Source organism: Stenotrophomonas ginsengisoli, from assembly GCF_001431485.1.
Classification (GTDB): domain Bacteria; phylum Pseudomonadota; class Gammaproteobacteria; order Xanthomonadales; family Xanthomonadaceae; genus Stenotrophomonas; species Stenotrophomonas ginsengisoli.
In genome coordinates, this window is the sequence record NZ_LDJM01000025.1 from 1 (window position 1) to 56959 (window position 56959).

55 protein-coding genes, 1 tRNA gene and 1 other RNA gene (1 of these 57 cut by a window edge) are annotated in these 56959 nt (G+C 63.3%); 15 read left to right on the forward strand and 42 right to left on the reverse strand.

The features are described 5' to 3' along the window. The coding region (locus ABB30_RS10010; protein WP_245626480.1) for a lyase family protein at positions 1 to 454 on the reverse strand (454 nt) is incomplete at its 3' end. Between the two features lie 121 nt (positions 455 to 575). Between ABB30_RS10010 and purB the strand changes: the two genes are divergently transcribed. From purB to ABB30_RS10055, 9 genes are all read left to right on the forward strand, one after another. Next, on the forward strand, positions 576 to 1943 hold the full coding sequence (gene purB / locus ABB30_RS10015) for an adenylosuccinate lyase (protein WP_057638172.1): 1368 nt from the start codon (positions 576 to 578) through the stop codon (positions 1941 to 1943). A 172-nt stretch (positions 1944 to 2115) separates the two neighbouring features. Next, positions 2116 to 3576 (forward strand): cupin domain-containing protein, encoded by a 1461-nt coding sequence (locus tag ABB30_RS10020; protein ID WP_057638173.1) that lies wholly within the window; start codon positions 2116 to 2118, stop codon positions 3574 to 3576. Between the two features lie 16 nt (positions 3577 to 3592). Continuing rightward, entirely contained in the window at positions 3593 to 4510 is a 918-nt protein-coding gene (locus ABB30_RS10025; protein ID WP_161808850.1) for a GNAT family N-acetyltransferase, read from the forward strand. A 201-nt stretch (positions 4511 to 4711) separates the two neighbouring features. Then, the gene (locus tag ABB30_RS10030; protein ID WP_057638175.1) at positions 4712 to 7543 is read left to right on the forward strand and encodes a 2-oxoglutarate dehydrogenase E1 component; all 2832 of its coding nucleotides are present in this window, start codon (positions 4712 to 4714) and stop codon (positions 7541 to 7543) included. Positions 7544 to 7586: 43 nt separating this feature from the next. Then, positions 7587 to 8789 (forward strand): dihydrolipoyllysine-residue succinyltransferase, encoded by a 1203-nt coding sequence (gene sucB / locus ABB30_RS10035; protein ID WP_057638176.1) that lies wholly within the window; start codon positions 7587 to 7589, stop codon positions 8787 to 8789. A 124-nt stretch (positions 8790 to 8913) separates the two neighbouring features. Then, positions 8914 to 10341, forward strand: coding sequence for a dihydrolipoyl dehydrogenase (gene lpdA, locus ABB30_RS10040; protein ID WP_057638177.1), 1428 nt, complete (start codon positions 8914 to 8916; stop codon positions 10339 to 10341). Positions 10342 to 10414: 73 nt separating this feature from the next. Continuing rightward, positions 10415 to 11008 carry an LOG family protein gene (locus tag ABB30_RS10045; RefSeq protein WP_057638178.1) on the forward strand — a complete coding sequence of 198 codons (594 nt, stop codon included), beginning with the start codon at positions 10415 to 10417 and terminating at the stop codon, positions 11006 to 11008. A gap of 48 nt (positions 11009 to 11056) precedes the next feature. Then, entirely contained in the window at positions 11057 to 11671 is a 615-nt protein-coding gene (locus tag ABB30_RS10050) for an IMPACT family protein (protein WP_057638179.1), read from the forward strand. Continuing rightward, on the forward strand, positions 11661 to 13421 hold the full coding sequence (locus tag ABB30_RS10055; protein WP_057638254.1) for an ABC transporter transmembrane domain-containing protein: 1761 nt from the start codon (positions 11661 to 11663) through the stop codon (positions 13419 to 13421). The genes ABB30_RS10050 and ABB30_RS10055 overlap by 11 nt, the downstream gene beginning before the upstream one ends. Positions 13422 to 13464: 43 nt before the next feature. Here ABB30_RS10055 and ABB30_RS10060 read toward each other — a convergent pair whose 3' ends face one another. The 5 genes from ABB30_RS10060 to grpE all read right to left on the reverse strand — a co-directional run bounded on the left by ABB30_RS10060 (position 13465) and on the right by grpE (position 19603). Further along, complete coding sequence (locus ABB30_RS10060) at positions 13465 to 14583, reverse strand: prephenate dehydrogenase (RefSeq protein WP_057638180.1); 1119 nt, start codon at positions 14581 to 14583, stop codon at positions 13465 to 13467. Then, positions 14580 to 15485, reverse strand: a complete 906-nt coding sequence (gene pdxY, locus ABB30_RS10065; RefSeq protein WP_057638181.1) for a pyridoxal kinase — start codon at positions 15483 to 15485, stop codon at positions 14580 to 14582. Before pdxY ends, ABB30_RS10060 begins: the two co-directional genes overlap by 4 nt. 316 nt (positions 15486 to 15801) lie before the next feature. Continuing rightward, complete coding sequence (gene dnaJ / locus ABB30_RS10070; protein ID WP_057638182.1) at positions 15802 to 16926, reverse strand: molecular chaperone DnaJ; 1125 nt, start codon at positions 16924 to 16926, stop codon at positions 15802 to 15804. Between the two features lie 118 nt (positions 16927 to 17044). Then, positions 17045 to 18958, reverse strand: coding sequence for a molecular chaperone DnaK (gene dnaK / locus ABB30_RS10075; RefSeq protein ID WP_057638183.1), 1914 nt, complete (start codon positions 18956 to 18958; stop codon positions 17045 to 17047). A gap of 126 nt (positions 18959 to 19084) precedes the next feature. Next, entirely contained in the window at positions 19085 to 19603 is a 519-nt protein-coding gene (grpE, locus tag ABB30_RS10080) for a nucleotide exchange factor GrpE (protein ID WP_057638184.1), read from the reverse strand. Between the two features lie 207 nt (positions 19604 to 19810). On the opposite strand from grpE, the gene recN reads away from it, so the two are divergent. Further along, positions 19811 to 21475 (forward strand): DNA repair protein RecN, encoded by a 1665-nt coding sequence (recN, locus tag ABB30_RS10085; protein WP_057638185.1) that lies wholly within the window; start codon positions 19811 to 19813, stop codon positions 21473 to 21475. A 72-nt stretch (positions 21476 to 21547) separates the two neighbouring features. Here the strand turns inward: recN and fur are convergent, their stop codons facing one another. Further along, positions 21548 to 21958: a ferric iron uptake transcriptional regulator gene (gene fur / locus ABB30_RS10090; RefSeq protein WP_057638186.1), complete on the reverse strand. Its 411-nt coding sequence runs from the start codon at positions 21956 to 21958 to the stop codon at positions 21548 to 21550. A gap of 101 nt (positions 21959 to 22059) precedes the next feature. Between fur and ABB30_RS10095 the strand changes: the two genes are divergently transcribed. Beyond that, positions 22060 to 22449 carry an outer membrane protein assembly factor BamE gene (locus tag ABB30_RS10095; RefSeq protein WP_057638187.1) on the forward strand — a complete coding sequence of 130 codons (390 nt, stop codon included), beginning with the start codon at positions 22060 to 22062 and terminating at the stop codon, positions 22447 to 22449. 22 nt (positions 22450 to 22471) lie between these two features. Here the strand turns inward: ABB30_RS10095 and ABB30_RS10100 are convergent, their stop codons facing one another. Together ABB30_RS10100 and ABB30_RS10105 are read right to left on the reverse strand one after the other, a co-directional pair. After that, positions 22472 to 22735 (reverse strand): RnfH family protein, encoded by a 264-nt coding sequence (locus tag ABB30_RS10100; protein WP_057638188.1) that lies wholly within the window; start codon positions 22733 to 22735, stop codon positions 22472 to 22474. Continuing rightward, on the reverse strand, positions 22735 to 23163 hold the full coding sequence (locus tag ABB30_RS10105) for a type II toxin-antitoxin system RatA family toxin (protein WP_057638189.1): 429 nt from the start codon (positions 23161 to 23163) through the stop codon (positions 22735 to 22737). Before ABB30_RS10105 ends, ABB30_RS10100 begins: the two co-directional genes overlap by 1 nt. 48 nt (positions 23164 to 23211) lie before the next feature. Between ABB30_RS10105 and smpB the strand changes: the two genes are divergently transcribed. Then, a complete protein-coding gene (gene smpB / locus ABB30_RS10110; RefSeq protein WP_057638190.1) occupies positions 23212 to 23715 on the forward strand; it encodes an SsrA-binding protein SmpB in 504 nt (167 codons plus the stop codon). A gap of 138 nt (positions 23716 to 23853) precedes the next feature. Here the strand turns inward: smpB and ssrA are convergent. From ssrA to ABB30_RS10150, 9 genes are all read right to left on the reverse strand, one after another. Then, positions 23854 to 24207, reverse strand: a transfer-messenger RNA (tmRNA) gene (gene ssrA, locus ABB30_RS15790). 135 nt (positions 24208 to 24342) lie between these two features. Next, positions 24343 to 26295 (reverse strand): propionate--CoA ligase, encoded by a 1953-nt coding sequence (prpE, locus tag ABB30_RS10115; RefSeq protein WP_057638191.1) that lies wholly within the window; start codon positions 26293 to 26295, stop codon positions 24343 to 24345. A gap of 78 nt (positions 26296 to 26373) precedes the next feature. After that, positions 26374 to 27309: an electron transfer flavoprotein subunit alpha/FixB family protein gene (locus ABB30_RS10120; RefSeq protein ID WP_057638192.1), complete on the reverse strand. Its 936-nt coding sequence runs from the start codon at positions 27307 to 27309 to the stop codon at positions 26374 to 26376. Further along, positions 27309 to 28055 carry an electron transfer flavoprotein subunit beta/FixA family protein gene (locus tag ABB30_RS10125; RefSeq protein ID WP_057638255.1) on the reverse strand — a complete coding sequence of 249 codons (747 nt, stop codon included), beginning with the start codon at positions 28053 to 28055 and terminating at the stop codon, positions 27309 to 27311. Before ABB30_RS10125 ends, ABB30_RS10120 begins: the two co-directional genes overlap by 1 nt. A gap of 2 nt (positions 28056 to 28057) precedes the next feature. After that, entirely contained in the window at positions 28058 to 28951 is an 894-nt protein-coding gene (mmsB, locus tag ABB30_RS10130) for a 3-hydroxyisobutyrate dehydrogenase (RefSeq protein ID WP_057638193.1), read from the reverse strand. Between the two features lies 1 nt (position 28952). After that, positions 28953 to 30113 (reverse strand): enoyl-CoA hydratase/isomerase family protein, encoded by a 1161-nt coding sequence (locus tag ABB30_RS10135; protein ID WP_057638256.1) that lies wholly within the window; start codon positions 30111 to 30113, stop codon positions 28953 to 28955. Next, a complete protein-coding gene (locus ABB30_RS10140) occupies positions 30110 to 30907 on the reverse strand; it encodes an enoyl-CoA hydratase (RefSeq protein WP_057638194.1) in 798 nt (265 codons plus the stop codon). Before ABB30_RS10140 ends, ABB30_RS10135 begins: the two co-directional genes overlap by 4 nt. Continuing rightward, on the reverse strand, positions 30904 to 32088 hold the full coding sequence (locus ABB30_RS10145) for an acyl-CoA dehydrogenase family protein (RefSeq protein ID WP_083489810.1): 1185 nt from the start codon (positions 32086 to 32088) through the stop codon (positions 30904 to 30906). Before ABB30_RS10145 ends, ABB30_RS10140 begins: the two co-directional genes overlap by 4 nt. A gap of 4 nt (positions 32089 to 32092) precedes the next feature. Continuing rightward, positions 32093 to 33598, reverse strand: coding sequence for a CoA-acylating methylmalonate-semialdehyde dehydrogenase (locus ABB30_RS10150; RefSeq protein ID WP_057638195.1), 1506 nt, complete (start codon positions 33596 to 33598; stop codon positions 32093 to 32095). 112 nt (positions 33599 to 33710) lie between these two features. On the opposite strand from ABB30_RS10150, the gene ABB30_RS10155 reads away from it, so the two are divergent. Both ABB30_RS10155 and ABB30_RS10160 read left to right on the forward strand, forming a co-directional pair. Continuing rightward, a complete protein-coding gene (locus tag ABB30_RS10155) occupies positions 33711 to 35078 on the forward strand; it encodes a helix-turn-helix domain-containing protein (RefSeq protein WP_057638196.1) in 1368 nt (455 codons plus the stop codon). A gap of 352 nt (positions 35079 to 35430) precedes the next feature. Further along, positions 35431 to 36102 carry a hypothetical protein gene (locus ABB30_RS10160; RefSeq protein ID WP_057638197.1) on the forward strand — a complete coding sequence of 224 codons (672 nt, stop codon included), beginning with the start codon at positions 35431 to 35433 and terminating at the stop codon, positions 36100 to 36102. 168 nt (positions 36103 to 36270) lie between these two features. On the opposite strand, the gene ABB30_RS10165 is transcribed toward ABB30_RS10160, so the two are convergent. From ABB30_RS10165 to ABB30_RS16970, 14 genes are all read right to left on the reverse strand, one after another. Continuing rightward, the gene (locus ABB30_RS10165) at positions 36271 to 36639 is read right to left on the reverse strand and encodes a CopG family antitoxin (RefSeq protein ID WP_057638198.1); all 369 of its coding nucleotides are present in this window, start codon (positions 36637 to 36639) and stop codon (positions 36271 to 36273) included. A 10-nt stretch (positions 36640 to 36649) separates the two neighbouring features. Continuing rightward, the gene (locus tag ABB30_RS15795) at positions 36650 to 36946 is read right to left on the reverse strand and encodes an ADP-ribosyl-(dinitrogen reductase) hydrolase (RefSeq protein ID WP_083489812.1); all 297 of its coding nucleotides are present in this window, start codon (positions 36944 to 36946) and stop codon (positions 36650 to 36652) included. Positions 36947 to 37088: 142 nt separating this feature from the next. Then, a complete protein-coding gene (locus tag ABB30_RS10170) occupies positions 37089 to 37490 on the reverse strand; it encodes a BRCT domain-containing protein (RefSeq protein WP_057638199.1) in 402 nt (133 codons plus the stop codon). 204 nt (positions 37491 to 37694) lie between these two features. After that, positions 37695 to 37771: transfer RNA gene (locus tag ABB30_RS10175), tRNA-Pro, on the reverse strand. 89 nt (positions 37772 to 37860) lie between these two features. After that, on the reverse strand, positions 37861 to 38217 hold the full coding sequence (locus ABB30_RS10180; RefSeq protein ID WP_057638200.1) for a MerR family transcriptional regulator: 357 nt from the start codon (positions 38215 to 38217) through the stop codon (positions 37861 to 37863). Then, positions 38198 to 38497, reverse strand: coding sequence for an integration host factor subunit alpha (locus ABB30_RS10185; RefSeq protein ID WP_057638201.1), 300 nt, complete (start codon positions 38495 to 38497; stop codon positions 38198 to 38200). The genes ABB30_RS10180 and ABB30_RS10185 overlap by 20 nt, the downstream gene beginning before the upstream one ends. A 21-nt stretch (positions 38498 to 38518) precedes the next feature. Beyond that, the gene (gene pheT, locus ABB30_RS10190; RefSeq protein WP_057638202.1) at positions 38519 to 40897 is read right to left on the reverse strand and encodes a phenylalanine--tRNA ligase subunit beta; all 2379 of its coding nucleotides are present in this window, start codon (positions 40895 to 40897) and stop codon (positions 38519 to 38521) included. 76 nt (positions 40898 to 40973) lie between these two features. Next, positions 40974 to 41969: a phenylalanine--tRNA ligase subunit alpha gene (gene pheS / locus ABB30_RS10195; protein WP_057638203.1), complete on the reverse strand. Its 996-nt coding sequence runs from the start codon at positions 41967 to 41969 to the stop codon at positions 40974 to 40976. Between the two features lie 189 nt (positions 41970 to 42158). Next, positions 42159 to 42518, reverse strand: a complete 360-nt coding sequence (rplT, locus tag ABB30_RS10200) for a 50S ribosomal protein L20 (protein ID WP_057638204.1) — start codon at positions 42516 to 42518, stop codon at positions 42159 to 42161. An 11-nt stretch (positions 42519 to 42529) separates the two neighbouring features. Further along, positions 42530 to 42727, reverse strand: coding sequence for a 50S ribosomal protein L35 (gene rpmI, locus ABB30_RS10205; protein WP_002811096.1), 198 nt, complete (start codon positions 42725 to 42727; stop codon positions 42530 to 42532). 244 nt (positions 42728 to 42971) lie between these two features. Continuing rightward, positions 42972 to 43511, reverse strand: coding sequence for a translation initiation factor IF-3 (infC, locus tag ABB30_RS10210; RefSeq protein ID WP_169788485.1), 540 nt, complete (start codon positions 43509 to 43511; stop codon positions 42972 to 42974). 49 nt (positions 43512 to 43560) lie between these two features. Continuing rightward, positions 43561 to 45465, reverse strand: coding sequence for a threonine--tRNA ligase (gene thrS / locus ABB30_RS10215; RefSeq protein WP_057638205.1), 1905 nt, complete (start codon positions 45463 to 45465; stop codon positions 43561 to 43563). 914 nt (positions 45466 to 46379) lie between these two features. Beyond that, on the reverse strand, positions 46380 to 46994 hold the full coding sequence (locus tag ABB30_RS15800; protein ID WP_083489814.1) for a DUF4189 domain-containing protein: 615 nt from the start codon (positions 46992 to 46994) through the stop codon (positions 46380 to 46382). Positions 46995 to 47626: 632 nt separating this feature from the next. Continuing rightward, the gene (locus ABB30_RS16970; RefSeq protein WP_083489815.1) at positions 47627 to 48025 is read right to left on the reverse strand and encodes a DUF4189 domain-containing protein; all 399 of its coding nucleotides are present in this window, start codon (positions 48023 to 48025) and stop codon (positions 47627 to 47629) included. A gap of 243 nt (positions 48026 to 48268) precedes the next feature. Between ABB30_RS16970 and ABB30_RS16265 the strand changes: the two genes are divergently transcribed. After that, positions 48269 to 48610 carry a hypothetical protein gene (locus tag ABB30_RS16265; RefSeq protein ID WP_152980691.1) on the forward strand — a complete coding sequence of 114 codons (342 nt, stop codon included), beginning with the start codon at positions 48269 to 48271 and terminating at the stop codon, positions 48608 to 48610. 608 nt (positions 48611 to 49218) lie between these two features. Here the strand turns inward: ABB30_RS16265 and ABB30_RS16975 are convergent. From ABB30_RS16975 to ABB30_RS10230, 10 genes are all read right to left on the reverse strand, one after another. After that, positions 49219 to 49728 (reverse strand): DUF4189 domain-containing protein, encoded by a 510-nt coding sequence (locus tag ABB30_RS16975; protein ID WP_152980693.1) that lies wholly within the window; start codon positions 49726 to 49728, stop codon positions 49219 to 49221. A 274-nt stretch (positions 49729 to 50002) separates the two neighbouring features. Then, entirely contained in the window at positions 50003 to 50554 is a 552-nt protein-coding gene (locus ABB30_RS16280) for a DUF4189 domain-containing protein (RefSeq protein WP_152980694.1), read from the reverse strand. 805 nt (positions 50555 to 51359) lie between these two features. After that, positions 51360 to 51857, reverse strand: a complete 498-nt coding sequence (locus ABB30_RS15810) for a DUF4189 domain-containing protein (protein ID WP_083489816.1) — start codon at positions 51855 to 51857, stop codon at positions 51360 to 51362. A gap of 108 nt (positions 51858 to 51965) precedes the next feature. Next, positions 51966 to 52757, reverse strand: a complete 792-nt coding sequence (locus ABB30_RS16980) for a DUF4189 domain-containing protein (protein ID WP_083489817.1) — start codon at positions 52755 to 52757, stop codon at positions 51966 to 51968. After that, complete coding sequence (locus ABB30_RS16985; RefSeq protein WP_083489818.1) at positions 52670 to 53221, reverse strand: DUF4189 domain-containing protein; 552 nt, start codon at positions 53219 to 53221, stop codon at positions 52670 to 52672. The genes ABB30_RS16980 and ABB30_RS16985 overlap by 88 nt, the downstream gene beginning before the upstream one ends. Before the next feature lie 87 nt (positions 53222 to 53308). After that, positions 53309 to 53644, reverse strand: coding sequence for a hypothetical protein (locus tag ABB30_RS16285; protein ID WP_152980695.1), 336 nt, complete (start codon positions 53642 to 53644; stop codon positions 53309 to 53311). Positions 53645 to 53656: 12 nt separating this feature from the next. Further along, entirely contained in the window at positions 53657 to 54151 is a 495-nt protein-coding gene (locus tag ABB30_RS15825; RefSeq protein WP_083489819.1) for a DUF4189 domain-containing protein, read from the reverse strand. Positions 54152 to 54180: 29 nt separating this feature from the next. Beyond that, positions 54181 to 55179, reverse strand: coding sequence for a TrbL/VirB6 family protein (locus ABB30_RS10220; RefSeq protein ID WP_057638206.1), 999 nt, complete (start codon positions 55177 to 55179; stop codon positions 54181 to 54183). Positions 55180 to 55223: 44 nt separating this feature from the next. After that, positions 55224 to 56012 (reverse strand): hypothetical protein, encoded by a 789-nt coding sequence (locus ABB30_RS10225; protein WP_057638207.1) that lies wholly within the window; start codon positions 56010 to 56012, stop codon positions 55224 to 55226. 84 nt (positions 56013 to 56096) lie between these two features. Then, positions 56097 to 56959, reverse strand: partial view of a VirB4 family type IV secretion/conjugal transfer ATPase gene (locus ABB30_RS10230; protein ID WP_057638208.1) — the 3' end only. Its footprint extends 1564 nt past the window's final position; only the last 863 of its 2427 coding nucleotides appear in the window; its start codon lies beyond the right edge, outside the window; it ends in the stop codon at positions 56097 to 56099.

A 56959-nucleotide genomic window follows, 5' to 3' on the forward strand; every position in this document is an offset into this window, starting at 1 on the left:
CCACCGCGGCCACCCGCAGGGTGGTGGGAATCACATCATTGGAGCTCTGTCCGTAGTTGACGTGGTCATTGGGGTGCACCGCCAGTTCGGTCGGCAGGTGCCGGTTGGCCAGGCTGGCGATCACCTCGTTGGCATTCATGTTGGAGGAGGTGCCCGAACCGGTCTGGTAGATGTCCACCGGAAACTGGGCGTCATGGCGGTTGGCCGCCACTTCGGTGGCGGCACTGTCGATGGCCTGGGCCCGCTCCGCGGACAATGCCCCCAGACGGCCGTTGATCCGCGCCGCCGCGCTCTTGACCAGGCCCAGCGCGGCGATGAAACGGGCCGGCATCGGCCGCCCGGAAACCGGGAAATTGTTGACCGCGCGCTGGGTCTGCGCCCCCCACAGGGCCTCGGCCGGCACCTGCAGCGGCCCCATCGAATCGTGCTCGGTGCGCCCGTTGTCCTTGTCCATGACCACCACCAATACGCTTGGGTAAGGAAAATAAAACCCGATGATGCCTGCCCGGCACTGCGGCCGCATCCTTCCGGTCGCGTAGAATATGGCCCCCTGCCGTTACAGCTCCGTCACTGACATGTCGCACTCTGCCCTGCTTGCCCTGTCCCCGCTCGATGGTCGTTACGCTTCCAAGGTCGACGCCCTGCGGCCGATCTTCTCCGAATACGGCCTGATCCGTGCCCGCATCAAGGTCGAGATCGAATGGCTGCTGGCCCTGGCCGGCGAGCCGGGCATCGTCGAACTGGCCCCGTTCTCTGCCGCCGCCGCTGCCCGCCTGCGCGCCCTGGCCGCGGATTTCTCGCCGCAGCAGGCTGCCCGGGTCAAGGAAATCGAGCGCACCACCAACCATGACGTCAAGGCAGTGGAGTACTTCATCAAGGAGCAGCTGCGCGATGACGCCGAGCTCGCCCCGGCCCTGGAATTCGTGCATTTCGCCTGCACCAGCGAGGACATCAACAACCTGTCCTACGGCCTGATGCTCGAAGAAGCCCGCCGCACCGTGGTACTGCCGGCCTACCAGGGCATTGCCGCCAGCCTGCGCCAGCTGGCCCACGACCAGGCCAGCCAGCCGATGCTCTCGCGTACCCACGGCCAGACCGCCTCGCCGACCACCCTGGGCAAGGAAATGGCCAATGTCGTGGCCCGCCTGGAACGCCAGATCAGCCAGATCGCCAGCGTCGAGCTGACCGGCAAGATCAACGGCGCGGTCGGCAACTACAACGCCCACATCGCCTCCTACCCGGCCGTTGACTGGCCGGCCTTCGCCGAGAAGTTCGTCACCTCGCTGGGCCTGGTGTTCAACCCCTACACCACCCAGATCGAGCCGCACGACAACATCGCCGAGATCGGCGATGCCGCCCGCCGCGCCAACATCATCCTGATCGACCTGGCCCGCGACATCTGGGGCTACATCTCCCAGGGCTACTTCAAGCAGAAGCTCAAGGAGGGCGAAGTCGGCTCCTCGACCATGCCGCACAAGGTCAACCCGATCGATTTCGAGAACGCCGAAGGCAATTTCGGCATCGCCAACGCCCTGCTGGAACACTTCAGCGCCAAGCTGCCGATCAGCCGCTGGCAGCGTGACCTGACCGACTCCACCGTGCTGCGCGCGCTGGGCACCGCCTTCGGCCATGGCCAGGTCGGCCTGGAATCGCTGGCCAAGGGCCTGGGCAAGCTGACCGTCAACCCGGAGCGTCTGGACGCCGATCTTGACGCGGCCTGGGAAGTGCTGGCCGAAGCCGTGCAGACGGTGATGCGCCGTTACGGCCTGCCCAACCCCTACGAGCAGCTCAAGGCCCTGACCCGCGGCCACGGCATCACTGAGGCCTCGATGCGGCAGTTCATCGACGGCCTGGACCTGCCGGCCGAGGCCAAGGCCCCGCTGCTGGCCATGACCCCGGGCAGCTACACCGGCCTGGCTGCCGATCTGGCCCGCGCCATCTAAATCGGCACCTGCCCGATTCAGCAAAGACCCGCCCGCGTGCGGGTCTTTGCGTTTTCGCCCCGGCAATTGATCCAGCGCACATCCCGGGGGTGCACTGACCGGCGCGTCGTTGGACAATGGCCTACTTGGGCGCCCGTGTGGCCCCACCCTCACCCGCAGCAAGGATTACCCCATGGCCACCGCCAAGCAGCCCAAGACCTACCCGATCGAAGTCCACGCCAAGCCCGGGCAGATGCTCGGCATGCCGGTAGCCACCTTCCTGCGCGATTACTGGCAGAAGCGCCCGCTGTTGATCCGCAACGCCTTCCCGGACTTTGACACCCCGGTGATGCCCGAGGACCTGGCCGGCCTGGCCTGCGAGCAGGGCGTGCTGGCGCGCCTGATCAGCCATGACGGCAACAACAACGGCTGGCAGGTGCGCACCGGCCCGTTCGCCGAGGAAGACTTCCCGGGCATGCCCGACCACGACTGGACCCTGCTGGTGCAGGACGTGGACAAGTGGGACGGCGACGTGCGCGCGATGACCGAGCACTTCAGCTTCCTGCCGCGCTGGCGCATGGACGATGTGATGATCTCCTTTGCCGCCACCGGCGGCGGCGTCGGCGCCCACGTGGACCAGTACGATGTGTTCCTGATGCAGGCCTTCGGCCAGCGCCGCTGGAAGATCGACGCCTCCGAGTCGACCAAGGGCAAGCGCCCGTCGCTGGATTTCCGCGATGACGCCGAGATCAAGCTGCTCAAGAAGTTCAAGGCCAGCCACGACTGGGTGCTGGGCCCGGGCGACATGCTGTACCTGCCGCCCAACGTGCCGCACGACGGCGTGGCGGTGAACCCCTGCCTGACCTTCTCCTTCGGCATGCGCGCGCCCTCGGCGGCCGAGCTGCTGAGCGATTTTGTCGACGAACTGGTGGCTGGCGCCTGCGATGACGTGCGCTACACCGATGGCGACCTGAAGGCCCCGGTCGATCCCAACGAGATCGACACCGCCGCCCTCAAGCGCGTGGTCAAGGCCCTCAACGCGATCCGCCTGGACGATACCCAGCAGCTGGAGAACTGGTTCGGCCGCTTCATCACCACCTACCGCAGCGCCACCGACATCAGCCCCGGCCCGGACACCCCGGATGCGGTGCACATCGAGCCCTCCCTTGCCGCCGGCTGGGAGCTGCACCGCCACCCGTGGGCACGCGTGGCCTGGCGTGGAACGGCCAGTGGTGCCACCGTCTTCTTCAGTGGCCGCGACTTTGCCGTGGCCGCCAAGGACGCCCCGCTGATCGCCGCAGCCGAGGTGGTGGACCACGCCCTGTGGCGCAAGCTCAGCGCCAAGGGCCGCAAGGCCGTGCTGGCCCTGGTGGCCGCCGGCGGCTACCAGCTGCTGGACCCGCAGGCCGAGGACGAGGACTTTGACGAGCTGGAAGACGAGCAGTACGCCGATGACCAGGCCCGCGCCCTGATTGCCGCCGAGGTCAGCGCTGACGAGGGCGAGGACGAGGACGGCCCGGAGCTGGAAGTGGAATACATCGAGCTGGTCGCCGACCAGGACAGCGATGAGCACGACCAGGACGGTGAGGACGACGACGCACCGGAAATGGAAGTGCAATACACCGAAATTGCCGGCGACAACGACCCGGCCTGAGCCACAGGAACAGCCCATGCACACTGCGGTGACCGTGCAGGCGGTCGATTACCCCAGCCAGTCGGCCGCCCTGCATGCGATCCGGCAGCGCGTGTTCGTCCACGGCCAGGGGATCGACCCGGCGCTGGAGCGCGACAGCGCCGATGCCGGCGCGGTGCACGTGCTGGCCATGGCCGCCGATGGCCAGTGGGTGGGCACCGGGCGCCTGGTCATCGATGCGGCCGGCGAACATGGCCGCATCGGGCGCATGGCCGTGCTGCCGGACTGGCGTGGCCAGGGGGTGGGCGCAGCCATGCTGCAGTGGCTGGAGCAGCAGGCACGCCAGCGCGGTGTCAGCCGGCTCCAGCTGCATGCCCAGTTGCCGGCCCTGGCGCTGTACCTGCGTGCGGGCTGGCTGCCCTGCGGCCCGGAGTTTGTCGAAGCCAGCCTGCCCCACCTGCCCCTGCACAAACGCCTGGATGGCGCGATGGCCGTGGGCGGGGAGCTGGCCGCGCAGGCCGCCCTGGCTTGCATCATCAGCACCACCGGCCGCCAGCTGCGTCTGCTCGCGCCCCTGCTCGACCCCGGCCTGCTCGATGCCCCGCTGGTGCTGGACAGCCTGCGGGCCCTGGCCGCCCGCCGCCAGCCGGTGCAGGTTCAGATCCTGGTCGACGACCCCACCGCGATCGTGCGTTGTGGCGGCGCGGCACTGGCCCTGCTGCAGCGTCGCCCCAGCGTATTCAGCATCCGCCAGCGCTCCCTGGACCACACCACCAGCGCCAATGCCCTGGCCGTCAATGACCGCGGCTACTGGCTGCAGCGGCCCAGTGCCGCCAGCCCGGACGGCCAGGCCGGACTGCCATGGCGACCGTCGACCCAACGCGTGCTGCAGGCCTTCGAGCAGGACTGGTCCTGCGCCGCCGATTGCCCGGAGCTGCGACCGCTGCGCCTGTAAGCGCCGCACGCGTGGCGGCCCGGCGCTGTACTGGTATGCACACATTGGTCTAAAGGATCAGACCCATACACACCCTCGATACCCCGTTAAGCATCCCCGGGGGTATAATCACGAGGTTCAAAAACCAACGTTGGCTGACCAGCACTCCGGCCAGGCACGTCTTACCGTCGACTTACCCCACAAGCGAACCAAAACTCCATCGTGGACAATCTACTCAAGCAGTTTGCGCAGTCATCGCAGCTCGCCGGCGGCAACGCCGCCTACATCGAAGACCTGTACGAGCAGTACCTGGTCTCTCCTGACAGCGTCGATCCGAAGTGGAAAACCTACTTCGATGGGTTCAACGGCCGTCAGGCTGGCGACATCCCCCATTCGGCCGTCATCGCGCACATCGCCGATGCTGCCAAGAAGGGCCCGACCCTTGCTGCTGAAGGTACTGGCGACGAGCGCGAGCGCAACGTCGGCCGCCTGATCACTGCCTACCGCTCGCGCGGCCACCTGGCTGCCAAGCTGGACCCGCTGGGCCTGACCCCGCCCAACAATGCGCCGGATCTGGACCTGCCGTTCCACAACCTGTCGCAGTCGGACCTGAATGCCGAGTTCAGCACCGGCGGCATCGCCGGCCAGCCGCGCATGAAGCTGCGCGACCTGCTGGCCCGCCTGCAGGCCACCTACACCGGCTCGATCGGTGCCGAGTTCATGCACATTGCTGAAGTCGAGCAGCGCCAGTGGCTGTACAAGCGCCTGGAACAGGACGGCGGCAACTACGGCCTGTCGGCTGATCTGAAGAAGCGCACCCTGGAGCGCCTGACCGCTGCCGAAGGCCTGGAACGCTACCTGCACACCAAGTACGTCGGCCAGAAGCGCTTCTCGCTGGAAGGCGGCGAATCGCTGATCCCGATGATGGACCGCCTGATCCGCCGCTCCGGTGGCGATGGCGTCAAGGACATCATCATCGGCATGGCCCACCGCGGCCGCCTGAACATGCTGGTCAACGTGCTGGGCAAGAGCCCGCGCAAGCTGTTTGACGAATTCGAAGGCAAGTTCGAGCACGACGACCGTGCCCACGCCGGCGACGTGAAGTACCACATGGGCTTCTCCGCCGATGTGGTCACCGACGGCGAGCCGGCCCACCTGACCCTGGCCTTCAACCCGTCGCACCTGGAAATCGTGGCCCCGGTGGTCGTCGGTTCGGTGCGTTCGCGCCAGGAACGTCGCGAAGACGCGGCGATGAACCAGGTGATGCCGATCATCATCCACGGCGACTCGGCCTTTGCCGGCCAGGGCGTGGTGATGGAACTGTTCCAGATGTCCCAGGCCCGCGGCTTCACCGTCGGCGGCACCGTGCACATCGTGGTCAACAACCAGGTTGGCTTCACCACTTCCAACCCGGATGACACCCGTTCGACCCTGTACTGCACCGACGTGGCCCGCATGATCGACGCCCCGGTGTTCCATGTGAACGGCGATGACCCGGAAGCCGTCGTGTATGCCGCCCAGCTGGCCTACGACTTCCGTCAGCAGTTCAAGAAGGACGTGGTCATCGACCTGATGTGCTACCGCCGTTGGGGCCACAACGAGGCCGACGAGCCGTCGATCACCCAGCCGCTGATGTACCAGGTGATCCGCAAGCACAAGACCACCCGCGAGCTCTACGCTGAAAAGCTGGAAAGCGCCGGCCTGATCGAAGCCGGTGCCGGCAAGGCCCTGGTGGACGATTTCCGCGACAAGCTGGACGCCGGCGAAGTGACCACCGAGCTGGCCGACCTGGGCAAGACCCCGACCTCCTCGCGCCTGTTTGTCGACTGGGCCAAGTACCTGGCCGGCAACCTGTCCGATGCGATCTCCACCGCCGTGGCGCTGGACAAGCTCAAGGCCCTGGCCGCCAACATCACCACCATCCCGGCCGAGGTCAAGCTGCACTCGCGCGTGGCCAAGGTGTATGACGACCGTCGCAAGATGGCCGCCGGCGAGCAGCTGGCTGACTGGGGCTTTGCCGAGAACCTGGCCTACGCCACCCTGCTGGACGAAGGCTACGGCATGCGTCTGGTCGGCCAGGACGTGGGCCGCGGCACCTTCACCCACCGTCACGCGATCCTGCACGAGCAGACCACCGACGCCTACTACCTGCCGCTGCGCCAGCTGGTGGACCGTCCGTCCAAGGTTGCCGTGATCGACTCGCTGCTCAGCGAAGAGGCCGTGATGGCCTTCGAGTACGGCTTCTCGACCACCGATCCGAACACCCTGTGCATCTGGGAAGGCCAGTTCGGCGACTTCGCCAACGGCGCCCAGGTCGTGATCGACCAGTTCATCGCTTCCGGTGAAGCCAAGTGGGGCCGCATTTCCGGCCTGACCCTGCTGCTGCCGCACGGCTATGAAGGCCAGGGCCCGGAACACAGCTCGGCGCGCCTGGAGCGCTTCCTGCAGCTGTGCGCCAAGGAAAACATGCTGGTCTGCGTGCCGTCGACCCCGGCCCAGGCATTCCACATGCTGCGTCGCCAGATGCACCTGACCACCCGCAAGCCGCTGGTTGTCATGAGCCCGAAGTCGCTGCTGCGCCACAAGCTGGCCGTGTCCAGCCTGGAAGAAATGGCCAACGGCCAGTTCCAGACCGTGATTGCCGACAGCAACGCCACCGACAATGCCGCCGTCAAGCGCGTGGTGCTGTGCTCGGGCAAGGTCTACTACGACCTGCTTGAAGACGCCCGTTCGCGCAACCAGGAAGACGTCGCCCTGGTCCGCGTGGAGCAGCTGTATCCGTTCCCGCGCGCCGCCGTGAAGGCTGAGCTGGCCAAGTACCCGAATGCCACCGATGTGGTCTGGGCACAGGAAGAGCCGATGAACCAGGGTGCCTGGTACCAGATCCGTCACCACCTGCAGGCGGTCGTCGGCACTCTGGGCCTGCACTACGCTGGCCGTCCGGGCTCGCCGTCGCCGGCCGTTGGCCACATGGCCGACCACCTGGCCGAGCTCAAGCAGCTGCTGGCCGATGCACTGGTCAATGCCTTTGACGACAACAAGTACGTCGACTAAGCCTTCCCTTCTCCACAGAATCGCAAATCAGGAAATTCATCACATGGCCACCGAAGTCAAAGCCCCGGTTCTGCCCGAATCCGTCGCCGACGGCACCATCGCTGCATGGCACGTCAAGGTCGGCGACCAGGTCACCCGTGACCAGAACCTGCTGGATCTGGAAACCGACAAGGTCGTTCTGGAAGTGCCGGCCCCGGTCGACGGCGTGATCAAGGAGCTGAAGTTCGCCGAAGGCGATGCCGTGACCTCCAGCCAGGTCGTTGCCATCATCGAGGAAGGCGCCGTTGCCGCTGCTCCGGCTGCCGCCCCGGCCGCCGCTGCTGCTCCGGCTCCGGCCGCTGCTGCCCCGGCCGCTCCGACTGCTGCCGCTCCGGTCCCGGCTGCTGCCGGCGCTGCTGCCACCCTGCCCCCGGGCGCCCGCTTCTCGGCCATCACCGAAGGCGTGAACCCGGCTGACGTGGACGGCACCGGCCGTCGCGGCGCCGTGACCAAGGAAGACATCGTCAACTTCGCCCGCAACGGCGGTGCCGCCAAGGCCTCCGGTGCCCGCGCCGAAGAGCGCGTGCCGATGACCCGCATGCGCGCCCGCATTGCCGAGCGTCTGATGCAGTCGAAGAACTCGACCGCCATGTTGACCACCTTCAACGAGGTCAACCTGTCCAAGGTCATGACCGCGCGCAAGGAACTGCAGGAAGAGTTCGTCAAGGCCCATGGCATCAAGCTGGGCTTCATGAGCTTCTTCGTGAAGGCCGCTGCCAACGCCCTGGCCCGCTTCCCGCTGGTCAATGCCTCCATCGATGGCAACGACATCGTCTACCACGGCTATTCGGACGTCTCCATCGCCGTGTCCACCGAGAAGGGTCTGGTCACCCCGGTCATCCGCAACGTCGAGCGCATGGGCTTTGCCGATATCGAAAAGGCCATTGCCGAATACGCCAAGAAGGCCCGTGACGGCAAGCTGAGCCTGGAAGAACTGCAGGGCGGTACCTTCACCGTGACCAACGGCGGCACCTTCGGCTCGCTGCTGTCCACCCCGATCGTCAACCCGCCGCAGAGCGCCATCCTGGGCATGCACGCCATCAAGGAGCGTCCGATCGCCGAAAACGGCCAGGTCGTGATCGCCCCGATGATGTACCTGGCACTGTCCTACGACCACCGCATCATCGATGGCAAGGACTCGGTCCAGTTCCTGGTTGACATCAAGAACCAGCTGGAAAACCCGGGCCGCATGCTGCTGGGCCTGTAAGCGTCAAGCACGAACGAGTGGAGAGGAACGGGAAACGAGAGGAAGGCCATGCTTTTCCCTTGTTTCTCGTTTCTCTTTTCTCGTTCCTTGTCACCAAGCGAATTGAACAAGGGATATCCCGCACATGTCTGAAAACTTCGACGTCGTCGTCATCGGTGCTGGCCCGGCCGGCTACCATGCCGCCATCCGCGCTGCCCAGCTGGGCCTGAAGACCGCCTGCATCGATGCCGCCATCGGCAAGGACGGCAATCCGGCCCTGGGTGGCACCTGCCTGCGCGTGGGCTGCGTCCCGTCCAAGGCCCTGCTGGACTCGACCCACCAGTACGAGAACATGCTGCACAAGTTCGACCAGCACGGCATCAGCTTCTCCAATGCCGCGATGGACGTGAACAAGATGGTGGCCCGCAAGGACGCCATCGTGAAGCAGTTCACCGGCGGCATCGCCATGCTGTTCAAGGCCAACAAGATTGCCACCTACTACGGCTTCGGCCAGCTGCAGGCCGGCAACGTGGTCAGCGTCAAGCAGCATGACGGCTCCACCGTCGAGCTGAAGGGCACCAATGTCATCATCGCCGCCGGTTCGGATTCGATCGAACTGCCGTTTGCCAAGTTCGACGGCAAGTACATCGTCGACAACGTCGGCGCCCTGGACTTCACCGATGTGCCCAAGCGCCTGGCCGTGATCGGCGCCGGCGTGATCGGCCTGGAACTGGGTTCGGTGTGGAAGCGCCTGGGCGCGGAAGTCACCATCCTGGAAGCCGCCCCGACCTTCCTGGCTGCCGCCGACGCCGAGGTGTCCAAGCTGGCTGCCCGTGAGTTCAAGAAGGCCGGCTTGGACATCCTGCTGGGCGCCAAGGTCTCCAAGACCGAAGTGGTCGGCGAGGAAGTCGTGGTCACCTACACCGATGCCCAGGGCACCGAGCAGACCATCACCGTGGACCGCCTGCTGGTCGCCGTTGGCCGCAAGGCAGCCTCCAAGGGCCTGCTGGGCGAAGGCACCGGCGTGCAGCTCAACGAGCGCGGCCAGGTCGTGGTCGATGACCACTGCCACACCGGCGTCAACGGCGTGTGGGCCATCGGCGACTGCGTGCGCGGCCCGATGCTGGCCCACAAGGGCTTTGAGGAAGGCATCGCGGTGGCCGAGCTGATCGCCGGCCTGCCGGGCCACGTCAACTTCGACACCATCCCGTATGTGATCTACACCGGTCCGGAAATTGCCTGGGTCGGCAAGACCGAGCAGCAGCTCAAGGAAGAAGGCGTGCCGTACAAGGCCGGCAGCTTCCCGTTCGCCGCTGTCGGCCGCGCCGTGGCCATGGCTGAAGCCACCGGTTTTGTGAAGGTGCTGGCACATGCCGAAACCGACCGCGTGCTGGGCCTGCACATCATCGGCGCCAATGCCTCCGAGCTGGTGCACGAAGGCGTGCTGACCATGGAGTTCAGCGGTTCGGCTGACGACCTGGCCCGCATCTGCCACGCCCACCCGACCCTGTCGGAGGCGATCCACGATGCGGCCATGGCCGTGTCCAAGCGCGCCATCCACAAGACCAACTGATCCATCGGTTGATCTGTGACAGCGAAGGCCCTGCACCCGCAGGGCCTTCGCCTTTTGCATTACTGGAGTACTCATGAAGTCTGTCTGTGTCTATTGCGGCGCCAATGCCGGCGCCGACCCGATCTACCAGCAAGCCGCCACTGCCCTGGGCAATCGCCTGGCCGGCGACGGCCTGCGCCTGGTCTACGGCGGTGGCAACACCGGCCTGATGGGCGCGGTGGCCAATGGCGTACTGGATGCCGGCGGGCAAGTAACCGGCGTGATTCCGCAGCACCTGGTGGACTGGGAAGTTGCCCACAAGGGCCTGACCAGCCTGGAAGTGGTGGGCTCCATGCATGAGCGCAAGTCGCGCATGTTCGACCTGGCCGACGGCTTCATCGCCCTGCCCGGCGGCTTCGGCACCCTGGAAGAAGTGTTCGAGATGCTGACCTGGCGCCAGCTCAACATCGGCCAGAAGCCGATCGCCTTCCTCAACATCAACGGCTATTACAGCCCGCTGATGGCGATGATCGACCACATGGTCGGCGAAAAATTCCTGCATGCCGACCAGCGCCACGACCTGTGGTTCGGCGAGGATGTGGATGCCATGCTGGCCTGGATGGCCCACTACACCCCGGGCGATGCCGGCAAGTGGTTTGACGAGAAGCGCCGCGCCGCGCTGCGCTGATGCACGGCCACCTGCAGGCTTTGTGCCAGCCTTCACGCTGGCACTACAATGCAGGCAATGCCCTACACCCTCGCCCAGCCGGTCCAGTACGAACAGGACATCAAGCACAGCCGCTTCCTGGCCCTGGCCAGCCCGGTGCAGACGCCCGAACAGGCGATGGACTACCTGCGCCAGGTCAGTGTGGCCGATGCCACCCACAATTGCTGGGCGTACCGCATCGGCCAGAACTACCGCTCCAGTGATGATGGCGAACCGGCCGGCACTGCCGGCCGCCCGATCCTGGCCGCCATTGATGGCCAGGGTTTTGACCAGGTCATGGTGGTGCTGATCCGCTGGTATGGCGGCATCAAACTCGGCGCCGGCGGCCTGGTCCGCGCCTATGGCGGCACCGCCGCCGAATGCCTGCGTACCGCACCACGGCGCGAGCTGGTGCGCTATTGCCAGGCCAGCATCAACAGCCCGTTCGAGGACCTGGGGCTGCTGCACACCTGCCTGGATGCCCACCTGGCCGAAAAACTGAGCGAGCACTTCGATGAGCACGGCGCGCAACTGCACGTGCGCCTGCCCCATGCCCAACTGGCCGGCTTGAGCCTGCGTCTGCGCGATGCCTCGCGCAACCGGATCACGGTCACCTGCGATGAGCCTGACCACGATGCAAGCTGATCCCGCACCGACTCCCCGCCGCCGCTTCGACAGCCTGACCGCGATCTGGCCGTTCCTGCGCCGTTATCCCGGCCTGCTCAGCGGCTGGCTGATCGCCCTTGGCCTGTCCAGCCTGGCCACCCTGTGCCTGCCCCTGGCCATCGGCCGCATGATCGACCAGGGCTTTGGCAGTGACACCCGCATCGACAGTGCCTTCGGCATCCTGTTCCTGGTCGCGGTAGGCCTGGGTCTGGCCACCGCCGCACGCCTTTACTTTGTTTCGTTACTTGGCGAAAGCGTAATACGTAATCTACGTGATCAACTGTATGCGCACCTGATCCGCCTGGACGCCAGCTTCCACGACAGCAACCGCAGCGGCGAGCTGATCTCGCGCCTGGCCACCGATTCGGAGCTGCTGCGCACCATGGTCGCCACCACCATCTCGGTGGCCCTGCGCTCTGCCGTCACCGCCATCGGCGCCCTGATCGGCCTGTTCGCCACCAGCCCCTGGCTGGCCGCCTACAGCCTGCTGGGTATCCCGCTGGCGGTGCTGCCGGTGATCCTGGGTGCGCGCCGCCTCAAGCGCGCCTCGCGCGACAGCCAGGACGCCATTGCCGATGCCACCAGCCGCGCCAGCGAACGCCTGGGCGCGATCCGCACCGTGCAGGCCTATGCCCGCGAGGATTACGAACAGCAGCGCTACCGCCTCAACCTGGATGTGGCCCTGGCCACCGCGCGTCGACGCATCAGCACCCAGGCCCTGGTCACAGCCGCGGCCATCGTGCTGATCTTCGGCGCGATCGTGCTGGTGCTGTGGAACGGGGCCCACGCCGTGGCCGGCGGGGAGATGACCGCCGGTGCCCTGGGCCAGTTCGTGGTGTTTGCGATGATCGGCGGCGGCTCGATCGGCGCCTTGGCCGAAGTCTGGAACGAACTGCAGCGTGCCGCCGGTGGCATGGGCCGGGTCAACGAACTGCTGGCCCAGAGCGTCAACATCCAGCCGCCGGCCCGCCCCCTGCCCCTGCCCAGCCCGGTGCGCGGCGAACTGGAACTGCGCGCCCTGCACTTCCACTACCCCCACCGCAGCCAGAGCCCGGTGCTGGACGGGATCAACCTGCACATCCTGCCGGGCCAGACCGTGGCCCTGGTCGGCCCCTCCGGTGCCGGCAAGAGCTCCCTGCTCAGCCTGCTGATGCGCTTCTACGACCCGCAGCAGGGCCAGGTCTGCCTGGACGGGCGTGATGTACGCCAGTTCGACCCGCAGCAGCTGCGCCAGGTCATGGCCCTGGTGCCCCAGCATCCCGTACTGTTTGCCGGATCGGCCATGGACAACATCCGTTACGGCCGCCTGGATGCCAGCGACGAAGAGGTGATTGCCGCCGCCCGCGCCGCCGAAGCCGACAGCTTCCTGTCCACCCTGCCCGATGGCTATGCCACCGAACTGGGCGAACGCGGCACGCGCCTGTCCGGCGGCCAGCAGCAGCGCGTGGCCATTGCCCGCGCCCTGCTGCGCGATGCCCCGGTGCTGCTGCTGGACGAAGCCACCAGCGCCCTGGATGCACAGAGCGAGCATGCCGTGCAGCAGGCCCTGACCCGGCTGATGGCCGGGCGCACCACGGTGGTGATTGCCCACCGGCTGGCCACGGTCAAGGCCGCCGACCGCATCGTGGTGATCGACAAGGGACGGATCGTGGCCGAAGGCCGGCATGAGGAACTGCTGGCCGCCGGCGGCCTGTATGCCGAGCTGGCCCGCCTGCAGTTCATCGACTGAGACCCTGCCCCGCCGCCATCACGGCGCCGGGGCAACGCGGCGGTCAGGGCGCCAGCACCCGCCCGATGTCGTCTTTGTGCACACGCGCCAGCGCCTGCGCCAGGCAGACCGGGTCCACCGCGCTGTCGATGCCGAGGCGGAAATGCAGCTCACCGGCCGGCGTGCGCGATGAATGGATCGAGGCCAGGTTGACCCCGGCCTGTTCGAACGCGGCCAGCAGTGCCCGCAACGAGCCGGGGCGGTCCTGCGGCAGGTAAACACTGACCGCCTGTTCCCCGGCCAGGTCGGCCAGCAGATAGCCCATGCGCTCGAAGCCGTAATTGCCCGTGGCCACCAGCTCCGGGCCGAAGGCCTGCGCATTGGCGGCCAAAAAGCGCGCACGAAACGCATCACGCGCTGGCTGGTCACCGGCCAGCACCAGCGCATGCAACTGCTGCAGCTGCTCGCTGAGCTGGGCCAGCATCGGTGCCACGTAGGGGTTGCCGAACTGGATGTCCTCGTAGATGGCCGGATTCAAGGCCAGGATGCGCGCCATCGCCGCCAGGTGCATCTCGAAACCGACGGTGCGGAACGGCAGCACCGCCTCCAGTGCACCGAGCCAGTCCTGCTGCTGGCGCAGCACCCCGGCCTGGGCCAGGCCGCTGGCATGCACCATGGCCTGCACCAGGGCCATGACCCGGTCGTGATGCTCGGGCGTGGCCTGCACGCACTGCGCCTGCAGGGCCGCACACAGCTGCCCCAGCCACGGCTGCCAGTGCTGCAGGCGTGCCTGGCACACCACCATGGCACGGCCCTTGAGGGTGGGCGACTTGGGCGGCGCGCACATCGGATGCAGGCCGGCGACCTCGGCCTGCGAAGCCAGCATGGCCTGCACCGGGGCAAACTTGACCGAGGTGATGTCCAGCCACAACTGACCGGCCTCACGCCCGCCGGCCTGGGCAATCCACTGCGCAATGATCTGCGCGGTGTGCCGGATCGGCACACTGAAGATGATCACCTGCGCCTGCGCCAGCACCTGCTCCGGGCTGGCCGAAGCAGGATCGGCCGGATCATGGCCGATCACCACCAACCCCATCTCCCGGGTGAAAAAACCCTGCAGCCAGCGGCCATAGGCCCCGGCCGAGCCGACAATGCCGATCACCGGAGCCTGGGCCGGGGTCATGCCAGACGCTGGCCGCGGAAGCGCCCGGGCGGCAGCTGGGCGGCGGGGGCAGCGGAGAGCACATCAAACTCCTCCACGTCCGAGGCCAGGGTCGCCTCCAGCGCCGCATGCACGCCGGCAATGGCACGGCTGATGGCCATCGGCATCGGTTCGCCGCGCAGCACGAAGGCCATGGTCAGGGCCAGCAGCACATCGCCGGTGCCGGCCACATCCACCGGCAGGTGCGCGCTGTTCCAGCGCCAGACCTCGTCGTGACTGACGGCCAGGGTCACCAGCTCGCCCGGCGCCCCCTCCACACTGTGCGCAATCACCCACTGCGGGCCGCGTGCCAGCAGCTCGCGCGCCGCGGCAATGGCATCGTCCTGGGCCAGGGCATCACGCCCGGTCAGCCGCCCCAGCTCGAAGGCGTTGGGGGTGACCACCGTGGCCAGTGGCAGCAGCTGCTCACGGAACACCGCTTCCAGCGCCGGCTCCACATACGGGCCGGTGTGGGTATCGCCGATCACCGGATCCAGCCAGTAGGCCAGGCCGGCATTGTCCTTGAGCGTGGTGCGCGCCCAGTCGGCGAACACCTGGCCGTTTTCCACCGTACCGAAGTAACCGGACACCAACGCCTGCGCCCGCTGCGGGATGCCACGCTCGCTCACCCCCAGCAGCAGATCGGCCAGCCAGTCGGCCGGCAGCATGCGCCCACGCAGGGTCGAATAGAACGGCGCATTGCTGAGCAGGGTGGTAGGCACTTCGGCCACACGCAGGCCGAGCGCGCGCAGCGGCGGTACTGCCGCACTGTTGCCGGCATGGCCGTAAACCAACTGGGACTGGACGGAAATCACGTCCACCGGGGATGGCCCGTCCGGACGCGTGCGGCGGCCGTGGACCAGATGACTGTCTGTCGTACTCATCGGCACATTCTAGCGCCGCGCTGCAGCAAGCCAATCGGCATTTGCAAACGCAACCAGGTCACACCGCCGTCTTGCCGACACCCAACCGCATGGTGACTGCAGCCGCATCGATCGCCCCGTCAGTCCTAGCGGATTGGCGGCAGCTTGCACACTGGCATGTGCACCTCATACATCAGGCCGCCACCCCATCAGGGATCGCGGGCCGCCTGATGGCCACGCAGGCAGGCCGCCACCCTCCCCTGCCCCGGGGATCGCGCGCAACAAAAAACCGCAGCACAGGCTGCGGTTCTTTGCGTATCGCGTGATGCAGGCGATGTCAGGACTTCAGACGCTCGAAGAAGCCCTTGATGCCATCGACAAACGTCGCCGACTTGGGCGAATGCTTGCGCGCGGACTCACCACTGAAGGTGGCCTCGAACTGCTCCAGCAGCTTGCGCTGCTCGGCGGTGAGGTTGACCGGGGTTTCCACCAGGATGCGGCAGTACAGGTCACCCGGGCTGCGCGAGCGCACCGACTGCACGCCCTTGCCACGCAGGCGGAACAGCTTGCCGGTCTGGGTTTCGGCCGGAATGCGGATCTCGGCCTCGCCTTCCAGGGTAGCCACACGCACGGTGTCGCCCAGCGCTGCCTGGGAAATGCGGATCGGCACTTCGCAGTGCAGGTCATCGCCGTCGCGCTGGAAGATCGCATGCTCACGCACACGCACTTCCACATACAGATCGCCTGCCGGCGCACCCGGTGCACCGGCCTCGCCCTCACCCTGCAGACGGATCCGGTCACCGGTATCCACACCAGCCGGAATCTTGACCTGCAGGACCTTCTCGTCCTCGACCCGGCCAGCACCACGGCAGGCCTTGCACGGGTTGGGAATCTGCTTGCCGGTACCGGCGCAATGCGGGCAGGCCTGCTGCATGGCGAAGATGCCACGCTGCATGCGTACCTGGCCCTGGCCACGGCAGGTGGCACAGGTTTCCACCTTGCCATCTTCCGAACCGGAACCATTGCACGGCGAGCACTCGACCAGGGTCGGAATCTCGATGCGGCGCTCGACGCCGGCCACCGCTTCTTCCAGGTCCAGCTCCATCACATAGCCGACATCGGCACCACGGCGCGGGCCGCGCGAACCACCCCGGCCACCGCCGAAGATGTCGCCGAAGATGTCGCCGAAGATGTCATTCATGTCCGGGCCGCCACCGCCACCACCGCCCATGCCGCCTTCGAAGGCAGCATGGCCGTGCGCGTCATACATGCGGCGCTTACCGGCATCGGACAGCACTTCGTAGGCTTCCTTGCACTCCTTGAAGGAGGCTTCGGCAGCGGCATCGCCCGGGTTGCGGTCCGGGTGGTGCTTCATCGCCATGCGGCGATAGGCCTTTTTCAGTTCGTCATCGGTGGCGGTACGGGCAACGCCCAGCACCTCGTAATAATCGCGCTTGCTCATCGTTCAACTCGGCCGCGGTAGCAAATACAGGGTGTCCGGTACGCACTGGCGGGCTCTTGGCCCGCCAGCACGTTCCATCACGACAACAGCCGGGCACAGGGCCCGGCTGCCGCAGTGATTACTTCTTGTCGTCCTTGACTTCGGTGAACTCGGCGTCCACCACGTCGTCGCTGGACGGGCCGTTGCCGGCCGGAGCGGCACCGGCTTCGGCACCCTGGGCCGAGGCAGCGAACAGCTGCTGCGAGGCTTCTTCCAGAGCGCGGGTCTTGCCTTCGATCTGGGCCTTGTCATCGCCCTTGATGGCCGATTCCAGGTCGCTCAGGGCCGACTGCACATTGCCCAGCACGGCGCCATCAACCTTGCTGCCGTGTTCGTTGATCGCGGTACGGGTGGAGTGGACCAGGGCGTCAGCCTGGTTGCGCGCGGCCACCAGCTCCTGGAACTTCTTGTCTTCCTCACGGTTGGCTTCGGCGTCAGCCACCATCCGTGCGATTTCGTCATCGCTCAGGCCCGAACCGGCCTTGATCTCGACCTTCTGTTCCTTGCCGGTCTTCTTGTCCTTGGCGGTGACGTGGACGATGCCGTTGGCGTCGATGTCAAAGGACACTTCCACCTGCGGCATGCCACGCGGTGCCGGCTCGATGCCGGACAGGTCGAACTTGGCCAGCGACTTGTTGAAGCGGGCCTGCTCGCGCTCACCCTGCAGCACGTGCACGGTCACGGCCGACTGGTTGTCCTCGGCGGTGGAGAAGGTCTGCGAGGCCTTGGTCGGAATGGTGGTGTTCTTTTCGATGATCTTGGTGAACACGCCACCCAGGGTCTCGATACCCAGCGACAGCGGGGTCACGTCCAGCAGCAGCACGTCCTTGACGTCGCCGGCCAGCACACCGCCCTGGATCGAGGCGCCCAGTGCCACGGCTTCGTCCGGGTTGACGTCCTTGCGCGGTTCCTTGCCGAAGAACTCGGCCACAGCGGCCTGCACCTTCGGCATGCGGGTCTGGCCACCGACCAGGATCACCTCGGAGATGTCGCTGGAACGCAGGCCAGCGTCATTCAGGGCGGTACGGCACGGCTCGATCGAGCGCTTGACCAGGTCATCGACCAGGGCCTCGAGCTTGGCGCGGGTCAGCTTGATGTTCAGGTGCTTCGGACCGGTGGCATCTGCAGTGATGTACGGCAGGTTCACTTCGGTCTGCTGGGCGCTGGACAGCTCGATCTTGGCGCGCTCGGCAGCATCCTTCAGGCGCTGCAGGGCCAGCGGATCGTTGCGCAGGTCCAGACCCTGGTCCTTCTGGAATTCTTCCACCAGGTACTGGATCACGCGGTTGTCGAAGTCTTCGCCGCCCAGGAAGGTGTCACCGTTGGTGGCCAGCACTTCGAACTGCTTTTCGCCGTCGACGTTGGCAATTTCGATGATCGACACGTCGAAGGTACCGCCGCCCAGGTCGTACACGGCGATCTTGCGGTCAGCACCGTCACCCTTGTCCAGGCCGTAGGCCAGGGCAGCAGCGGTCGGCTCGTTGATGATGCGCTTGACATCCAGACCGGCGATGCGGCCGGCGTCCTTGGTGGCCTGGCGCTGGCTGTCGTTGAAGTAGGCCGGCACGGTGATCACCGCTTCGGTGACCGGCTCGCCCAGGTAGTCCTCGGCGGACTTCTTCATCTTGCCCAGCACGTCGGCGGAGATCTGCTGTGCGGCCATCTTCTGGCCGTCAGCGGTGGCCACCCAGGCGTCACCGTTGTCGTGGGCGACAATGGCGTACGGCACGTGGCCGATGTCCTTCTGCACTTCGGCGTCGGTGAACTTGCGGCCGATCAGGCGCTTGACGGCGTAGAAGGTGTTCTTCGGGTTGGTCACGGCCTGGCGCTTGGCGGCAGCGCCGACCAGCACTTCGCCGTCCTTGGTGTAGGCGACGATGGACGGAGTGGTGCGGTCACCCTCGGCGTTTTCGATGACGCGGGCCTTGCCGCCTTCCATGATGGACACGCACGAGTTGGTGGTGCCCAGGTCGATACCAATGATCTTGCCCATGAGGGAGGCTCCTGAAAAAGTCAGTCTTGGGATGCCGGCCTGCGCCGGCGCTGAAGTGAATATGGGGGTGCCGACGGACGCTTCAAGCGCTGCTTTCAGCTGCCGTTTGCCTGCCGGCCAAACAGGTCAATCGTTGCGGGCCACCACGACCAGGGCCGGGCGCAGCAGGCGATCGTTGAGCACGTATCCCTTCTGGAACACGGTCACCACCGCGCCTGGGGCCACGCCCTGCGGGGCGTCGATCTGGCTGATGGCCTGATGCTGTTCCGGGTTGAACGGGGCACCGACCGGATCAACCACGACCATGCCGTTGTCGGCAGCAGTCTTGAGCAGCTGCTTGTAGGTCAGCTCCAGGCCTTCCTTGAGCGGGTGCTCCTGGCCGGCGGCGGCGGTCAGGCCGGCATCCAGGCTGTCAAACACCGGCAGCAGGTCACCCAGCAGCTTTTCATTGGCGAACTTGCGTGCCTGCTCGACATCGCGGGCCAGGCGGCGGCGCTGGTTCTCCAGGTCGGCACGGTCCAGCAGCACCTGGGCACGGGTCTGTTCCAGCTCGCCACGCAGGGCTTCGATCACAGCCTGCGCATCGTCCTGGGCCGCATCGGCCGCAGGGTTCAGGGATTCGTTTTCGGGGAGGTCTTGATTCATTTCCGGTTCCCGGGCGGAAGGGACAGCCGCCTCATGCCGGTCATTTATGGGCGTACGACGGGCTTTCAAGGGGCAAGATGTTTTTTTTGCACGCCAGACTCACCTGATGAGACGCCATCGCGCACAATGCGAGGATCACGGGGGTCTCTGGATTGACCCCTGCCCTGCTCCGTGCCAGCTTTTGCGCCGCTCAAGGCCCGCCAACACATGCTCAAACATCTCTCGATCAAGGATTTTGCGGTCGTACGTCAGACCGAACTGGAGTTTGGCCCCGGCATGACCGTGGTATCCGGCGAAACCGGTGCCGGCAAGTCGTTGATGGTCGATGCCTTGACCCTGCTTTCCGGCGCCCGCGCCGACAGCGGCATGGTCCGCCATGGCAGCGACCGGGCCGAACTGGCCGCCGAATTCAGCCTGGATGCCCACAGCCCGGCCCTGCACTGGCTGCGCGAGAACGAGCTGGACGAGGACGGCGCCAGCTGCCAATTGCGCCGCATCATCCGTGCCGATGGCGGCTCCAAGGCCTGGATCAACGGCCGTGCAGCGACCATCAGCCAGCTGGCCGAGCTGGCCGCCTTCCTGGTCGAGGTGCATGGCCAGCACGACCAGCAGGCGCTGATGGCGCGCAGCTCCCAGCTCAGCCTGCTTGATGCCTATGCCCGCAATGGTGCCCAGCGCACGGCCGTACGCGCGGCTGCCAGCCACTGGCAGGCCCTGCTCGATGAAGCCAGCGCGCTGTCCGAGCGCGGCGATGTGGGCGACCGCATCGACTGGCTGACGCACCAGCTGACCGAACTGGACCAGGAAGACCTGTCGGCCAGTGCCATCGCCCAACTGACCAGCAGCCACCGCCGCCAGGCCCATGCCACGGCCCTGGGAAATGCCTGCGAGCATGCCCATGCCCTGATCGGCGGCGACGAGGAGGTCAGCGCTCTGGATCTGCTGCGCCAGGCCCGCAGTGAACTGGCCCGGCTGGTCGAGCACGAACCACGCCTGGCCGAAGTCGACGCCCTGCTCGACAGTGCCGCCATTGCCCTGGACGAGGCGATGAGCCTGGTCGACCGCATCGGCGAGGATCTGGATGGCGACCCGGAGAGCTTCGTGGAGATCGAAGCCCGCCTCGGCCGTCTGCATGCCCTGGCCCGCAAGCACCGGGTACCGATGGAAGAGCTGGCTGGCCAGCAGGCCCGCCTGCGCGAGGAAGTCGAACAACTGCGTGGTACCGATGAACGCCTGCAGGCCCTGGCCGTGGAGATCGGCAAGGCCCGCACCCGGTGGCAGGCGGACGCCGCCGAACTGAGCCAGACCCGCCAGCAGGCCGGCCAGAACCTGTCGCAGGCCACCAGCAGCCTGATCAACGAACTGGGCATGGGCGGCAGCGTGTTCTGCGTGCAACTGGAACCACACAACAACGAGCGCCCGGACCCGTTGGGCGCCGAGCGGGTGGAATTCCTGGTCGCCGCCAATGCCGGCCAGCCGCCACGGCCGCTGCGCAAGGTCGCCTCTGGCGGCGAGCTGTCGCGCATCTCGCTTGCCATCGAGGTGGCCACCATCGGCCTGGACAGTGTGCAGACCATGGTCTTTGACGAGGTCGACTCGGGCATCAGCGGCGCGGTGGCCGATATAGTCGGCAGCCGTCTGCGCGCCCTGGGCGAGCACTGCCAGGTGCTGTGCGTGACCCACCTGCCGCAGGTGGCGGCCAAGGGCCATACCCATTACCGGGTCAGCAAGGCCCCGGTGGAAGGCATGACCCAGAGCGCGGTGGAGCGGCTGGACCGCAAGGCCCGAGAGGAAGAAATCGCGCGCATGCTCGGCGGAGTGGAAATCAGCAGCGAGGCCCGCGCCGCCGCGCGCAAGCTGATTGCCGTGTAAGCCCCGCTCCTGCCAACAGATACGACAACGGCGCCCTCGGCGCCGTTGTCCGTTTACTGCCGCAAGGCCTGCTCAGCGCTTCTTGCGCACGTACAGCACCAGCGAGTGCTCTTCCAGCTCGTAACCGTACTGGGCGGCAATCTTGTGCTGCAGCGCCTCGATCTCGGCGCTTTCAAACTCGATGATCTTGCCGGTTTCCATGTCCACCATATGGTCATGGTGGCTGCCACGATCCAGCTCGTACACCGCCTGGCCGCCCTCGAAGTTGTGCTTGAGCACCAGCCCTGCCGCCTCGAACTGGGTCAGGACGCGGTACACCGTGGCCAGGCCGATCTCCTCGCCGTCATCAAGCAACAGGCGGTAGATGTCCTCGGCAGTCAGGTGGTGCTGCGGGGTGCGCTGTTCGAGCAGCTGCAGGATCCGGGTACGCGGATGGGTGACCTTCAGGCCAACCTTTCGCAGGTCGTAGGATTCAGTAGTCATGGGCTTGAAAGGCGCCGGGCGCCTGATCCTCTCGTTAGGGGGGTCGCGGGACGTGCCGGGCAGTGTATCATCGGATCAGTTTTCCCAAACCCTGTGACACGATGCGCTCTTACCTGCTGCTCGCCCTCACCGTTGTGGCCACCGCCGGCTGCGGCGCGATCTACAAGCAACCCATGTACCAGGGCAACCTCATCCGCGAAGCGTCGGTCCAGCAACTGCAGGTCGGCCAGAGCCGGCAGCAGGTCAGCGCCCTGCTCGGCACCCCGGCCATCATGGATCCGTTCAACGCCGATCGCTGGGATTACACCGGCAGCCGCCGCATCAACCGCGCCGGCAAGACCGAAACCACCAATTTCATCGTCCATTTCGATGGCGACAAGGTCAGCCGCTGGGAAGGCGACTACCTGGCCGTCAACGATGGCGAGCTGGCCATCAAGACGGTACAGCAGTTCGGCCGCAACCTGGCCCGCGACAAGAAAAAGCGCCGCTGAGGCGACGCTTTCAAACAAGCCTTTACCGACCGCCGCGGGCCCGCCTGCGGCGGTTTTCTTTGGGGTCGGCCAGCAACGGGCGCAGCAGCTCGATCCGATCACCCTCGTTGAGCAACTGCGCCGGACGCACCAGCACCCCATGCACGGCCACCGCCTCGAACTCAGGCCCCGGCACCTGCAGCCCGGCTGCGGCCAGCGCATCGGCCACACTGGCCCCTTCGGCCAGTTCCAGCGCCTGCAGCTGGTAGCCATCAGGCCGGGCCTTGACGACCTGTACCGACGGCATCAGCCCACCTTCCCGGCTTCGCGCACAAAATCGGCGACCATGCGGTCGGCCAGGGCCTGGAAGCCCAGGGTCAGCGCCGGCACCAGCAGGCGCGACTTGGGCTCGAAATCCAGCACCAAGGCCACCTTGCTGCCCGAGTCGCCCATTGCGGTGAAATTCCAGCGGCCGTGCAGCTTCTTGAACGGACCATCGCGCAGCTGCATGTCGATGCTGACCGGACGCACATTGCGGTTTTCGGTCATGAACCAGGTGCTCAGCGCGCCCAGGCCCAGGTCCAGCCGCGCCAGCAGGCGCTGCTCGCTGCTCTCCAGCACCTGCGCCCGCGAGCACCAGGCAAAGCGGCGCGGATAGGCGGCCACATCATTGACCAGATCAAACAGCACTTCCGGTGGCTGGCTGACCAGCGCACTGCGACGAACAATAGGCATACAGGACAATCCATCGACCAATGCCCCCGGATCGGAGACAATGGGCATATGAGCAAGAAGACCGGCAAGGATAAAGCAAAGGGCGGCAATGCCGACAAAACCATCTCGCTGAACAAGCGGGCTCGGCATGAGTACCACCTGGAAGACCGTTTCGAGGCGGGCCTGGTCCTGCAGGGCTGGGAGGTCAAGGCGATCCGCGCCGGGCGCGGCAACATGACCGACGCCTACGCTTACGTGAAGGATGGCGAGATCTACCTGATCGGCGCCCAGATCACCCCGTTGATCCAGGCCTCCACCCACGTCATCCCGGAGGACCGGCGCCAGCGCAAGCTGCTGCTGCACCGCAACGAGATCGACAAGCTGATCGGCCGTGTGGAACGCGATGGCTACACCATCGTGCCCACGGCCATGTACTGGAAGAAGAACAAGATCAAGCTGGAAGTGGCACTGGCCAAGGGCAAGCAGAACCACGACAAGCGCGACGCGGCCAAGGACCGCGACTGGGACCGCGAAAAGCAACGCGCCATGCGCGCCCACAACAAGAACGCCTGAAGCATAAAGGCCCGGCCACAAGCCGGGCCTTTTTACTTCCCTGCAGCGCAGGGCATGCGCACTACCCGGAAGATGCCGCGCAAACGAAAAAGGCCACCTTGCGGTGGCCTTGTCGCTGAAAATCAAGTTTTCAGTAGTTGGTGGAGGTGGGCGGAATTGAACCGCCGTCCGAAGGCACTCCATCCCCGGTACTACATGCTTAGCTCACCGTTGGATCTCGTCTTTGAACAGCACGGTGCGCAAAGCGCATCCAAAGACCAGCCTGCTTTGGTTAAACCGTGACTGACAGGCAGCCATCACAGTCGGTTCCGTGATAATGACCCTACATCCACGAGCACGGGCACAAGTGGGTTCGGGGCTTACGCCTTAAGCGGCGAGAGCGTAGTTGTCGTCGTTGGCAACTAGAGTTTTGCAGCTGGATTTACGAGGAAAGCTACCCCCTCGGCATGCACCAAGTAACTTCACAACCCCCGTCGAAACCAATGCACCCCCGGTTCGATGGAAACTGCAGCCCGACGATCCATTGCCAGACCTTGTTGCTCGATGTGCCGATGATAGCGCATCGAAGCGGCAGATGCACCCTGCCAGCCCGGTCATTGCCCTGCACGGCAACGACCGGGAACCGGCTCACTCTCCCGCATCAGCACCACGATCCAACGCGCCGCGCACTTCATCCAGGGCGGCAGGGTTGTCCAGGGTGGACAGGTCGCCCGGGTCATTGCCCTGGGCCAGGGCCTGCAGCGAGCGGCGCAGCAGTTTGCCCGAGCGGGTCTTGGGCAGCGAGTCGACGATGTACACCCTTGCCGGGCGGGCGACGGCGCCCAGGCTCTGCTCCACGGTGCGGCGCAGGTCAGCGGCCGCCCCGGCGCGGTTGCCGGCATGTTCGTCGCGCAGGGTGGCAAACACCACCGGCACCTGCCCCTTCAACTCGTCGGGCACCCCGATCACCGCGGCTTCCACCACCGCCGCATTGGACGACACGGACTCTTCGATCTCGCGGGTGCCCAGGCGGTGGCCGGCGACATTGATCACGTCATCGGTGCGGCCGAGGATGAAGGTGTAGCCGTCCTCGTCGCGGATGGCCCAGTCCAGCGAGCTGTACAGCAGCTCCTTGAAGTGGCTGAAGTAGCTGGCAATGAAACGCTCGTCGTTGCGCCACACCGTACTCAGGCAACCCGGCGGCAGCGGCGGCACCATCACCAGCACGCCCTTTTCCCCTGGCCCGACTTCCTCGCCGGTGTTCTCGTCGATGATCCTGGTGTTGTAACCGAGGTTGGCAAAACCCGGCGAACCGAAGCGGGTCGGCTTCATGTCCACGCCGGGCAGCAGGGTCAGCGCCGGCCAGCCGGTTTCGGTCTGCCAGTAATTGTCGATCACCGGCTTGCCGAGCAGCTCGTTGATCCACAGCGCGGTGGGCTCATCGAGCGGCTCACCGGCCAGGAACAGGTACTGCAGTGCGGACAGGTCGTACTTGCGAATGAATTCCGGGTCGTGCTTCTTCAGCACACGGATCGCCGTGGGCGAGGAAAACAGGGTGCGCACAGCGTACTTCTCGCACAGCTGCCACCACACACCGGCATCCGGGCGCGTGGGCAGGCCTTCGTACAGCAGTGAGGTGGCCCCGCCGATCAGCGGGCCATACACGTTGTAGGAATGACCGACCGCCCAGCCCACATCGGAAGTGGAAAACATCACTTGACCCGGCTTGACGTCGAATACGGTGAGCATGGACAGCGCCATGGCCACCGCATAGCCACCGACATCACGCTGCACGCCCTTGGGCTTGCCGGTGGTACCACTGGTGTAGAGCAGATAACTGGGTTCGTTGGATTCGAGCCATTGCACCGGCACATCCACCTGCCCTACCTCGGCACGCAGCGTGGCGTAGTCCACATCGCGCCCGGGCTGCAGCGCGATATCGACATCCAGCCCGCGCGAAACCACCAGCACATGTGGCGGCGGTGTCTGCGCGGCGGCCAGCGCGCTGTCCACCAGCGGCTTGTACGGGATGACCTTGCCACCGCGCATGCCGGCATCGGCCGTGATCAACAATTTGGGCTGGGCGTCATCGATACGCACGGCCAGGTTGTGCGCGGCAAAGCCACCAAACACCACCGAGTGCACGGCGCCGATACGGGCGCAGGCCAGCATCGCAAATACGGCCTCGGCCATATTGGGCATATACACCACCACGCGGTCGCCATGGCCAACACCGAGGCGGCGCAGCACAGCGGCGAAATCATTTACTTCGCGATGCAGCTGGCGATAGGTGAATTCGCGCGTGGTGTCCGTTTCCGTGGACGCCACCACCAGCGCCAGCTGCTCAGCACGGTCGGCCAGATGGCGGTCAACGGCGTTGTAGCAAAGATTGGTGCGCCCGCCGACAAACCAGCGCCGGAACGGCGGGTTGGAATAATCCAGAATCTGCTGCGGCGGGGTTTCCCAGTGGATCAGCCGGCTCTGCTCTTCCCAGAAGGCCTCCGGCTGTTCAATCGAATAGCGATGCAGCTGTTCATAGCTGCCATTGAATACAGGTGTTTGTTGCGACGACGATAACGATGCTGCGTTATTGCACTGCATTATCCAATCTCCCATAACCCTGACTTCCGGTTTACAGCAAGCACGCAGGCGATTCCTTTCGCCTTTAGTCGATGCCTGTCAGACCAGGGCTTCCAGTTCCGGCAACAGCGCAAACAGATCGCCCACCAGGCCGATGTCGGCCACCTCGAAGATCGGGGCGTCGGCGTCCTTGTTGATCGCCACGATGGTGCCGGCGTCCTTGATACCGGTCAGATGCTGGATGGCGCCACTGATGCCCACGGCCACGTACAGCTCCGGGGCAATGATCTTGCCGGTCTGGCCGACCTGCATGTCGCTGGGCACATAGCCGGCATCCACGGCGGCGCGCGAGGCGCCCACGCCTGCACCGAGCTTGTCGGCCAGCTTGTAGATCACCGCGAAGTTCTCGGCCGAACCGACGCCACGGCCACCGGAGACGACACGCTTGGCGCTCTGCAGGTCTGGGCGGTCGCTCTTGCCCTGGGTCAGGGACACAAAGCGGGTGTGGGTCGGCAGCACGGCATCAACGCTGATCGCTTCGATCGCGGCATTGCCACCGTCAGCAGCGCTGGCCCAGGAGGCCGCACGCACGGTGGCCACCACGGTCTGCTCGGCCGGCGCCTTGACGGTGATGATGGCATTGCCGGCATAGATCGGGCGGGTGAAGGTGTGGGCGTCGACCACGCTCATCAGGTCGGAGACCTGGTTGACGCCCAGCAGGGCCGCCACAGCCGGCATCAGATCCTTGCCGGTGGTGGTGGAGGCGCCGAACACGTGGCTGTAACCGGCCGCGGCCTTGGCGATCTGCGGGGCCAGCACCTGGGCGATGGCGTTGTCGTTGGCGGCATTGGCGATGCTCAGCACGCGGCTGACACCGGCAATCTGTGCGGCCTGGGCAGCAACGGCTGCCGGGTCGGCGGCCAGTACCAGAACGTCGATCTCGCCACCCACCGCAGCGGCGGCAGTGACGGTCTTGGCCACGGCAGCATTGAGCTGGCCGTTCAAGTGTTCGGCAATGACAAGAATCTTGGCCATTACAGCAACCCCTTCTGCTTCAGTGCGGCAACCAGCCCGGCGGCGTCCTTGACCATCACGCCCTTGGAGCGCTTGGCCGGTGCGGCGTAATGGGTGGTGGTGAAGGTATCGGCGGCTTCCACGCCCAGATCGGCCAGCTGCAGGGTCTCCAGCGGCTTGGACTTGGCCTTCATGATGTCGGGCAGCTTGATGAAGCGCGGCTCGTTCAGGCGCAGGTCGGTGGTGATCACCGCCGGCAGGTCCACTTCCAGCACTTCCAGGCCGGCGTCCACTTCGCGGGTGACGGTGGCCTTGCCATCGGCAATGGCGAGCTTGGAGGCAAAGGTTGACTGCGGGCGGCCCCAGATCGTGGCCAGCATCTGGCCGGTCTGGTTGGCGTCGTCATCGATGGCCTGCTTGCCCAGGATGACGATGTCCGGCTGGACCGATTCCACCAGCTTGAGCAGGGTGCGGGCAGCGGTCAGCGGCTGGATCGCCGCATCGGTGACCACGTGGATGGCACGGTTGGCACCCATGGCCAGGCCGTTGCGCAGGTGGGCCTGGGCATCGGCGGGGGCAATCGTGGCCACGACCACTTCGCTGGCGATGCCGGCATCGCGCAGGCGCAGGGCCTCTTCCAGCGCGATCTCATCGAACGGGTTGGGCGAGAGCTTGACACCATCGGTGACCACGCCGGAGTTGTCCGGCTTGACCTGGATACGGACGTTGTAGTCCACCACACGCTTGTAGGCGACGAGGATCTTCAGGCTCATGCGCCCTCCTTGTTGAACAGCTTGACCACGCTGGAGAAATCCAGACCGCCGTTGCCCTGCTGGCTGTTGATCGAATACAGGTTGCGGGCCAGCTCGCCCAACGGGATCGACGCGCCCTTGGCCACCGCCGCCTCCACCGCCAGGCCCAGGTCCTTGAGCATCAGGTCATTGCCGAAGCCACCGCTGTAGCCGCGGCTGGACGGTGCGTTTTCCAGCACCCCCGGCCACGGGTTGCAGACTTCGGTGGCCCAGCTGCGGCCGGTGCTCACCGCCATCATCTGCGACAGCACACCGGCATCCAGGCCATGGGCCACACCCAGCGAGATGGCCTCACCAGTGGCGGCCATGATCACGCCCAGGGCCATGTTGTTGCACAGCTTGGCCACCTGGCCGGCACCGTTGCCGCCGACATGGAAGATGTTCTTGCCCATGTCCTGCAGGTAAGGGCGCGCACGCTCCAGCGCATCGGCCGGGCCGCCGACGATAAAGGTCAGGGTGCCGGCCTGGGCCCCGGCGGTGCCACCGGATACCGGTGCATCGATCATCTGCAGGCCACGTGCGGCCGCGGCCTGGGCCACCTTCTGTGCCGAGGCCGGGGCAATGGTGCTGCTGTCGATCACCAGCGCGCCATCGGCAATGGCGGCCAGCAGGCCACCCTCCCCCAGGTACAGGCCTTCCACATGGCGGCTGGCCGGCAGCATGGAGATCACTACCTGCGCATCATTCACTGCGTCATGCGCGCTGGCAGCGGCCACGCCGCCGGCCGCGACCACCGCGTCCACCGCGCTGGCGCTGAGGTCAAACACCTGGACCTGATGCCCGGCCTTGGCCAGGTTGATCGCCATCGGCCCACCCATGTTGCCCAAACCGATAAATGCAATGCGGCTCATCTCAATTCCTTGCGTTGTCGTGGTGGCCCAGGTCGGCCAGCGGATGCTGGCCTGCCGGCCACGGTGCAGTGAAATAGGTCTGTGCCCAGGCCTGGTCAGCCTGGGCAAGGCTGGCATGCTGCCAGCGCGGGTTGCGGTCCTTGTCGATCAGCAGCGCCCGGATGCCCTCGGCAAAGTCGCCGTGGGCACAGCCATGCAGCGCCGCCAGATACTCCATGCGGAACACATCGGCCAGGCTGGCTCCCTGGGCCTGCTGGCGCAGTGCATAGGCCAACCGCGCCGAGCCCGGTGCGCCATGACGCAGCGTCTTTACTGCGGCCTGCAGCCAGACATCCTCGCTGTCCACGGCCAGCAAGCGGGCCACGATGGCCTCCAGCCCGTCGTCATGGCAGAGCTGGTCGATCAGCCCGGCGTGCTGCTGCAACGGCCCGGCCGGTGCCTCACGGGCAAAACCCTGCAACAGGACATCCAGCCCGGCCTTGTCGGCCTGGCCATCGCCGGACCAGGCGTGCTGCAGCAAGGCTTCCAGTACGGCGGCTCGCTGCGCTTCCAGAATGTGCACATCGGCCAGGCCGGCATGGATGGCATCGGCCGGGCCGAGCAGGGCACCGGTGAGGCCAAGAAACAGGCCGGCATTACCCGGGACCCGGCCCAGCAGCCAGCTGCCGCCCACATCCGGGAACAGGCCGACACTGATCTCCGGGAAGGCCAGCTTGCTGCGCTCGCTGACCACCCGGTGGCTGGCCCCGCCCATCAGGCCCAGGCCACCGCCCATGACAATGCCATGGCCCCAGCACAACAGCGGCTTGGGGTAATGGTGGATGGCGTGGTCCAGGCGATATTCCACTTCGAAAAATTCGGCGGCAAAGGCATTGTCGACAATGGCCGTGCTGCCACTGGCATGATGGACCAGGATGCTCTGGTACAACCCGTGCAGGTCGCCGCCGGCGCAGAACGCCTTCTCCCCTGCCCCTTGCAGCACCACCGCGGCAATGCCGGCATCGGCCTGCCACGCGGCCAGCCGCTCGCTGAGCAGATGTGCCATCGCCAGGGAAAAACCGTTGAGCGTGCGCGGGGCGTTCAAGGTGGCAAAGCCCACCCGCATGCCATTGGCGCAGCTGCGCTCCTCGAACAGCACCGGTGATTGATCGTCCTGGCTCATGCGTTCTTCCATGCCGGCGCACGCTTTTCCAGGAAGGCAGCCACCCCTTCAACCTGGTCGGCACTGTCAAACAGGTCGACAAAGGCCTCGCGCTCGGCCACCAGGGCCGATACGTGGCTGCCGCTGCGGGTGGACTGCACCAGGGTCTTGCAGGCAGCCACGCTGGTCGGGCTCTGCCGCGCCGCCTTGGCCGCCCATTCCAGGGCCAGCGCCAAGGCCGCGCCCTTGTCCACCTGCGCCTCGGCCAGGCCGATGGACACCGCGGTGCCGGCATCGATGCGCTCACCGAGCAGGATCATGCGCTTGGCCCAGCCTTCGCCGACCAGGCGGGTCAGGTTCTGGGTGCCACCGGCGCACGGCAGCAGGCCCACCGTGGCTTCGGGCAGGGCCACCTGGGCGTGTGCCTCGATGATGCGCAGGTCACAGGCCAGCGCACATTCCAGCCCGCCGCCCATCGCATAGCCGTTGATCGCGGCGATGGACACGCCACGGAAATCGGACAATGCCTCGAAGGCCTGGCCGAACGCACGCGCAGCGGCACGTGCAGCAGCCTTGTCGCCGGAAGCAAACTGCTTCAGGTCGGCACCGGCGCTGAAGAACTTCTCGCCGTCGCCAGTGATCACCAGCGCATAGATATCGCGGTCGGCATTGAGCTGGCCGACCAGGTCGCGCAGTGCATTGAGGCTGTCCACCGTCCAGGTGTGGGCCGGCGGGTTGTGCAGGGTGACCAGTGCGGTGTGCTCACGCACCTCCAGCTGCAGGCCGGTCCAGGCCTGGTTCTTGTAATCACTCATCGCAGCGGTTCCTCGGTATTGAGCAGATGGCGGGCAACGATGACCCGCATGATTTCGTTGGTGCCTTCCAGGATCTGGTGCACGCGGCTGTCGCGCAGCAGGCGTTCGACCGGGTATTCGCGGATGTAGCCATAGCCGCCATGCAGCTGCAGGGCGTCATTGCACACGGCAAAGCCGGCATCGGTGGCAAAGCGCTTGGCCATCGCGCACCACACCGTGGCATCGCTGCTGCCGGCATCCAGGCGGCGGGCGGCGCCATGCACCATCTGCCGCGCGGCGACCAGCTCGGTGGCCATGTCGGCCAGCTTGAACTGCAGCGCCTGGAACTGGGCCAGCGCCTGGCCGAACTGGCTGCGCTCACGCAGATAGCGGCGCGCCGCATCCAGCGCGCCCTGGGCCGCACCCAGCGAACAGGCCGCGATGTTCAGGCGGCCGCCGTCCAGGCCTTTCATCGCGATTTTGAAACCCTCGCCCTCATTGCCCAGCAGGTTGGCCACCGGTACCCGTACCCCGGAAAAGCTGATGGTGCGGGTGGGCTGGCTGTTCCAGCCCATCTTTTCTTCCTTCTTGCCGTATTCAATGCCCGGCAGGTTGGCCGGCACCGCAATGGCGCTGATGCCGCGGGCCCCCTCGCCGCCGGTGCGGGCCATCACCACCAGCATGTCGGTGGCACCGGCGCCGGAGATGAAGGCCTTGGCCCCGTCGATGACGTACTCATCGCCATCGCGCACGGCACGGGTCTTCAGCGAGGCGGCATCCGAGCCGGCACCCGGCTCGGTCAGGCAGTACGAGCCCAGCTTCAGGCCTGCCGCCATGTCCGGCACCCAGGCCTGGCGCAGGGCCGGCTGGCCCCAGCCGGCAATCATCCAGGTGGCCATGTTGTGGATGCTGATGTAGGCCGCGGTGGACGGATCGGCCGCTGCCAGCTCTTCGAAGATCAGCGCCGCATCCCAGCGCGACAGGCCGATACCGCCCAGCGCTTCGGGGGTATAGATGCCACAGAAACCCAGTTCGCCGGCCTTGCCGATCGCCTCGCGCGGGAAGATGCCTTCGGCATCCCAGTGCGCGGCCTGCGGCGCCAGCTCGGCCGCCGCAAACGTGGCGGCAGCCGAACGGAAGGCCACCTGGTCCTCGCTCAGGTCAAAGTTGGCGGCATCGGCCGCGTTGATCACTCGGTCCATGGCGTCACTTCAGGCTGATGGTGGTGTTGACGCCGTGGCTGAGCGTGGAATCGTCGAACCAACGGGCGGTGACGGTCTTGGTCTGGGTGTAGAACAGCACCACCTGCTTGCCGTACGGGCCCAGGTCGCCAAGCTTGGAGGCGCGCGAACCGGTGAAGGAGAACAGCGGCACCGGCACCGGGATCGGCACGTTGATGCCCACCTGGCCCACATCGATCTCTTCCTGGAACTTGCGCGCCGCCGCACCGGACTGGGTGAACACCGCCGTGCCATTGCCGTTGGGGTTGGCGTTGATCATGGCAATCGCCTCGTCCAGGGTTTCGGCTTCCAGGATCACCAGCACCGGCCCGAAGATTTCTTCCTGGTAGATGCGCATGTCAGTGGCCACACCGGCAAAGATGGTCGGGCCGATGAAGTTGCCGCTCTCAAAGCCCGGCACCTGCGGGTTGCGACCGTCCAGCACCAGCCGTGCGCCCTGCTCCACGCCCGAGGCAATCAGCCCTTCGATGCGGCTGCGCGCGGCGCAGGAAATCACCGGGCCCACGTCCACGCCCGGCGCATTGCCCGGGCCGACCTTGAGGGTCTTGGCCTTTTCCACCAGCTCATCCACCCAACCGCGCGCCTCGCCCACCAGCACCAGGGTGGAGGCGGCCATGCAACGCTGGCCCGCCGCACCGAAGGCTGCGCCAGCCAGGGCATTGAGGGTCTGCTCCTTGTTCGCATCGGGCAGCACCACGGCATGGTTCTTGGCGCCCATCATGCACTGCACGCGCTTGCCGGCCAGCGATGCACGGTTGTAGACATGGGTGCCCACGGCGGTGGAGCCGACAAAGGAAATGGCCTGGATGTCCGGGTGGTCACAGATCGCATTGACCACGTCCTTGCCGCCATGGACCACGTTGAGCACGCCCTTGGGAATGCCGGCCTCCAGTGCCAGCTCGACCAGGCGCATGGTCACCATCGGGTCCTGTTCGGAGGGCTTGAGCAGGAACGTGTTGCCGGTGGCAATGGCCATCGGGAACATCCACAGCGGGATCATCGCCGGGAAATTGAACGGGGTGATGCCGGCGCACACGCCCAGCGGCTGCATCAGGGTGTAGGTGTCCACGCCGTTGGCCACGTTGTTGGCCAGCTCGCCCAGCTGCAGGTTGCCGATCGAGGCGGCGTGTTCCACCACTTCCAGGCCACGGAACACATCGCCCTCGGCATCGGGCAGGGTCTTGCCCTGCTCGGCGCTGAGCAGTGCGGCCAGCTCGGGCATGTGCTCGCGGATCAGCTGCTGGTACTTCAGGAAGATGCGTGCACGGGTGCCGATCGGGGTCTTGCGCCAGGTCTTGAACGCCTCCTTGGCCGAAGCCACCGCCGCATCCACCTCGCCCATGGTGGCCATCGGCACCTGGGCCAGCACCTGCTGGGTGGCCGGGTTGACCACGTCCTGCCACTGGCTGCAGGCGGACTGGACAAACTCACCATCGATCAACAGGGCAATGCGGGGCGTGCTGGTGCTCATGGAAATCCCGGTACATGTGAAAGGTGATTTGCATTATTCACAAGCAAGGCGAGCGCAAAGCCGTCTAATCCGCTTAATATCGCCAACCACCGCCACGAAATTTGCCAATTTTGTGAATAACAGTCGCCACACCCCGCTCGGCCTGCGCCTGGCCCAGCTGCGCAAGCGGGCCGGCTACAGCCAGGCCCGCCTGGCCCAGGCGCTGGCAATATCGCCCAGCTACCTCAATCAGATCGAAAAGAACAAGCGCCCGCTTACCGCCGACATCCAGCAGCGCCTGGCCCAGGTGCTGGGCAACATTGCCGAGCTGTTTGACAGCGACCAGCCGGCCGCGCTGCAGGAGTCCCTGGCCCAGACCTTCCGCGACCTCGGCCTGGCCGAGATCAGCGCCCAGGAGCTGCGCGCTCTGGCCGGCAACCTGCCCCAGGTGGGCCAGGTCCTGCTCGATCTGCACCGCCAGCATCTGGCCCTGCGCGAGCATGCCGCTGCACTGGAGTTCCGCCTCGGTGCGCCGGAAGCCGGCCAGCACCTGCCGGCCAGCGACCAGGTGCGGGACTTCTTCAACCGCATGCACAACCACATTCCCGAGCTGGATGACCTGGCCGAGCAACTGTGCGCCGAATGGAACCTGGTGCCCGGCAACATGGCCCCGCGCCTGCGCCAGTTGCTGGCCGACCGCCACGGGGTGCTGACCGAACTGATGCCGCAGCACATCGGCCGCGAAAAGCGCCAGCTCGATGGAGGCAGGCGCGTGCTGTGGATTCCCGATTATCTGGAACCGGGCCAGCAGGCCTTCCAGATGGCCGCCGAACTGGCCCTGCAGGGCTACAGCGCCCAGATCGATGCCGTGATTGCGCGCACCGGCTTCAGCGACCCGGCGCAGCTGGCCCAGGCCCGCATCGGCCTGTCCAATTACTTTGCCGGCGCCCTGGTGATGCCCTACCGGCACTTCCTGCAGGCCGCCGAGCACAGCCAGTACGACATCGAACGCCTGGCCCAGCAGTTCGGCGTCGGCTTTGAAGCGGTATGCCACCGCCTGAGCACCCTGGCCCGCCGCGGCGCCAGCGGCCTGCCGCTGTTCTTCATCCGCGTTGACCGTGCCGGCAACATCTCCAAGCGCCATTCGGCCACTGACTTCCACTTCTCCCAGGTCGGCGGCTCCTGCCCGCTGTGGATCATCTACGAGGCCTTCAACCAGCCCGGACGCATCCTCACCCAGGTCGCGCGCATGCCCGATGGCCGGCGCTATTTCTGGCTGGCCCGCCAGGTCTCCAGCGGCCCGGTCGGCCACGGCCAGCCACGCAAGACCTTCGCCGTGGCCCTGGGCTGTGAGCTGCAGCACGCCGACCGCCTGGTCTACGCCCGCGGCCTGGATACCCAGAACCCCGGCAATGCCGTGCCCATCGGCCCCGGCTGCCGCGTCTGCCCGCGTGAAGACTGCATGCAACGTGCTTTTGCCTCCCTGCCCGGCCCAAACTAAGCGCCGTCACCACCAGTGCAGCAGCCGGGCGCAGTACGCAACAACGTTGGCACGACACGAACCTGCATCCCCCCTGCTGCCGGGAGTGAACTCCTATTGATCAATCCCGGTGCTGATTCGATGATCCCAGTGATCCAGCCGGCTGATGCCATAGTGCTCGACACAAGCGCATCGTCATCCGACGGCGATGGCTCTGTTTGATCAACACTGGCGTGGGGCAGCAGATCAAAGCGCTGCAACAGGGTGGCGCCGCCATCTATCCGGCGGCAATATCTATCTGCGCACCAGAGACATGGTTTCAACTAGCTGCGGGGGATGTCTCCGCAGGACGCGGTTTCACAGGGGGAAATGGATGAACATCAAGACGGTCTCACTTCTGGCGGTACTGGCCCTCACCAGCTGTGCCTCATCGAGCGTACTGGTTGGCACACAACGCGCTCCCATCGATCCATCACAGGTCAGGATCTACCTGGACCCGCCCCCGAGTTACGAGAAAGTGGCGCTCCTGGACGCCGGCAGCCGCAACTCCTGGGCTGTCACCGACCAGGGAAAAACCAACAAAGTCATGGAGCGGCTCAAGGCCGAAGCAGCTGAACTGGGCGCCAACGGCATTCTTATCGGCGGGCTGGGTGATCAGCAAATCGGCTCGGTCGGGTCTGGCCAGGCGTGGGGCTACGGCAACACGGCATACGGCTTCGGCGTGAGCAGCGGCGTATTCCAAAAAAAGGGCGCCGGCTTGGCCATCTATGTGATTGATGCCGGACAGGCGCAGATCGTCACGCAGCCCCAGGCGGCAGCCACGCCACCTACTACTGCCCAAACCCAGTACCAGGCGCCGCAGCAGCAAGCGCCACAAGCAGCGGCAGCCCCGCAGCCGGCGGCCCAAGGTGCTTCTGGGTGGCGCGCGTGGGGTACTCCGACAGCCCCGAATGCACCAAAGGCCCTGTACCGCTGCCTGGCCAGTGATGGCAGCCAGGTAGTGACCGAGACGGCTGCGGCCGGCTGCACCGTCATCACCCCATGAGTTGGAAGGCGCGGCGGTCAAATGCCGCGCCGACCACAGGATCACGGTGACGCCAGCAAGCCCTTTCGAGATGGCCTCGGTCTTTTCGTGTAGCTACTGCCGTTGGTAAACAAAAGCCCCGTATTTGCGGGGTTTTTGTGAGATTCGCTGGCGCAATTCACTCATCGATTAACCGCAAGCCGACATACGCTCGCGTTCAATGAAGGCCTGCACAGGCGGGCTGGACTCATCACTGGACTGTGCATCGCGCATCTTTGCATCCAGGTCGGCCACAATCTGCTGAAGCTCTGAGCGCGCAAAGCGCGTCAAAAGATCTCGCACCATCGGCTGGTACGCAATCCCATGGTGTTCGGCAATCATCTTCAAGGTTTCGATCAAAGTTGCAGGCAAACGAATGGAAACCAGCTTCATCGCCATCCCCTGATTGAATGCTTCATGGATGGCGTCAGAAGCTACTACCACGTGCTCATCACTGCGCCCGTACTCGCCGTTCTCCCACTTTTCGTTAATTGCTTCGTCGTGGGTGCGCGTATTCATTGTTCTTCCCTCAAAAGTCGGTTGGTTGCCCATGCTTGCGGTAGATCGCAAGTTCCACTTCATTCGGTGGATAGCATGTCCGCAGATAGAAATCGCCATTGGGAACAAAGCACACTTTGAGCAGCCTCCCCTTGTTGGTGGGGGAGATGAACCAAAGTGTGGCCGGGTCAGTCCTGTGATCTTCCCGGTTGTCGGTAAGTAGCTTGCCTGTGATGTTCGAGAAGCACTGGTGAACTTCTTGTTCAGTGACACCATGCTTTTGAGACAGCTTGGCCAAGATTGCTGGCGGAATGATGATCACAGCCATGCACCACCTCATCTGCGAGCCATCAGCTTACACACCTACCACCGTATATACAACGACAATTGTTACCACCATTGAGGATTGGCTCACAGTCCCATCGACTGTACATACAGCAAACAACAGGACGGGGCCGAAACGGCCAGCCCTACCCCACGTGCCTGGCCCAATGCGGCTCGCTCACGATGGCGATCGGGTGGCCCTCATCGCGCAGGCTCACCGCCTTCAGGATCTTGGTACCGGCGTTGCTGTTGATCCAGTCACGCGAGCCCAGCTCGCCGATCACCAAGTAGCGCGTCTTCTTCTTCGAGCTTGAGCCAATCAGCCCGCCCCGCTCCTCGATGGCTTGGTGCACCAGCGAGCGGAAGCCGAAGGCGAATGTGGCCGTCACCACGAACAGCGCCCCGCTGTGCTCGATCACCGGGTGCGGCTCGATCACCGGCAGGCTGATGGAGAGCGATGCCGTCTGCCCGCGCGCATCGAAGGCCTCGCCGCCCAAGAAGCGGATCAGCGTCTCGTGTAGGTCCGCCGATTCGTTCTGGTCGATCACCCCGTCCTGCAGGATCTAGGCCACCTGAATCAATGAGCAAATCTAGGCACTTATGGGCAGCACCGCCTCGGCGGACACGAGCAACCGTGGCAATAAGTCGCCCCCGGCATCAAACTGCCGAGCAATGGATAGGGTGTAAATAGGGTGCGCAACGAAAAAAGGCTCACAGCGTTAGCTGTAAGCCTTTGATCTTGTTTAGCAAGTTGGTCGGGACGGCCGGATTCGAACCGACGACCCTCTGCCCCCCAGGCAGATGCGCTACCAGGCTGCGCTACGCCCCGTAACTTGCTTGCCTGGCGAATCTACCGCCGGGCAGACGGCCATTATAGGTAGTGAAGAGTGGCTTGACCAGTCTTTTCCACCGGTAATTTCAACGCTTGAGCATCTGCAGCACTTCTTCCAGCTCCATGCGCACCTGGCGCACGATCTGCTGGCTGATGGCCGATTCCTGCTTGCCTTCGGTGCCTTCCAGACGCTGGCGGGCACCACCGATGGTGTAGCCCTGTTCGTAGAGCAGGCTGCGGATCTGGCGCACCATCAGCACATCATGGCGCTGGTAGTAACGCCGGTTGCCACGGCGCTTGACCGGGTCCAGCGAGGGAAACTCGGTTTCCCAGTAGCGCAGCACATGCTGCTTGACGTCACACAGTTCGGCTACTTCACCGATGGTGAAGTAGCGCTTGGCCGGGATCGGCGGCAGTTCGCGGTTACTGCCCGGATCCAGCATAGGCCTCCACCCTTTCCTTGAGCTTCTGCCCCGGGCGGAAGGTCACCACGGTGCGGGCGCAAATGGGGATTTCCTCACCGGTCTTCGGGTTCCGGCCTGGCCGCTGGTTCTTGCGGCGCAGGTCGAAATTACCGAAACCAGACAGCTTGACCTGCTGTCCCTGCTCCAGCGACTGACGCAACACGTCAAAGAACGCGTCAACGAATTCCTTGGCTTCGCGCTTGTTCAGGCCGACTTCGTCAAACAGACGCTCGGCCATCTCCGCTTTGGTCAACGCCATCCACTCACTCCCCGCCGGTGGTCAGGCGCGCATGCGCGCCTGGTGTTGTTGCTCGATCGCAGCGACGGCGGCGCTAACCACCGGCTCGATATCGGCATCGCTGAGCGTGCGCGAGCCGTGCTGCAAAATCAAGCCCATGGCCAGGCTCTTGTAGCCCGGCTCCACGCCCTGGCCGACATAACGGTCGAACAGCACCACGTCGCGCAGCAGTTCGCCACCGGCCGCCAGCGCGGTGGCGCGCAGGTCCGCCCAGGCCACCTGGCCCGGCACCAGGAAGGCCAGGTCGCGGCGTACCGACGGGAAACGCGAAACGCCAGCGGACTGCGGCAGGGCACGCACCAGCAGCGTGTCCAGGTCCAGTTCGAAGGCATACACCTCCACATCGATGTCCAGCTGCTGGGCCAGGGCCGGGTGCAGCTGGCCGATCCAGCCGATGCACACGCCATCGCGCAGCACGTCGGCCGAGCGGCCCGGGTGGCCATAGCCACGGCTGGACGGCACGAAGCTGAGCTGGGCACCGCTGGCCGCGGCCAGGGCTTCCAGATCACCCTTGATGTCGTGGAAATCGACCTTGCGTGCGGCCACACCCCACTGCAGGGCCAGGGCATCACCGCAGACCACGGCGGCAACCCGGCGGGTTTCCGGCGGCGCCTCGCCAGCAACGGCCGGGGCATGGAACACGCGGCCCAGTTCGAAGGCGCGCACGCGGCCGGCCTGACGGGCCACATTGCGGCCCAGTGCGGCGACCAGGCCCGGCAGCAGCGACGGACGCATCACCGCCAGTTCGGCCGACAACGGATTGGCCAGGGCCACCTGCCCTTCGTTCAAGCCCCAGGCCTGCAACCAGGCGGCATCGACGAAGGCGAAGTTGATGTTTTCCAGCATGCCGCGGGCGACCAGCTGACGGCGCACTGTGGCCTGGTCCAGCACCGTTTCACTGCCTGCGGCAATGCGCGCGGCACCGGCCGGCAAGGTGGTCGGAATGCGGTCGTAGCCATGGATGCGGGCCAGTTCCTCGATCAGGTCCTCTTCGATGGCGATATCGAAGCGACTGCTCGGCGCGGTGACCTGCCAACCCTCGGCCGTGGCCACCACGTCCATGCCCAGGGCACGCAGGATGCGCTGCACCTCGGCATCGTCGATGGCCATACCCAGCACGCGGGCAATGCGTGCACGGCGCAGGCCGATGGCCTGCGGCAGCGGCAGCGCGTCGGCCACGTCGGTGACCTGCACCGGGCCGGCCTGGCCACCGGCCAGCTGCAGCAGCAGCGCGGTGGCGTATTCAATGGCAGTTGCCGGCAGCTGCGGATCCACACCACGCTCGAAGCGGTGGCTGGCATCGGTGTGCAGGCCCAGCTTGCGGCCACGGCCCATGATCGCGGCCGGGGCAAAGTGCGCTGCCTCCAGGTAGACCTCGGTGGTGGCATCGGTGACGCGCGAATCAAAACCGCCCATCAGGCCTGCCAGGCCGACCGGCTTGTCGGCATCGGTGACCACCAGAAAGCGGTCATCCAGGGTGGCCTCGCGGCCATCGAGCAGCTTGATCTGCTCACCGCTGCGCGAGTAACGCACGCCGATCTGGCCGCTCAGGGTAGCCAGATCGTAGGCATGCATCGGCTGGCCCAGCTCGATCATCACGTACTGGGTGATGTCCACCAGCAGGCTGACCGGGCGAATGCCGGCGCGGCGCAGGCGCTCGGCCATCCAGATCGGGGTGCTGGCAGCGGCGTTGACGCCAGTCACCACGCGGCCGGCAAAGCGCGGCGCATCGGTACCGGCGGCCAGGGTCACCGGCAGCACGCGGTCGATCACAGCCGGCACCGGCTGCGCATCAAAGGCAGTGACGGTGCTGCCGCAGGCGGCGGCCACGTCAAAGGCGATGCCACGCACGGAGAAGCAATCGGCGCGGTTGGGGGTCAGCTTGATCTCGATGCTGGCATCGGGCAGCTGCAGGTAATCGGCAATGGCCGTGCCCACCGGGGCATCGGCCGGCAGTTCGAGCAGGCCGGAGGCATCCTCGTCCAGGCCCAGCTCCTTGGCCGAGCACAACATACCGTTGGATTCGACACCGCGCAGCTTGGCGGCCTTGATCTTGAAGTCGCCAAAGGCGGCGCCAACCATGGCCAACGGCGCCACCAGGCCGGCACGGGCATTGGGCGCACCGCAGACAATCTGCAGCGGCGCCGGCAAGCCGGCATCGACCTGGCAGATCTGCAGGCGGTCGGCTTCCGGGTGGCGCTCGGCGCTGATGATGCGCGCCACCACCACATGCTCCAGGCCTTCGCCCAGTGCCGTGACCTCTTCCACTTCCAGGCCGATGGCAGTGAGCACGGCGGAAAGTTCATCGCGCGATGCCGTCACCTGGACGTGGCTGCGCAGCCAATTTTCGGAGAATTTCATGCTGGTTGGTTCTCAAGGGCAGGCCCTGGCCTGCCGTAGCTGTTCACCGGCCCGCAAGCGGGCCGCCCGCGGCTTGTCAGGCAAACTGGCGCAAGAAGCGCACATCGTTCTCGTAGAACGCGCGCAGGTCATTGACGCCATAACGCAGCATGGCAAAACGCTCCACGCCCAGGCCGAAGGCAAAGCCGGTGTACTTCTCCGGGTCGATGCCCAGGCCGCGCAACACGTTCGGGTGGACCATGCCGCAACCCAGCACTTCCAGCCACTTGGTGCTGCCGTCCGGCTGCTGCCAGGCGATGTCCACCTCGGCCGACGGCTCGGTGAAGGGGAAATAGCTGGGACGGAAGCGCATTTCGAAATCGCGCTCGAAGAAGGCGCGCACGAATTCGGCCAGAGTGCCCTTGAGGTCGGCGAAGTTGGCGTGCTCGTCCACCAGCAGGCCTTCGACCTGATGGAACATCGGCGAATGGGTCTGGTCCGAATCGGAGCGGTACACCTTGCCGGCAGCAATCATGCGCAGCGGCGGCTGGTGGTTTTCCATGTAACGCACCTGCACACCGGAGGTATGGGTGCGCAGCAGGCGGCCATCACCGAAGTAGAAGGTGTCGTGCATGGCGCGCGCCGGATGGTGTGGCGGGAAGTTCAGCGCCTCGAAGTTGTGCCAGTCATCCTCGATCTCCGGGCCTTCGCTCAGCTCGTAGCCGAGGCGGCCGAAGATGTCGGTGATGCGCTCCAGCGCTCGGGTCACCGGATGCAGGCCACCGCGCTCGCCATTGCGGCCCGGCAGGGTGACATCCACGGCCTCGGCAGCCAGGCGTGCATCCAGTGCAGCCGCATCAAGCACCTGGCGGCGCTGGTTCAGCGCCTCGGCCACGGCTTCCTTGGCACGGTTGATGGCTTCGCCGGCGGCCTTGCGCTGGTCGGCAGGCAGGGCGCCAAGCTGCTTGAGCTGGGCGGTGATGCTGCCGCTCTTGCCAAGCAGGGTCACACGCAGGGTTTCCAGCGCGTCCGGAGTCTGGGCGGCAGCCACATCGGCCAGCGCCTGGGCAGTGAGGGTTTGGATGTCAGTCATGGATCGACGTAAGACCTTCAGTCGGAATGCCGATGCGATCAGCGACGGGCCGACCCCCGGCGCCTGCGCATGCAACCGGCAACACGCTGCCGGCCGCAAAAATGAAAATGGGGAAGGACATCAAGCCCTTCCCCATGTAGTTGCCTGTCCAGGGCCGTTGCCGCAAGGCAGCGACCCGTTGGCCAGGACTTAGGCGGCCAGGGCAGCCTTGGCCTTTTCGGCCAGGGCGGCAAAGCCTGCTGCGTCGTGCACAGCGATGTCAGCCAGAACCTTGCGGTCCAGGGTGATCTCAGCCTTGAGCAGGCCGTTCATGAAACGGCTGTAGCTCATGCCGTTGATGCGGGCAGCCGCATTGATGCGGGTGATCCACAGCGAACGGAAGTTGCGCTTCTTCTGCTTACGGCCAATGTAGGCGTACTGCTGTGCCTTGATGACCGCCTGCTTGGCGACGCGGAAGACCTTGCGACGGGCGTTGTAATAGCCCTTGGCCAGGTCCAACACCTTCTTGTGACGGCGACGCGCCTGAACGCCACGCTTAACTCGTGCCATGTTTTATATCCTCAGAGGTAGGGCAGCATGCGGTCCAGACGGCCGGCGTCTTCTGCGCGGACGTGGTTCGTCTGACGCAGGTTACGCTTCCGCTTGGTCGCCTTCTTGGTGAGGATGTGGCTACGGTTTGCGTGGCCGCACTTGTACTTGCCCGAGGCAGTCTTGCGGAAACGCTTGGCTGCTGCTCGGTTGGTCTTGATCTTGGGCATTGCTATGTCCTTGATGGTTTCTGTCACTGGTTACGGGCGTTGGCACAAGGCCACTCTTTCCATCCCTGCCCTAACCTGCTCGCAACACGCACCATGAGAGCGTGTAGTTCCTGTTGCCCGAAGGCACCCCGGCTATACCGGGCCGCCCATTATGCCAGCCCGGCCGGCCGGCTGCAATGAACAATCACTGATACGACAAGGGGCCGCCATGGCGACCCCTCGTCAGACCGGCCCGAAGGCTGGCTTACTTCTTCTTCGGCGCGATCATCATCACCATCTGACGCCCTTCCAGGCGCGGACGCGATTCGATCACGATGTCCTCGCCCAGATCAGCCTCGATCCGGTTGGCCATGGCACGACCCAGATCCTGGTGGCTCATTTCACGGCCACGGAAACGGATGTTGATCTTGACCTTGTCCCCTTCCTCCAGGAAGCGGCGCATGTTGCGCAGCTTGATCTGGTAGTCACCCTCGTCGGTGACCGGACGGAACTTGATTTCCTTGATGTCTACCTGCTTGCTCTTCTTCTTCGCTTCACTGGCACGCTTCTGCGCCTCGAAACGGAACTTGCCGTAGTCCATCACCTTGCACACCGGCGGATCGGCCTGGGGCTGGATCTCGACCAGATCCAGGCCCTCCTCTTCGGCCATCGCCAATGCTTCGTCACGGGTCAACACGCCCACCATCTCACCGTCAGAGCCGATCACGCGGACGCGCGGCACTCGGATTTCATGGTTCTTGCGGTTCTGTTTGTTGTCCGGGGTACTGATATTCCAATCTCCCAAGGGGTAGGGTTCAGTGCGCCAGCCAGGCATGGCCGGCGCACCGTGCTAATCAAGCTTGCAGGTCAGCGCGCAGGTGAGCGATGAAGGCATCCAGCGGCATCGAGCCAAGGTCCTCACCGGTACGCGTACGCACCGCCACGGCCCCGTTCTCCTTCTCGCGGTCACCCACGACCAGCAGATACGGCACGCGCTGCAGCGTATGCTCGCGAATCTTATAGCCGATCTTCTCATTGCGCAAATCGGCCTCCACGCGGAAGCCTTGCGCGGCAAGGGTTTTGCGAACGCCCTCGACGTAATCGGCCTGAGCGTCGGTGATGTTGGCCACCACAACCTGAATCGGGGCCAGCCAGGTCGGGAAGACACCGGCGTGGTGCTCGATCAGGATGCCGATGAAGCGCTCCATCGAGCCAACGATGGCCCGGTGCAGCATCACCGGGTGCTTCTTCTGGCTGTTTTCGTCCACGTACTCGGCGCCCAGGCGGCCCGGCATCATGAAGTCCACCTGCACGGTGCCCAGCTGCCAGGTGCGGCCGATGGCGTCCTTGAGGTGGTACTCGATCTTCGGGCCGTAGAAGGCACCCTCGCCCGGCAGCTCGGTCCAGGCCACGCCGCAAGCCGACAGCGCCGAGCGCAGCGCGCCCTCGGCCTTGTCCCAGGTGGCATCGTCACCCAGGCGCGATTCCGGGCGCAGGGCGATCTTGATCTGGATGTCGTCAAAACCGAAGTGCTCGTACACCGCCAGCGCCTGCTGGTGGAAGGCGGTCACTTCGGATTCGATCTGCGATTCGGTGCAGAAGATGTGGCCATCATCCTGGGTGAAGCCGCGCACGCGCAGGATGCCGTGCAGCGCACCGGTCGGCTCGTTGCGGTGGCACGAACCGAACTCGCCGTAGCGGATCGGCAGGTCGCGGTAGCTGTGCAGGCCCTGGTTGAACACCTGGACGTGGCCCGGGCAGTTCATCGGCTTGACCGCGTAGGTACGCTTCTCCGACTCGGTGAAGAACATGTTCTCCTGGTAGTTGTCCCAGTGGCCGGATTTCTTCCACAGGCTCACGTCCAGGATCTGCGGGCAACGCACCTCGCCGTAGCCGCTGCTGCGGTACACGCCGCGCATGTACTGCTCCACTTCCTGCCAGATCGACCAACCCTTCGGGTGCCAGAACACCAGGCCCGGGGCCTCTTCCTGGATGTGGAACAGGTCCTGCTGCTTGCCGATGCGGCGGTGGTCGCGCTTTTCAGCCTCTTCCACACGCTTGATGTAGGCGTCCAGCTGCTTCTTGTCGGCCCAGGCGGTGCCGTAGATGCGCTGCAGCTGCTCGTTGTTGGCATCGCCGCGCCAGTAGGCACCGGAAATGCGGGTCAGCTTGAATGCCTTCAGGAAGCGGGTGTTGGGCACGTGCGGGCCACGGCACATGTCCACGTATTCCTGGTGGTAGTACAGGCCCATGGCGGTGATGTCTTCGGGCATGTCCTGGATCAGGCGCAGCTTGTAGTCCTCACCGCGGGCGGTGAAGGTCTCGATCACTTCGGCGCGCGGGGTCATCTTCTTGACCACGTCGTACTCGGTGGCGATCAGCTCGGCCATGCGCTTTTCGATGGCAGCCATGTCTTCCGGGGTGAACGGGCGCTCGGAGAAGATGTCGTAGTAGAAGCCTTCGTTGATCACCGGGCCGATGACCATCTTCACATCCGGGTACAGCTGCTTGACCGCATGGCCGACCAGGTGGGCGCAGGAGTGGCGGATGATTTCCACACCCTCCTCGTCCTTGGCGGTGATGATGCGCAGGCGCGCATCGGCGGCAATGATGTCGCTGGCGTCCACCAGCTTGCCGTCCACTTCACCGGCAATGGTGGCCTTGGCCAGGCCGGCACCGATGGACTGGGCCACGTCCATGACGCTGACCGGGTTGTCGAACTGGCGGGTACTGCCGTCGGGAAGGGTAATGGTGACCATGGTTTTATCGCCTGAATGAGTGTGCGGCCAAGGCCGCGTAACAACGGTATGCCCGCAGCCCGGGCCAAAAAAAAACGCCACGAGGGCGCCTGCAACAGGTGCAACCTCGGGTGGCGTCAGCAGTGGGCGGTGGTAGTTGCCATGTCACACACTCGGCCGGCGCGTTGGCGCGGGCCACCTGGAAGTTGCCGGATAGGCCGATATTTCACCATACGGCGGCCTTGCCGTCCAATCGCCGTTCCAGCTGGCGTCCACACCAATGCGGCAGGGATCACGGCAGCCCAGACTGAACGCCCGGCCCCAAACCGCATGCAGCAAGCCCATGCGGGATCCTGCAGCTGACCGGCAACGCCCGGGGCGCGCTGCCGGCACCCCATCCCCCGGACCAAAACCCTCGCGCTGCACGCCCGGTGTGACAGGCTTTCTGCAATCAGAAAGTCGCTGCAGCGTCGCGCTGGATGGTCGACGAAGGGGAGGCCGGCCTCTCATCCGGTGCCGCCCTTCCCGTAGCCTTTCCGGTTCCTCCCACCGCAGCAAGCGGGCAGACGCTCTGATAGACCGGAATCCAGGTGTGGTTCACACGCTTGGCACGCCGCGTATAGCGTTAAGTCCCGGTGCGCCAATCCACGGGCACCCAACCGTCACTGGGCATCCCCTCGGAGCAGAACTTGAAAGGATTGTTGCCATAGGGAAGAACCGTTGCAGAGGCTTGCTGGCCATGCATCAACCCAGCAACCAGCACGAGTGGAACCAACATTCTTGTATTCATGATTACTCCTTGTCTGCCATGACCCAACACTGCACCGCTACCGGCCAGCACCGCCCTGCCGCCGTTCAATGATTGCCTGGACAGTAGAAAAAGCACCGATCCAATCATCCGGGCAAAACCCGAGGGCGCATGAAGGCCGCCCGGCTTATTTCCCAAAAAAGCCACGCACTCGGGAGGAACGCTCCTCCCGTCGGAGCTGCTGTCGCAATTTCATTTCATTACGCTCGCCCTCAAGGTCAGTGGCCCACACCGGCCTGCTGCATCCTCGCCAGACCACACTGCACACCCCACTACCCTTGTCCTGCTCGCATCGCCGCATTGCCGTGGCCATGGCACCCTCACTGCTGGGCAATGCGTTCATGTTGATCTCCTGCGCGGAGTGATAAAGATCACCTTCAAGCACACCGACGATGGCGAAGCACTTGTTGTAACCACTAACTATCACGCCACAGTCCGGTGCACCACTTGCAGCACATTGGTCCAGGGCCTCAATTTCAGCCTCATCGCGCGAAACCTTGTTCACCACCGGAGTTACTGACTGCATCTGGCTGGAGACAGCCACTGCATAAAATGCCGTCCTGAAATAGCCACCGGGCTTGATTTCCTGTGGCTCGCTGTAACCACCGCCTCCCGAACCAGGTGCAGGGCCACACTGTGCACTGCCAGCATTAACCCCTGTAGGACAGGCTGTCTGTGCAAATGCGGCCGCAGGCAACAGCAGGCAGGTTGCAGCAGCTGCCATGATGAGTTTCATTTTCATGCTCGGTCACCCCGCATCCGCTGCAGCACCGCGACTACCTGCAGCAACGCCGCCTGGACAGGCCGTCTGCGCCGATGCAGCGCCCGGAACCACAACGAACAAGATGAAATTGATCAAATAACGCTTGAATTTTGTTATGCGCATGATTCACCCATGGAAGAAAAACCAATTCCCGACGGAGCCAACCCAAGAACCAGACGTTGCGAAACCGCATGATCATGTCGACCATTGATGCTCCGACGCTCGAGAGGAGCCATGCATCAACGAACACCCGACAGAGTCGACTCGATACAGCAGCACAGCCAGTGCAGGGCACCGCCACTCATGCACCGCTGCATGAAGGATGGGATGTACTGGAAACTTACTGTCTTGTACGGATTTATTATCGTCCACACACCCTGCCGAGGAAGCACAGGCATCCAATTATGCTTACATATCCGCGAAGGCAGAATTTTTCGACATCTCCTGACTATCTGGAAGGAATTTCACTGCGCACATAGTCAACATGCGGCAAAGCCCGCACAGGCACCGGAATCGAAGCTGCAAAAAACCTAGGCCGCAATAATCATCGAATTACGCATACCGCCTCCATTGATAGAGCAGTAAACCACCGGATCCAACCTCTGACTCCATCAATAATACAGCACAAGATCGGTTCGAAAATCAATACAGACAGCCTTGTGCACCTTGCATTCCGCGGATGGAGAAATGGCAGAGCATTCCTGACGGACAGCTCGCCTACTGGCCCGGCCATTGGAACCCGTCCTGAAAATACGGTGCTTGACACCTTCAAGGTTCACACTGCCGACACTGGCGCATGAATTACGCCATGTCCCCAACACCTCACAATCATCATTACCTGCACGCCGGCATGCCGTCATGGCATCAGCCGTGACACCGGCCAAGCCACCACTATCAGCGCCGGTGACCCAGTAAGTGGTATCGCCAGACATGGATTTGACATAGGCACCATAGCCCTCGTAACGGACAACATCATGCCCTCTGACAGAGCAATCCATGCTGCCGGGCATCGTACCCAACGGGCAACGAGGTTGTGAAAAAGAATCCACCGGGAACAACAGGATCGAAAAACCGAAAAAATAAATGCGAAAAAACGCAAATGCATAAATAACTCAAAAGAGTCATTCCGGCCTTCCGGCAACACCAGCAGCGAGCAGCCACTGCCACACGCACCACCATAGCCATTGAAGCAACAAAGGCAAGGACTGCCTGTAAGGAGAAAATTTCAATTCCTCACAGGACTGATCGCTGAAATGAAGGCTTCACCTGATCAAGAAGCAGAAAAACAATACGCAGCCTCGATTGTTCGTCCTGCGGCATTCAACCGAAGCCCCCTGCCGAAATCCTGGCAAACACAAGCATCAGACCCACCACCCATTGCATCAGAGCAACTGAAAGAGAGCCCGCCACACTCAAAAGCCTATATAACGATCCACGTGACAGCCGCCCACTTGCTCACCGGACCCACACTCTTAATTAGCAGCAACCGCCCATTCGGACATGCCGATTGCGCCATGACATCTTGTAGCGACAGCGCAGCCAAGGCAGCGACAGAAATCAACATAAATATGCGCACAACCATCAGCAGCCATTGAGGCAATTACGGAAGTCCGAAAACCAAGCACGCCAGAAATTACCCCCACCTGACACCTTGCACGTATTTCCGGAAAATACCACCACCATCAACGACCTTACCCAGAGTCACAAATTATCGGCACATGATTGGCTCAACCCGGCACCGTGGAAGGAATCATGCCGCCACTATAACAGCGCTGAACATAAGAGGGAATGTACTGATAGTTCACTGGATAATTGGGGGCGATCGGCATCCACGTACCCAACTCTGATACGACGGGCATCCAATTGTGATCTGGACACCCCCGACGACAAAACTGCTCAACATCCCCAGAGTATCGAGAAGGAATCTGGCTACGCACATAATCAACGTGCGGCAAGGCAAGAACGGCAACGGGAGTAACCGCCGCAATGGCAGCACACGAAAGCAAAACAATAGCCATTGTATTTCGCATACAACCTCCTCAGGCAAAACAACAGCCAGTAGCTATAAGTTTTCAGGATAGAACGCTAAAAGCGAACAAAGCGAACCAGCAAGCCGCAGCGGAAACCAACGCAGGAAAACACCGGAGACACCGCGACCAATCACTTCACATGCAGGATCGAGAAGCGAATATCCCACAACCAATCAGTAAGGAACCAAATCCGTCCTAAAGTCGACGCAACGCGGTCTTTTCGCCACAGTACATCGTCCCGCAGGGGAAATTCTTTCACACTCCTGCTTGACGGCGCGCTTGCTTGCACGCCCATTTGATCCTGTAGCGAAAATAGGCCGACTTATGCCATCCACCATGACACTACCAACGCTTGCACATGAATTCCTCCATGTGCCAATGACCTGACAATCATTATTTCCTGCACGGCGGCACGATGCCATCGCCTCAGCAATAACGCCCTCCATACCATCAGAATTGGCAGCCATTGATGAATAGGAAATCCGGGCAGACATCGAATCAACGTAAGCCCCATACCCCTCATGGCGCACAATACGCACGTTCTGCGCACCACCGTCAGGGCCACACATGCGACTTCCTGCAGCAACGCCGCCTGGACAGGCCGTCTGCGCCGATGCAGCACCCGGGACCACAACGAACAAGATGAAATTGATCAAATAACGCTTGAATTTTGCTGTGCGCATGATTTATCCATGAAAACAAACCAAGTCTCGACGGGACGGGGCCAGCCCTAGAAACCAGACCTTGCGAAACCGCATGATCATGTCGGCCATTGATGCGCTGATGCTCGATGAAAGCCATGCATCAAAGAACACCCGACACAGTCGACTCGATACAGCAGCACAACCAGTGCAGGGCACCGCCACTCAAGAAAACCCACATCTGAAACTGCCCCGTCGCGCAACAGCCAGAATGAGGAACCCATAACACCAAAGCCCTCAATCCAGCGCCAGTCAATCAGTGAGAGACATAGCCCCCCCAACCCTTGGCACAAACAGGCTGGGCACCCACCTTGCAATAATCCCAATTCGGATTACGCCGCGAACACTCTTCACGCACCTTGCGCGCAGTGGCGCGCTCACTACGAGCCTCCACAGCAAAAACCTGCTTCTGCCCGTTGACAATCACACTTCCGGTATTGGCACAGGCATTTTCCCACGTGTGCAGAATTACACAGTCGCCACCATACTCAGCGCGACACCGGGTCATGGCCTGTTCGATAACCGCCTCTTGGCCCATCCCGTTACTGGCACCATTCAAAAAAGAGACGTGCGACACCGGTGAATAGGCAATCGCGCCGTAGCCGTCATACCGCACGTAGGAGGTCGGCCGGGACGGTACTTGATCAACTGGCGCTGCATCTGGCCCACAGGTCGCGCTTCCTACAAGCGTCCCAACAGGACATGCCGTCTGAGCCATCGATGGCTGCGTGACGCCACCAAGGAGCGTGAATAACAACAAGGCAGGCCACGCCCTCGTTGCACTGGAAGCCTTGCTGGAAAATATCATGCATCACTCCTCACTCTTACTGACCGCCACAGCCCCAATCTCCTGAACACCCCCCTATCGAAAGTGACGACATATAGATGACGCCACCAGAAAAGAGCACGGAGCCAAAATTAGCGACAGGACGAACATACAGGAACAAAACAACCTCGAGGAACACCCCTTAGTTAACTCAATAGGGGACGCGATCCGTTCGAAAATCAACATACGTCACCTCCGACCTTAGTCTACACTCCGCCCCGAAAGCCAAGGCAGCACATTGCTGACGGACTGCACGCTTGCTCGCTCTACCGCTCGATCCTGAAGCGAAGATCATTCTCTTGTGACCATCGACCATGACATTTCCTACGCTGGCACAAGAACTTCTCTATACACCCAAAATGTAGCAATCAGCATTTCCATCTCTTTGGCAATCCGCAATTGCATCAACCCGGATACTGGCAAGCCCTTCTGCATTAGAACCTGTCACCACGTACGCTGCACCCTCGGACATGGAGTGAGCATATGCACCATAACTCTCGCGACGGACTACATGGATATCATGCGACAAACCATCGTGGCCGCACATCCAACTACCCGCGAAATCCCCACCCAGGCATGCGACCTGTGCTGAAGCAAAACAAAAGCCAACATCAACAGAGAAAATATTAGGCTTTATAATCTGGAAATATCTTCCGTGAAAATCAACCGACCTGCAGCACCCTCGCCTCCAGTGATCCAGCGAGAACGGATAACAATCCATTGCCACGAATACTAAATCGCAGGCATGAGGAACGACATATAAACATAGGCCATACGGATCGATCCATCAATATGGAACCAATTGCACATAAGGGCGGATACAGTGTGACTTCCTGATGTCGCACACACCGTCAGGATCCATCGATCCGCACAACCTACGGACCTCGCGGCGGCTGACACGGGTATTATCTCCAGTAGCGAACAATGGATGAACCCCATCAGCATTGGTCAACTTTGCTACTGTTGCGCAAGAGTTCTGCCAACTCCCAAGCAGGTAGCAATCTGTATTACCAGCCGCCCGACAATTCGACAGCGCATCCTGCTCTCTATCCCGCCTGGTCGTATCGTTAGCACCAATCGTAGAAAAAAACACACCCACACTTGGCGAATATACAAAAGCTCCATAACCAGGATAACGAACCGCGCGGTAATTCGGCGCAGCCCCATCCTCACCACAAGACTGACTGCCCGCAACAACGCCACTGGCACAAGCGGATTGCGCCCTGGAAACATCAAACGACGAAATACTGATCATGAAAAAAATGGACAGCAGAAGATTTCTCATCACCCCCCCCGATCAGACGTGCATGAATTAGGACCCGGAAGCTTGCAAAGATCCTTGAAAAATGTAGCTATCGGCAGATTACAGCCCCACCAATTTAATCAAACACAATCAATACGAGACGTAACCACCCCAAGGTTTTGCGCAGTGCGCATCCGGCACGCGACACTCACCTTGGGGATTACGCCTTTCGCACTCTGACCTCGCTTGTCGTTCTGCAGCGCGCTTGGTGCGCGCCTCGCTGACAAAAATCTGCTTGACCCCATCGACAGGCACACTACCGACCGCGACACAGGCGTTGGTCCACTCATGAAGCAGCTGGCAATCCGTCGCACCATCATTCCTGCAGGATGCCAGCGCCTCATCTCGTACTGAACTGGCTATCTCATCGCCAGCATCCAGAAAGTAAGAAACCTTCGAGAGACTACGAGAGACCGCCACTGCGCCGTAGCCCGGATATCGCACGAATGTGGTGGGGCGCGAAGCCTCGGCAGTGCCCTCTCTACCGGCAATGGAATCAGGGCCGCAGGCTGCACTACCCGCAGCACTCCCCACAGGACAGGCCGTCTGCGCCCTGGCCTCACTCAAAATGAGCACCAATACGCACAAGCATGCCAGGAAAATATCTCGCACTGTGCCCCTTGCGCAGCTGATATGCCACCCTCCTTTTTTATTACCGAGCGCCGAGAATGGCAACGAGATGGTCAGCCATGACCTCCGAAAGACATGGCCGCCATTGACGACGCAGTCACAGACATATGCGAACGCATCCGAATACTTACATGAGTGACGAAAAAGATGATCCCGCAAATGGATCAATAGGGAACAAGGTCCGTCCTGAAATAAATGCACTTCGCCCTCTTGACCACGTTGCACTGCGCACCAGGCGCCAACCTCTCGCATTCAGCTCTCGCCGCGCGCTTGCTGGAACGCCCATTGGACCCCGTGGCAATTAAAGGCTGCTTTGTACCATTGACCATGACAGTAGCAAAACTCGCACAAGAATTAGTCCAAGTCCCAACGAAATCACAGTCGCCGTTGCCGTCCCGCAGACAATCCGCCATGGCCCCCTCACGCACCCCACTCAACCCGCCCGAATTGGCAGCAGACTGAGAATAAAGCAATCCCGCGGAGACCGAATATACGGCAGCCCCATGCGCATCGTACCGAACGATACGCACATTCTGCGACCCGCCATCAGAGCCGCACATGCGACTCCCCGCAGTGACCCCGCCCGGGCATGCGGTCTGCGCCTTGGTCTCGCCCCAATGGAACACCAAGACCAGCATCAGAAAAATACGCAATCCATGCAATCTCATGGAAGCATGCAGGTAGCCCATCGAGAATCCTCCGTTGATACCCGACATTCACATATTCGAATTTGGAACTCCATAGCAGCGTTGATTCCCGCAACCATCGCGCATCAATCTTACCCAGATCAATCAACAGCCTGATCAACCAGGAACATTGGAAGAAATCGACCCGCCACTCATGCACCGCTGCATGAAGGATGGGATGTACTGGAAATTTACTGCCTTGTACGGATTTATTATCGTCCACACACCCTGCCGAGGAAGCACAGGCATCCAATTATGCTTGGCATATCCACGAAGGCAGAACTTTTCGACATCCCCTGAATATCTGGAAGGAATTTCGCTGCGCACGTAGTCAACATGCGGCAAAGCCCCCGCAGGCACAGGCACCAAAGCCGCAAAAAAAACCGAGACCGCAATAATCATTGAATTACGCATAACCCCTCCATTGATAGACCAGGAAACCACCGGATCCAACCACTGACTCCATCAATAATACGGCACAAGATCGGTTCGAAAATCAATGCAGACAGCCTTGTGCACCTTGCATTCCGCGGATGGAGAAATGGCAGAGCATTCCTGACGGACCGCTCGCCTACTGGCCCGACCATTGGAACCCGTCCTGAAAATCCGGTGCTTGATACCTTCAAGATTCACACTGCCGACACTGGCGCATGAATTACGCCATGTCCCCAACACCTCGCAGTCATCATTACCTGCACGCCGGCATGCCGTCATGGCATCAGCCGTGACACCGGCCAAGCCACCACTATCAGCGCCGGTGACCCAGTAAGTGGTATCGCCAGACATGGATTTGACATAGGCACCATAACCCTCATAACGGACAACATGATGCCCTCTGATAGAGCAATCCATGCTGCCAGGCATCGTACCCAACGGACAACGGGGCTGCGAAAAAGAGTCCACCGGAAACAGCAGGATCGAAAAACCAAAAAAAATCAAAGCGAAAAAACGAAAACACATAAATAACTCCCGAGAGTCATTTTTCAAAATCAGCCAACATTTGCACCCATACTGCGCGGGTGACCCTGCCCTGCTCCAGCGCCACCTGGCTTTTCGGCAACACCAGCAGCGAACTGACCGCCCATGCCGTTATAGGTACTGAAATTACCCAGCGAGCCCTGGAAGAACATCGCGGCCATTGGCGGCGTTGCCAGAATCAGAGTGGACAGGATCAACCCCATCCCCCCCTGCTGCACCGCCTGTGCAGTCAGCCCCTGCTGGTCGAGGAACTCCAACCCCTCAATAGAACTCAACCCCTTGCTGGCCCAGGCAGCCACTGCAACACGCGCCACCATTTCCATCGCCACCGAAGTAACAAACACCAACACTGCCTGGGAGAACAACGTACCAATGCCATAGAACAACCAGCGTTGAAACAGAGACTTTGTCTGGTCGAACAGAAGGCACAAGATGAAAATTGGACCGAAACCAATGAACATGGCTATTGCAATCTGATACAACAACAACATCGATCCAGCCACAATGGCAGGGCCACCAGCACCGACACCCGCCATCATTTTCGCCTGGCGCTTGCTGTCATCCAGCTCCTTGTCTTCTTGAGCCTGGACTTGATCGATAGCCATCATGGAAATGGTCATCAATGCCAGGTTCTTATCGATCATCGAATTGACGTTCCCGTCGTCACCCGTGACCAACTCGGTCACTTGCCCCCCGAGATCATCAACGAAGAAGTCGCGCAGATCGGTTCCATAAAAGGCAAAGCCACTGGCACACACGCAAATCACCGCAGCGCGGGCGCTATTGACCATCAATGCGGACATGGATTCGCGCGACTGACCGGTGACAATGCGAAAACCCTGGATCATGAACCAGATGGTCAGTGCAGTCAGCGCCGCACCGGCCACCATGCGCGTCACGCGATTGAGCGTTTCATCAGCAAACTTGTCGATGGATGTTTCCAGAAAACTGTATACAGCCTCGAAGAAGGCCATTTGCTGCAAGCCATCAATAATCCCATTCCATTCCATCGTACCGTTCCTTCATCTGCCACCGGCAGAAAAATCAATCTACATCAGTGAATTTTGAGCGCAGCCTGGATGACTGAGCCACCGACCAAGGATTTGACGATATCCTGCCAGAGACCTCCCGCAGGATCATCACCAGTACCACCACCATTAACTACCCGACGACCAAGCGCGTCGTTGTAGCTGGACAGCAGACCAGCATACTGCTCGTACTGAGATTGCCTTTCGCGGAAAGTGGCAATAGCCATGTCGAATTCGAGCTGGGCTGCCTGCAGCGTTACCTGATGGGCACCTGCGGAACTGAAGCCTCGGTTGCCGTTTTTCCTGATGTCAGCCAAGACATTGTCCTCGTAGCGGCGCTTGATACCAGGCAGCGTGGTGGAAACAAGTTCCACGGATTCGTTGTAGCGAATATTGGTCAGTACGCGGATGGCACCACAAATTTCAGCCTGGGCATTGGTAATTTGCTCATTGGTAGCCCCGGCGGGCAAACTGAAGCCGGTACGCAGGCGCGCCCTGACTGCCGATGCAGTCAGAGAACGTCCAGCCTCGCCACACGACACCGAAATTCCGAAACCTTCGTCAACCTTGGCCAGCTGCTGACCGGCAGGCCAGCTGTAATCGGAAATACTGCGAGTGACCGGAGAACCGTTCTGACCATGACTGTTGTAGTAATCACGCACTGCCTTGGTGTAGTCCTGGATGTTCTTCAGGTAACCATGCGATTTGTCATCCCTCACATTCCAGGCAGCCAATGCCGTAGCAGGAAAGACTGCCGACACCACCACGGCCAGGGCGACAGCCCGGATTACGAACGATTTCCTGTTACGGCGCATAACCTACTCCTTGTCTGACAGGGCTATCGATACTGAAAGCCACGTTCAAATGATGTGTCGAACATCCCATTTCGCAACTGTGCATCAGGCCACCGCCTTGCCCGAGCCCTTGCGGTTGGCATAGAAGGCATCCAGCCATTGGTCCGGGGTCAGGGCATCGACCTGCACGCCGGTGTCGCTGGCGGTCTTGGCCAGCACCCGGTTCAGGATCTCGATGTTGTCGGTGGAGGCAGAAATCACCGCCAGGGCGTCATCCAGACCACGCAGGTTGAGCTGGCACACAGTCGATGAATGCCCCTGCTTGACCAGGAAGCAACGCGAGCGCTCATCCAGGCTGACCACCACCTCGAACTCGGCCTCGGTCAACTTCAGGCCTTCGATGTAGTCCTTCTTGGAGGCATTGGGGTTGGGCAGCAGGATCAAGGTGGCGGTCTGCTCGATCAGCGCGGCGGCGATGTCACTGGCCAAGGCGTCTTCCGGGCTCTGGGTGGCGAAGATGCCCAGGCCGTTCTGCTTACGGATGGTCTTCTGCTTGTTCTTGGCAAATTCCTTCAGCCCGCCCTTGCCATCGAGGATCTTCCAGAACTCGTCCATCACGTAGATCAGCGGGCGGCCATCGATCAGCTCTTCCAGGCGATGCAGCAGGTAGTTGATCACCGGCACGCGCACTTCGGCGTTGTCGATGATGTCGGTGTAGTCAAAACCGATGATGTTGGCCCGGGTCAGGTCCACCGTGTCACGCGGATTGTCGAACACCCAGCCCAGCGAATTGCCGGCCGTCCACTTGCGGATGCGTGCATACAGCGAGTCATCACCCATGTTGGGCAGTGACTTCTGGAAATTGGTCAGGGTACGCAGGTGCATCGGCGTATCGAGCATGTTCTCCACGGCGCGGAAGATGTCCTCATCCTCACGCGCGGTGTATTCGTGCTTGCCGCACAGCACCT

What these genes read in the sequence shown, in the direction of transcription:
- pheT (WP_057638202.1), bottom strand. Translation starts at nt 40,897, where the DNA reads ATGAAATTCTCCGAAAATTGGCTGCGCAGCCACGTCCAGGTGACGGCA.
- ABB30_RS10160 (WP_057638197.1), top strand. Translation starts at nt 35,431, where the DNA reads ATGAACATCAAGACGGTCTCACTTCTGGCGGTACTGGCCCTCACCAGC.
- purB (WP_057638172.1), top strand. Translation starts at nt 576, where the DNA reads ATGTCGCACTCTGCCCTGCTTGCCCTGTCCCCGCTCGATGGTCGTTAC.
- ABB30_RS16975 (WP_152980693.1), bottom strand. Translation starts at nt 49,728, where the DNA reads ATGCGCACAGCAAAATTCAAGCGTTATTTGATCAATTTCATCTTGTTC.
- ABB30_RS10060 (WP_057638180.1), bottom strand. Translation starts at nt 14,583, where the DNA reads ATGACCCCGGCCCAGGCTCCGGTGATCGGCATTGTCGGCTCGGCCGGG.
- ABB30_RS10150 (WP_057638195.1), bottom strand. Translation starts at nt 33,598, where the DNA reads ATGAGCACCAGCACGCCCCGCATTGCCCTGTTGATCGATGGTGAGTTT.
- rplT (WP_057638204.1), bottom strand. Translation starts at nt 42,518, where the DNA reads ATGGCACGAGTTAAGCGTGGCGTTCAGGCGCGTCGCCGTCACAAGAAG.
- smpB (WP_057638190.1), top strand. Translation starts at nt 23,212, where the DNA reads ATGAGCAAGAAGACCGGCAAGGATAAAGCAAAGGGCGGCAATGCCGAC.
- ABB30_RS10135 (WP_057638256.1), bottom strand. Translation starts at nt 30,113, where the DNA reads ATGAGCCAGGACGATCAATCACCGGTGCTGTTCGAGGAGCGCAGCTGC.
- sucB (WP_057638176.1), top strand. Translation starts at nt 7,587, where the DNA reads ATGGCCACCGAAGTCAAAGCCCCGGTTCTGCCCGAATCCGTCGCCGAC.
- ABB30_RS10105 (WP_057638189.1), bottom strand. Translation starts at nt 23,163, where the DNA reads ATGCCTATTGTTCGTCGCAGTGCGCTGGTCAGCCAGCCACCGGAAGTG.
- ABB30_RS10165 (WP_057638198.1), bottom strand. Translation starts at nt 36,639, where the DNA reads ATGAATACGCGCACCCACGACGAAGCAATTAACGAAAAGTGGGAGAAC.
- ABB30_RS10055 (WP_057638254.1), top strand. Translation starts at nt 11,661, where the DNA reads ATGCAAGCTGATCCCGCACCGACTCCCCGCCGCCGCTTCGACAGCCTG.
- ABB30_RS10045 (WP_057638178.1), top strand. Translation starts at nt 10,415, where the DNA reads ATGAAGTCTGTCTGTGTCTATTGCGGCGCCAATGCCGGCGCCGACCCG.
- ABB30_RS10025 (WP_161808850.1), top strand. Translation starts at nt 3,593, where the DNA reads ATGCACACTGCGGTGACCGTGCAGGCGGTCGATTACCCCAGCCAGTCG.
- ABB30_RS15800 (WP_083489814.1), bottom strand. Translation starts at nt 46,994, where the DNA reads ATGAAAATGAAACTCATCATGGCAGCTGCTGCAACCTGCCTGCTGTTG.
- fur (WP_057638186.1), bottom strand. Translation starts at nt 21,958, where the DNA reads ATGACTACTGAATCCTACGACCTGCGAAAGGTTGGCCTGAAGGTCACC.
- thrS (WP_057638205.1), bottom strand. Translation starts at nt 45,465, where the DNA reads ATGGTCACCATTACCCTTCCCGACGGCAGTACCCGCCAGTTCGACAAC.
- ABB30_RS10220 (WP_057638206.1), bottom strand. Translation starts at nt 55,179, where the DNA reads ATGGAATGGAATGGGATTATTGATGGCTTGCAGCAAATGGCCTTCTTC.
- ABB30_RS16265 (WP_152980691.1), top strand. Translation starts at nt 48,269, where the DNA reads ATGAAGGCTTCACCTGATCAAGAAGCAGAAAAACAATACGCAGCCTCG.
- ABB30_RS10145 (WP_083489810.1), bottom strand. Translation starts at nt 32,088, where the DNA reads ATGGACCGAGTGATCAACGCGGCCGATGCCGCCAACTTTGACCTGAGC.
- mmsB (WP_057638193.1), bottom strand. Translation starts at nt 28,951, where the DNA reads ATGAGCCGCATTGCATTTATCGGTTTGGGCAACATGGGTGGGCCGATG.
- ABB30_RS10120 (WP_057638192.1), bottom strand. Translation starts at nt 27,309, where the DNA reads ATGGCCAAGATTCTTGTCATTGCCGAACACTTGAACGGCCAGCTCAAT.
- rpmI (WP_002811096.1), bottom strand. Translation starts at nt 42,727, where the DNA reads ATGCCCAAGATCAAGACCAACCGAGCAGCAGCCAAGCGTTTCCGCAAG.
- ABB30_RS10100 (WP_057638188.1), bottom strand. Translation starts at nt 22,735, where the DNA reads ATGCCGTCGGTACAGGTCGTCAAGGCCCGGCCTGATGGCTACCAGCTG.
- ABB30_RS16985 (WP_083489818.1), bottom strand. Translation starts at nt 53,221, where the DNA reads ATGTCGGGTATCAACGGAGGATTCTCGATGGGCTACCTGCATGCTTCC.
- grpE (WP_057638184.1), bottom strand. Translation starts at nt 19,603, where the DNA reads ATGAATCAAGACCTCCCCGAAAACGAATCCCTGAACCCTGCGGCCGAT.
- pdxY (WP_057638181.1), bottom strand. Translation starts at nt 15,485, where the DNA reads ATGAGTACGACAGACAGTCATCTGGTCCACGGCCGCCGCACGCGTCCG.
- ABB30_RS10225 (WP_057638207.1), bottom strand. Translation starts at nt 56,012, where the DNA reads ATGCGCCGTAACAGGAAATCGTTCGTAATCCGGGCTGTCGCCCTGGCC.
- dnaK (WP_057638183.1), bottom strand. Translation starts at nt 18,958, where the DNA reads ATGGGCAAGATCATTGGTATCGACCTGGGCACCACCAACTCGTGCGTG.
- prpE (WP_057638191.1), bottom strand. Translation starts at nt 26,295, where the DNA reads ATGCAGTGCAATAACGCAGCATCGTTATCGTCGTCGCAACAAACACCT.
- recN (WP_057638185.1), top strand. Translation starts at nt 19,811, where the DNA reads ATGCTCAAACATCTCTCGATCAAGGATTTTGCGGTCGTACGTCAGACC.
- ABB30_RS10185 (WP_057638201.1), bottom strand. Translation starts at nt 38,497, where the DNA reads ATGGCGTTGACCAAAGCGGAGATGGCCGAGCGTCTGTTTGACGAAGTC.
- ABB30_RS16980 (WP_083489817.1), bottom strand. Translation starts at nt 52,757, where the DNA reads ATGCGAGAGGTTGGCGCCTGGTGCGCAGTGCAACGTGGTCAAGAGGGC.
- dnaJ (WP_057638182.1), bottom strand. Translation starts at nt 16,926, where the DNA reads ATGAGCAAGCGCGATTATTACGAGGTGCTGGGCGTTGCCCGTACCGCC.
- ABB30_RS15795 (WP_083489812.1), bottom strand. Translation starts at nt 36,946, where the DNA reads ATGGCTGTGATCATCATTCCGCCAGCAATCTTGGCCAAGCTGTCTCAA.
- pheS (WP_057638203.1), bottom strand. Translation starts at nt 41,969, where the DNA reads ATGACTGACATCCAAACCCTCACTGCCCAGGCGCTGGCCGATGTGGCT.
- ABB30_RS16970 (WP_083489815.1), bottom strand. Translation starts at nt 48,025, where the DNA reads ATGCCCGGCAGCATGGATTGCTCTGTCAGAGGGCATGATGTTGTCCGT.
- ABB30_RS16280 (WP_152980694.1), bottom strand. Translation starts at nt 50,554, where the DNA reads ATGATATTTTCCAGCAAGGCTTCCAGTGCAACGAGGGCGTGGCCTGCC.
- ABB30_RS10050 (WP_057638179.1), top strand. Translation starts at nt 11,057, where the DNA reads ATGCAGGCAATGCCCTACACCCTCGCCCAGCCGGTCCAGTACGAACAG.
- ABB30_RS10140 (WP_057638194.1), bottom strand. Translation starts at nt 30,907, where the DNA reads ATGAGTGATTACAAGAACCAGGCCTGGACCGGCCTGCAGCTGGAGGTG.
- ABB30_RS10180 (WP_057638200.1), bottom strand. Translation starts at nt 38,217, where the DNA reads ATGCTGGATCCGGGCAGTAACCGCGAACTGCCGCCGATCCCGGCCAAG.
- ABB30_RS15810 (WP_083489816.1), bottom strand. Translation starts at nt 51,857, where the DNA reads ATGAGAAATCTTCTGCTGTCCATTTTTTTCATGATCAGTATTTCGTCG.
- ABB30_RS15825 (WP_083489819.1), bottom strand. Translation starts at nt 54,151, where the DNA reads ATGTGTTTTCGTTTTTTCGCTTTGATTTTTTTTGGTTTTTCGATCCTG.
- ABB30_RS10020 (WP_057638173.1), top strand. Translation starts at nt 2,116, where the DNA reads ATGGCCACCGCCAAGCAGCCCAAGACCTACCCGATCGAAGTCCACGCC.
- lpdA (WP_057638177.1), top strand. Translation starts at nt 8,914, where the DNA reads ATGTCTGAAAACTTCGACGTCGTCGTCATCGGTGCTGGCCCGGCCGGC.
- ABB30_RS10095 (WP_057638187.1), top strand. Translation starts at nt 22,060, where the DNA reads ATGCGCTCTTACCTGCTGCTCGCCCTCACCGTTGTGGCCACCGCCGGC.